Raw genomic sequence first — 57,671 nt, forward strand, 5'->3', positions numbered from 1 at the left:
AAATGGCGGTCCCGACCGGGGTCGAACCGGCGATCTCCTGCGTGACAGGCAGGCATGTTAACCACTACACCACGGGACCATTTAATCTTTAAATTAATGTCATTTCACTTTTCATTATACTATTATGGTGGAGGATGACGGGATCGAACCGCCGACCCCCTGCTTGTAAGGCAGGTGCTCTCCCAGCTGAGCTAATCCTCCGAAGTGGTGACCCGTACGGGATTCGAACCCGTGTTACCGCCGTGAAAGGGCGGTGTCTTAACCACTTGACCAACGGGCCAATATGTATGGCAGAGAAGAAGGGATTCGAACCCTCGCACCGCGTTAGCGATCTACTCCCTTAGCAGGGGAGCCCCTTGAGCCACTTGGGTACTTCTCTGTATGGCTCCGCAGGTAGGACTCGAACCTACGACCGATCGGTTAACAGCCGATAGCTCTACCACTGAGCTACTGCGGAATAATAAAGACAATTTGTATCTTATAAAACTTATCATCGTAAGTCAAGAAGTTTTTTCACAACATCTTGTACAAACGTGACATGTTTATAATATACTGGATTGCGTTTTCACTGTCAAGATGTTTTCTTTATCAGAATTAGTTTCCCTTTACACTTTCCGCAGACATATCTTTTTGTATTTATTTGACGTCTTCTTACATATTGAAGCAAACACTCTATACATTCATACATATAAACCTTGTTTTCCTTCTCTTCATTCATCATTCGTTTACAAAAGCGTGGTGCACCGACTTTCTGTAATAGTTCTCGAAAATCCCTATCCCGGTGCTTATACCCTCTGCCTGTAATATGTAAGTGATAATGACAAAGTTCATGTTTAATGATCCCAACTAATTCTTCTTCCCCATACATTTCGTAATATCGATAATTTAGTTCAATATTGTGGTTCTTCAATAGATAACGCCCGCCAGTTGTACGTAATCTACTATTAAACATTGCCTTATGTAAAAACGGCATTCCGAAGTATTGTAGCGATACTTCTTCCACTAGCCGCTGTATTTCTTGCTCATCCATCCTCATTCCCCCTAAACAAAAAAATATTTTTACACTTTTCTCCTGTCTTATACATATATTAAATAGTACATATACCCATCCTCATTCAAGAAGCGTGGTTTCTAAAAACATAGCAAAAATAGAAATCCACTCACCAACCTCTCATCAATAGTGCCTTGAATTTTTGAGAGTAGGATTAAACAAGGAGGGATTCCTATGCCTACATGGCTCAAAAAACAAATGCAACGCGCATATTTCGAAAAAAACCGGTATCAAATTAAATTACTAAATGAATGCTGGTTTTATTATAGCAAAACCCATCAAAGCTCATAATGCATTACACGTTTTATCCCATAAAAAAAGAGCAGTTTCATCTGCTCTCTTCTCTTATTATTCAATCGGCAACATAGATAATGCGACACGACCTTTTTTTGTATCAATATCATCGACCCATACCTTTACAATTTGCCCGACAGATACAATATCTAATGGATGCTTCACATATTGTGTACTTAGTTTAGAAATATGTACTAAACCATCTTGCTTTACACCAACATCAACAAAGGCACCAAAATCAACAACGTTACGCACAGTTCCTTCTAGTTCCATACCACGTTTTAAATCTTCTAATTTCAAAATCCCTTTTTTCAGAAGTGGTTTAGGCAACTCATCCCTCATGTCTCGCTCTGGACTAATGAGTGCATCTATAATATCAACTAATGTTGGCTCTCCAACTCCCGTTTCTTGTGACAACTTAGAAATATCCACTTCTTCTAAGCTCTTTTGTAATTGTGGTTGCCCTACGTCATCTTTCGATAAACCTAAGTTCTTCAATAACAATTCAACGCTTTTATATTGTTCTGGATGAATACCTGTTCGATCTAATGGATTCGCTCCTTCTAATATACGTAAGAAACCTATACATTGTTCGTACGTTTTTGCACCTAAGCGCGGGATTTTCTTTAATTCCGTGCGTTTCGTAAATTTCCCATCTTCTTCTCTCTTTGCCACAATATTTTTCGCAACAGTTTTCGATAAACCCGAAACATATTGTAACAATGCAACTGAAGCCGTATTTACATTAACACCAACTTGGTTAACTGCCGTCTCGACTACAAATGTTAATGATTCATTCAATCTCTTTTGAGATACGTCATGTTGATATTGTCCAACCCCAACTGATTTAGGATCAATCTTCACAAGTTCAGCAAGCGGATCTTGCAGACGTCTTCCAATAGAAACGGCACTTCTTTCTTCAACTTGTAAATCCGGGAATTCCTCACGTGCTAAATCAGAAGCCGAATACACACTCGCACCAGCTTCGTTCACAATAATATAGAAGACTTCTCGTTTCACATTTTGTAATACATCAATTATAAATTCTTCCGATTCTCTAGAAGCTGTACCATTCCCAATCGCAATCATTTCAACTTGATATTTATCTATAATAGAAAGAACTTTCGCTTTCGCATCATCATATTTACGTACAGGCGGATGCGGATAAATAACACCAATATGTAGAACCTTCCCTGTATCATCTACTACACCTAATTTACAACCCGTTCTATATGCAGGGTCTACAGCTAACACCACTTTCCCTTTCATAGGAGGTTGTAATAATAAGTTACGTAAATTCTCAGAGAAAATATGTATCGCTTGTTCCTCAGCTGTTTCTGTTAATTCTTTTCGGATCTCTCTTTCAATCGAGGATTGCATTAATCGTTTATAGCTATCTTCAATCGCTAATTGTACATAATGCGCACTTTTAGACTCGTTATCACGAATTACTTTCTTGTATAAGAAACTTAATATCTCATCTACTGGCGGAACAACAGAAATTCTCAATATATCTTCTTTCTCACCACGATTCATCGCTAGTACACGATGCGGTACTACTTTCTGCAACGGTTCTGCATAGCTGTAATACATTTCATATATATTCTTTTCATCTTTTTCTTCATCTTTTACAGCCGCAGACATAATGCCTTTTCTAAACGTAACATTCCGAATCCAACTACGATATGCAGCTTCATCTGAAACGATTTCGGCAATAATGTCTTGGGCACCTTGTAATGCCTCTTCTGCAGTTTGTACTTCTTTCTCTACATTAATAAACTCCATTGCCTTTTTATTCGGATCTTCTTTTTTATATAATAATAACCATTCAGCTAACGGTTCTAATCCTTTTTCTTTTGCGATCGTCGCTTTCGTTCTTCTTTTCTCTTTATATGGACGATATAAATCTTCTACTTCTTGCAACTTTGTAGCTTTCACAATTTGCTGACGTAACTCTCCTGTCAGTTTTCCCTTCTCATCAATAAGACGAAGAACCTCTTCCTTCCTATCTTCAAGTTGCATCATATACTGCCATCTCTCTAAAATCGCACGAATTTGTACCTCATCTAAAGAACCTGTCCATTCTTTTCGGTAACGAGCAATAAATGGAACTGTGTTACCTTCTTCTGTTAATTGAATAACATGACGAACCTGCTTTTCGGTAAAGCCTAATTCTTTCACTAACATTTTCATTAACGCTTGTCGATTATCTACCATTTCCATATACAACCGTAACCTCCTCTATAATAAAAAAAGTTGCCCTGCAAAGAGAGCAACTTAAACTGCCGATTTAAAAATCTATTAGTCCTAAACTAATTTGTAACGCTTCATCTACACGACTCATCATCACTTCATCCAAATGAGTGATTTTGTCCGTTAAGCGTTGCTTATCGATTGTTCGAATCTGCTCAAGTAAAATAACAGAATCTCTCTCAAAACCGTACTTTTTCGCATCAATTTCCACATGAGTGGGTAATTTCGCTTTTTGAATCTGTGCAGTAATAGCCGCTACAATCACCGTTGGACTAAAACGATTTCCGATGTCATTTTGAATGACAAGAACCGGACGAACGCCTCCTTGCTCAGAACCAACAACTGGGGAAAGGTCTGCAAAATACACGTCGCCGCGTTTTACAATCAAAATATTACCCCCCGCTAACTAAGCGTTCTACTGTATGAGCTGCTTCATACTCTGCTAAGAAAGCTTCAGATGCAATACCAAGATTAATTTTTCCCATTTCAATGTACCCACGTCGCATTGATTCATGTTGGTAGCGTTTCTTCGTCTTATGTTGACGCAATAACAGTTGTGTTGCCTGGCAAATTAGTTCATGGCGATTCTTATTCTCTTGTTTTCCAATTCCGTCCAATTCCGTTACCATTTGCTTTGGCAACCGAACCACGATTTCAGTAGTTACACTTGATTCGGACACAAAAATACACCTCCACCGTCAACTACACACCCAAATATATATATGACACCTATTGTAATAATACCATTGTATGGAGCCTGTTGCAAAGACTTCCTTATTCCTTGCTTATGTTTTCCAATTCACAGGCAAAACATTCATCTTCTATTATTTTTATCTCATTTTAAATAAGAAATAAAAGAATTCCTCTGCAAAACTTATATTAAAAGTGATTATAAGTAAAAAGCTTCTCATCAAAAACGAGCTTATTCTCCAGTAATAAAAAATCCCCTCAAATGACAAGAAGCAAATCACACTACCTTCTATATACTATTTAAATAATTAATTACCTCTACAACCTTTCCATGCCGTATAAATATTCTCGGTACACGGAAACTTATCGTTGCGATAATTTCATAATTAATAGTCCCGGAGTATTCAGCAACCTCAGTAGCACTAATATACTCATCGCCTTGTCTTCCAATGAGTGTAACTCTCGTACCAAGCGGCACTTCACAAGGAAGATGTATCATAAATTGATCCATCGTTACTCGACCTACAATCGGTACTCTTTTACCATTTACAAGCACTTCAAATCCTTGTAATCTTCTAAGCCAACCATCTGCATAGCCAATCGCAACAGTCGCAATCCATTCTTCAGTTTTCGTTCGGTACGTGACGTTATAACTAATCCCATCCCCTTTAATCACCTGTTTAATATGAGCAACCTTCGTATGAAGCGACAACGCTGGTTCTAATTCAAACGGTAAAAAAGGACGTATTTCTACAGAAGGGGATAATCCATACATCGCAATACCAACTCGCACCGCATTAAATGTAATTCCTTGAAAACGTAACGTTGCAGCACTATTAGCTGTGTGGACAAATTTAGGATTCACTCCGAATTCCTTCAACCAACTTAACTGCTCCAAGAATGTGTTATATTGCTTATCAAAGTAAGAAGTCTCCACTTCATCTGCTGTTGCAAAATGTGTATAAACCCCTTCTAACTCTAAGAACGGCGCACCTTCTAAACTTTTCAAGAATCCTTTTAATTCTTTGCGTTCTCGTATTCCGATTCTTCCCATACCACTATCAAAATTAATGTGGAACTTCATTATAGACGAACCGTCCCAAAGTTTTATCGCTTCGTCCACCCATTCTTTTTGAAAAACAGTTAATGCTACATCATTTTCAGCGGCTACATTTACATCACGGGGTGGGGAAGGACCTAACACTAAAATCGGCGCAGTAATACCAGCCCTCCGAAGCACTAACGCTTCATCTAAAAAAGCAACTGCCAACCTTGTCGCCCCTGCTTCTAATGCTGTTTTAGCCACCGGTACATAATCGTGTCCATATGCATTCGCTTTAACTACAGCAAAAATCTCTACATCACTTGGAATGAATTCTTTAATGTGTGTAATATTGTTATAAATTGCGTCTAAATCTACTTCTACCCAAGTATCACGGTAAAATGGTGCTTCTTCCATAAATACACTTCCTTATACACGATATGCGAAGCTTATTCTTTTATATGCTTCTTTTATGAAATCCAGCCTTCAAACTAAGAAAAGACGTGGTGCATATATATCACCACGTCTAAAAAGTTTACTTCACCTGCTTCGCTGTAACTGAACGAGCAACCATTAACAGCTCCTTCGGCTCTAAACCTTTAGACACGAGCATATATTCTACTCCGTTATGTGACCACGTTAGAGAGTCTTTCGTCAATGCGCCAATCGTGAAACCAAGATCAACCAATTCGCCACTTACACTTATCGCCGACGAAGCCTCTGCAACTTTTGCCTTTTCTTGTATTAAAGTAAAGGATTTCTTATTTCCAGTGTATGTGAGTATCGCACGCTTGCCACTGTCTGTCTGCAACTCTTTTTCGTCTTTCAACGTCACACCTTGTGGCGTATCACTTGGATACAAAATAGCAAACGGTTTGTCTTCTTTCGCTGTTGTTGGTACATCAACTTGCGCTCTAGACATATTTTGCTTCGTATCAAATGCACCTTTATCAAATTTTGCATCGAATTTCACTTTTGAGAAATCTACTTTTACAAGAACGTTTTGATCATTATCCATTAACTTCACCGAAACCGGCGTTAAATCACTCTTCTTCAATGTAATCTCTTGTCTCGGCAACATATTTTGATGTTGATAGTTTGTTTTTGTTTTAAAAATATAATACTTATCTGTTTTCTCGAAAGTAAGATTTTTCTTATCCTGCAAAATATCTCTCACAAGCGATTCATATAAATAAGCCTGGCTACTATTTTGCGGCCAATCACTTTGAAAACGGAAACTCTTATTAAGCGCTGGCGTTAATACAAATACACCTTCTTCATTTCTTAAAATAATTTGACTTTGATCCTTTTTCGCATTCTGTAAATTCACACGATAAAAAGAAGGTTCCTTATGCCAAATTTCCACTTTATATTCCTGAGGCTCATTCCCTGTTTTAATAGACAATTTCGCTTCAGCTTGATAACTTTTCATCCCTTTCACTTTCGCCTCTAAATCTCTCACGACATCATCCTGTTTTTTCTCCATACAACCCGCCAACACAAAAACGGTTAATAAACCGACAAGAACTAAAAACAGACGCCTTTTCATCACTTCAGCCCCTTTGCCCCTATAAATGAATGGAAGATATACCTTCCTTATCGCTACCTCAAATATATGAGACAAAGATATAAAATATGCAGACTAGCGTGACGAGCTTTCTAAAACAACTTGAGCGACAGCAAATTCCTTACTATGACTAATTGATAAATGAACAATATGCTCTGTATTCGCAATAAGAATTGGCTTACCTCTATCATCATTTCTTACTTCAATATCTAAAAAACTCACTTCTTTCCCGATACCAGTCCCTACCGCTTTTGAATACGCCTCTTTCGCTGCAAATCTTCCAGCTACAAACTCTGTGAGGCGACTCCCTTTCATTCCCTTAGCAACATTACGTTCACTTTCAGTTAAAATACGTTCCATAAATTTAAGCTTTCCATCTAGCATTTTTTCAATTCGATTCAATTCAATAATATCGATTCCAATCCCTACAATCATTTCAAAATCCCCTTCTTCTATTTAGCTTTTCTCTTTCATATTGTAAGAATAACAGAGAATCTTTATGATGCAAAAGGAGTGATACTAACAACATGCTATTACGATCTGCACGCATTCCCTTACAACCGATTATCATCTCTTTACTTCTTATACAGTTAGTCATGATTATGTTCAGTGACTTTTTCCTCTTTCCTCTGGCAGCCTACAATGAATATATAGCTAAAGGAGAATGGTGGCGTCTCATAACTTCCCTACTTGTACATGTAGACTTACAACATTTTCTTTCTAATAGTATTTGTTTGTTTGTACTTGGTTTTTCTATCGAAAAGCAACTAGGACATTTTTCTTTCATTATTATTTTTTTCCTTGCTGGTATTCTCGGAAATATTTCTACTTATATTATTATGCCTCTTGAATATATTCACGCCGGAGCATCTGGTGGCATTTTCGGATTGCTAGGTGCACAATTATTTCTATTGTATAATCGATATCGTTCTTCCAATCCAAAGGACATCGCTATTTTTTCAATCATGATATGTATATTACTACTATTTACTTTCTTTAATCCCTCTGCCAATCCTATCAGCCACTTAACAGGATTGATAATTGGTGGTATTTGCACCCCTTTTTTAATAAAGTGAAACTTTAATCAGTGGGGGCTTTGTCCATCCCCCCACTGATTATTAGCCCTCACCATTCGGGCTTTTACAGGCAAAAAATTCGATGGTGCAGAGCTCATTTAATATAAAAGCTCGCACCATCGACAATTTCCACATCTGTTTGTTTACTTAAATCTCTCATGAGTTGGAATAAAGACTCATCCTTCTTCTTCGCCTCAATCATACAATCGATTTGTCCAACACTACCCTTTATCCTTCTTAAAAAAGATAAAAACGTCTCAACATCAATAAAATCAGCATGCGCCCTTGGGTCTTTCTCGTCCCTAGGGCTAGAAATATGCATTTTAACTGGTAACAAAGATGTTTCCCACGTATGTACAACACGCGCCCAATCTTCATACCAATCTTCTTGTTCGTTATTCATCATATGGTGATGCAAATCAAACACAACTGGAATATCTAATTTCTCACCTAAATATAATGTTTCCTCTAACGTAAAGGTCGTATCATCATTTTCTAATATGATCATTTCTTGAATACCCCTTGGAACACTCGACCAATTTTCTATAAAACGTTCTAATGCTAGTTCCTTATCGTTATAACCCCCACCCACATGTAATACACATCTCTGTTTATGTTCAATTCCCATACCTTTTAATAGTTTTTTATGCATCTGCAATGTCTTTACAGATTGTTTAAAAACACTCTCCTCAGGTGAATTCAATACAACAAAATGATCTGGATGGAAATCAATACGCATATTCATTCGAATAGCGTAATCACCTAGCTTTTTTAAATTTTCTTTTAAGGGACGAATATAGTTCCACTCTAACAACTCCTCATGATTAGCTAAAGGAATAAGCCTAGAACTAAGCCGAAAGAAAGATATATCATGCCCGTTATTATGCTTTAATAACCGCAAGCAATTTTCCAAATTCGAATTAGCAATTCTTTCAAGTTTATGAATCGCAGCCTCTCTGTCATCAATTCGTTGAAACTGCGCATATGTCATCGTCTGAGATGGAGATGCATTCTTCAAATGTACACTCATTGCGACATACCCAAGTCTTACAAGCATATGACACCTCTTTTCTACACAAGTTATTATGTAGTATGTACAATTACAGAAATAAAAAAAGAGAATGCCAACAAAGGGCATTCTCTTTTTATTATTAAGCTTGTGGCTTACGGCTATGATGTTTTCTTTCGCCGCGTCCAGTTGAAGAACCTGGGCGACCTTGACCTTCGCCTCTACGACCACGGTTACCATCACGGCTACCTTCGCGATTGCGATCACGGTTACCGTCACGATTACGGCCATCACGGTTACGGTCACGGTCACGGTTACGACCATCGCCACTGCGTCCGTCACGACTACGATTACGGTTACCATCACGGTATCCGCCTCCGTTACCGCCGCGTTTTTTAGAACCGCCACCTCTTGAAACAACTGGTGGTTCTGATGTTAAAGCGATCGGAGTTGTATCTGGCTCTTTTGTCATCATTTTTAAAGCAGCAGCTACTACTGTTACAGAGTCATTCTCTTCTAACATTTCTTCTGCAATACGCTTGTAGTATGATAAGTTATCATTTTCAATTGTGCTTTGAAGTTTTTCAGCGATTAAACGTTGTTGACCTTCTAGTGCCTCATCAAGTGTTGGAGCATCCATGCGGTCCATCTTACGTTTTGTTGTACGCTCGATATTTTTTAGTTGTCCTGATTCACGTGGTGTTACAAATAGCATTGCAATACCTTTTTTACCTGCACGACCAGTACGACCGATACGGTGAACGTATGATTCTGGATCTTGTGGAATATCGAAGTTGTATACGTGTGTTACGCCTGAAATATCAAGACCACGTGCAGCAACGTCTGTTGCAACAAGAACTTCAATAGAACCTTCTTTAAATTTACGTAATACAGACATACGTTTCGCCTGAGTTAAATCACCGTGGATACCTTCTGCAGCATAACCACGTAGGTTTAACGCTTCTGATAATTCATCAACACGACGCTTTGTACGACCGAATACGATTGCAAGCTCTGGAGATTGAATATCTAATAAGCGTGTTAACACGTCAAACTTTTTCTTTTCTTGCACTTCTAAATAGAACTGCTGAATGTTTGGCATTGTAACTTCTTTTGCTTTTACTTTAATGTGTTGAGGCTCAGTCATGAAACGCTCAGCAATACGACGGATTGGGTCTGGCATTGTCGCTGAGAATAATAATGTTTGATGTGTTTCTGGCACATCTGTTAAAATTGCTTCAATATCTTCAATGAAGCCCATGTTTAACATTTCATCCGCTTCGTCAAGAACAACTGTCTCTACGTTTTGTAAGCGAAGTGTTTTACGGTTAATATGATCTAAAATACGACCCGGCGTACCAACAATAATGTGTGGGTGTTTTTTTAGAGCACGAATTTGGCGGTTAATATCTTGACCACCATAGATTGGTAAAATACGAACACGTTTATGTTTACCAATTTTGTATAGCTCTTCTCCAACTTGAATTGCTAATTCACGCGTTGGCGCGATAACAATACCTTGAACCGATTCTTTATGTGTATCCACTTTATCTAATAGTGGTAATCCGAATGCTGCTGTTTTCCCTGTACCTGTTTGTGCTTGCCCAATAATATCTTTACCTTGCAATGCATGTGGAATTGTTTCAGCTTGAATTGGCGTAGCCTCTTCAAAGCCCATACTTTCAACCGATTGCAGTAAAGACTCACTTAATCCTAATTCTCGAAATGTTGTCAATGTTACTTCTCCTTTTCTATCCTATACTTATCATTTAAAAAAAGGCGTTTTCCGAATTTGCGGAAAAGCCCTTTTCCTGAATGCTCACGTATATAAACGGGCGTATATTCTTCGCGAAAATACTTCTAAACGTTATTACACTTTATCAATTATAAGTTTTGTATGTGCAAAAAGCAAACCCAACTGTTACCTTATTTTCATATTCAGGGCTTTTTTCTTCACTTTTATTTTTTTATGTTTACTGTAAGCGCTTATTATAAGTTTCTTCTATTTTCGTAGCTATCATCCCTATTTATATACACCAATTATTTCAACATCGTAATTACTTCCTCTAATTTCATACCGCGAGATGCCTTTACTAATACAACATCTTTCACATCAACTACTGCTTGTAAATCTTTTACTAGCGCTTCTTTATTATCATACGCCTTTACACGTTCACTAGGAAAGTTAATTTTTGCTCCTTCAGCAATTTGAGCCCCTAATCTACCATATGTGAATACAAATGCGATTTTTGCTGGATCGATTAATTTACCTACCTCATAATGAAATTGTACTTCTTGATCTCCAAGTTCTAACATATCTCCAAGTACAACGATTTTTTTAGCGAATCCATCTAAACCATTCATTAAATGGAATGCTGCTTCCATAGCTGTCGGACTTGCATTGTAAGCATCATTGATAATCGTTAATCCACTATCCGTTTTTACAATTTCCATACGCATGCCCGTCATTTGAAGCGTTACTAATCCTTGTTTCATTTCTTCCCACGTTACCCCAAAATGTTTCGCGATTGCCATTGAAGCAAGTGTATTATACACATTATGTTTCCCTAACACTGGTAGGTAGAATGAAATATTTTCATCTCTATTCATCTTGAAGTGTGTCCCTGTCGCCTGTAATGTTACAGTCGTTGGATAATAGTCATTCGCTCTAGCATCACCGAACGTAACTGTTTCAGCCATTAAATTCATTTCAGGAACACGATTTGTTAATAACGGCTCATCTCCGTTATATACGAACACTCCACCTTCTTGTAATCCTGTCACAATTTCTAACTTCGCTTCAGCAATTGCCTCACGAGAACCTAAATCCATTAAATGTGCCTCACCAATGTTCGTAATGATAGCTGCATTAGGACGAGCTAACTTAGATAAGAATTCAATTTCCCCTCGGCTTGACATACCCATTTCTAATACGGCTACTTCTGTATTTTCTTCTAGATTTAAAATCGTAAGAGGCAAACCAATATGGTTATTGAAGTTACCTTCTGTTTTTTGAACTTTAAATTTAGTTGCAAGAAGACTCGTTACAATATCTTTCGTAGATGTTTTACCGTTACTACCTGTCACACCAACGACTTTAACATCCAATTGATCGCGATAATTTTTCGCTAACATTTGCAATGCCAATAGCGTATCTTCTACAAAAATAATCGGCAGATTCTCAGGTGGATTTGCTACATCTTTCATCCATAATGTAGCAACAGCTCCACTTTCAACAGCTTTATCTACAAAAGCATGTCCATCGAAACGTTCCCCTTGAATCGGAACATATAAATTTCCTTTTTCAATTTTTCTCGTATCAATAGACACTCCTTGTATAGTAATTCCCTCATACTGCTCTGCTAATCCCGTGCCATTTACCATCTGTTCTACTTGTTTTAACGTTCGATTTATCATGAAAACACTCCTTACATAGAGGAAGCACTATTCCTGCGAATAGTGCTTCCTCCTTTTTTGTTAGATTGTATATTTAATTTTTTGTTTTTCTTCGTGACGTTCAATCGCTAAACGAATTAGCTCTTCAATTAATTCCGGATACGGTAATCCAGTATGTTGCCATAATAGAGGGAACATACTAAACGGCGTAAATCCTGGCATTGTATTTACTTCGTTAATATATACTTCGCCATCTTTCGTTAAGAAGAAATCAGCTCGCGTTAAGCCAGCACCGTCTAAAGATTGGAATGCAATAATCGCATCTCGCTTAATGACATTAGACTCTTCTTCTGTCATTTCAGCTGGAATAATTAATGCTGTATCACCATCGATATATTTCGACTTGTAATCATAGAAGTCTTTTTTCGGTACAATTTCACCTACAACCGAACATTTCGGCTCGTCATTACCTAGTACACCAACTTCTACTTCACGTCCAACTATATTTTCTTCTACAATAATTTTGCGGTCAAATTGGAATGCCTCTTCAAATGCACTCTCAAGTTCTTCACGGTTTTTACACTTATTAATACCAACACTTGAGCCAAGGTTTGCTGGTTTTACGAAGCAAGGATATCCTAATACTTCTTCTACTTTTTCATATGCAGTTTCACGATCTTTTTCCCATGCACTACGAATGAATGATGCATATTTCGCTTGTTTCAATCCAGCTTCTGCAAAGATGTTTTTCATAACAACTTTATCCATACCAGCAGCTGATGCTAAAACACCATTTCCTACATAAGGAATGTTCATTAATTCTAATAATCCTTGAACCGTTCCATCTTCACCATTTGGTCCATGTAATAATGGGAAAATAACATCGATAGCATTTTCCTCAGAAGCTGTAGATGGAATAATTTCTGTACTTAATGATAACGGAGAAATCGCATTTTCTGCACCGCTCATTTTTAAAACTTCAACATCTGTTACTTCACCTTCAATACGCTCACCGCGTACCCATTGACCTTGCTCTGTAATATAAATTGGATGAATCTCGAATTTATCTTGATTTAATGCTTTAATAGCAGCAAGAGCCGTTTGTAGCGAAACTTGATGCTCAGCTGATTTTCCACCATATAATAAACCTAATTTAATTTTTGTCACTGAAATCACCCTAACCAATTGTTTTCATTTTTCTATTTTAGCACTTTTTATAAAAATAGGTAGTTCCTATTTGAAATAAAATGCAACTTCCACAAATAATTAAATGACACCACTTATTAGTTTTCTACACTTTTTCTATTTCACTTTCTTCATAACTATACAGAAGTGAATTTTAAAATAAAATCGTAATCCAATCTAGTTATGTACCTAAAATATGTAGAAATCCCCTTTTTGTGTATGTCATCTCCTCATTAAGAAGATTGTTTGGTCAGTGTGTCTTTTTGCCTTTGTTCAACGAGACGATCTAAAGAAACATATACAATACCTGCAACTACACATCCTACAGCTAAAATTGTAAATAGAAAGTGACCAAGTAATCGATCTAATAAAAAACCTCCTAGAAGTGGGCCGAATGCACTCCCTGTAATCCACTGCAAACTTGCAGCTCCCATATAAGTTCCTCTCAAATGCTCTGGGGCCAAATTCGCTACAAACGTCATCTGGACAGGCGACATAATCATCTCGCCTAACGTATATATAGCATAAACAAACAGCAACGTTATTAAAATAACTGTAGCATTTGTATCGAATTCTCCAAACCACTTCGGTAACCACCCTATAAAAAACAATCCAATTCCGAACAAACATGCACCATATAACATCGTTTTTCCGACAGGTTTATCTGCGGCCCATTTTGAAATTTGAAATTGGAACAACACAACTAACAGTCCATTTAGAGCCATTAAATATGGGTATGGATTGTTAACCCCAAAAATATCATTCATTTCATTATCAAAGTGTAGCGGCAACATACCTTCTGTTTGAGAGAATCCCATCGAAATAATGATACCTGCTAATAAGTAAATCATTAATGCCTTATCCTTCACGACAATTTTCCAAACTGCCCCAGATTCCTTTTCTATATTCTCTTCCTTATTCGCACCCTTCGGCATTGTCTCTTGAATAAGAAGTAATACTAGTAATGCATAAAAAAGCATCGTAGAAGAAGCAATAATAAACACAAGGTTCTTCGACAACACAACTACGGATGCTCCCATTATTGGGCCAATCGCAGCACCTATATTGTGTCCCATTCGCAACAAACCATATGCTTCTGTTCTTTTTTCTGGCGTTGTTACATCCGCAACCATCGCTGATGCAGCTGGATGAAATAGTGAATTACTTAACCCTAAAAAAATAGATAAAATGGCATATGGAATAAATCCTTCTATAAATAAAAAACCGAGCATCAATACTGCATTACTCACCATCGAAAATATCATAATTGGCTTTCTTCCATATATATCAGCAATTCTTCCCCCTATAATTGCTCCAAAGCTTGCAGCAATTGGAGAAAATGCCATAATAACTCCGACCTGTAATAATGAATCTACCTTATCTTTTAAATATAATGCGAAAAAGGGCATTAACATCATCATTGCAATTCCATTCAATGTCTCACCGACAAATCGAATCCATACGTTACGATCCATCGCCCTTAACTCATGCCACGTACTTTTCATATCCCCACCCCTTTATTTAACCAACAATTATCTTATAACAATTTCAGAACAATGTAAATTTTCAGAATAAAAAATCCATCCTAAAATAATTAGAATGGATTTTCCCTCTTATAAATTCGCTACATCATCTTCTTTTTTACTAGTATTTAAAGCGCTATGCTTTCGGCTATATAGGAAGTAAACTGCTATGCCGATAACCATCCACACTCCAAAACTAATCCACGCTGTCCCTGATAATTGAAGCATTAAGTATAAACAAAAAACTACCGTTAATGCTGGCAAAACTGGTACAAGTGGCGCCTTAAATGCTCTTGGTAAATCAGGGTGAGTTCTTCTCATTACAATAACAGCAACAGCTACAAGTGCAAAGGCTGATAAAGTCCCCATGTTTACAAGATGCGCTAACACATTTAAATCTATTAATCCTGAAATAAGTGCTGCAATAATTCCCGTCGTCCATGTATTTAAAAATGGTGTTTTAAATTTCGGATGGACCTTAGCAAGACGTTTTGGCAATAATCCATCACGACTCATCGCGTATGAAACTCGAACTTGCCCGTACATCATAACTAACATAACAGTTGTAATTCCTGTGATTGCCCCTACTGAAATTACCCCTGCTAAACTATCTTGTCCAATAAATTGAAGGGCAAAAGCAACCGGATCTGATATATTTAGCTGTCCGTATGGAACAATCCCTGTCAAAATAAGCGAAACAACGATATAAAGTATCGTACAAATTAATAATGATGCAATAATACCGATTGGTAAATCACGTTGCGGACGTTTCACTTCTTCTGCAGCTGTTGAAACTGCATCAAATCCTATAAAGGCGAAGAACACTGTAGCAGCCCCAGCCATTACACCATCTAAACCAAACGGCATAAAAGGCGTCCAGTTTTCAGGTTTCACATAATTAAAACCAGCAAAAATAAAAATAAGAACAACTGCTAATTTAATAAATACCATAATATTATTTATACGTGCACTTTCACGAACACCTCTAGATAAAAGAACCGTCATCACTAAAATAATGAGAACTGCAGGTAAATCAATTATTCCACCCTTTCCTGTACCAGGTGCCGAGGAGAGAATGGTAGGAATATGAATTCCAAATCCCTTTAATAAAGATTGAAAATACGCGGACCAACCATTTGCCACAGCAGATGTAGCGAGTAAATACTCAAGCATTAAGTCCCATCCAATTAGAAATGCGAATACCTCTCCCATCGTCGCGTATGTGTACGTATACACACTGCCTGAGACAGGAACTGAAGAAGCGAATTCAGCATAACAAAATGCTGCAAAGGCACAAGCTAACGCAGCTATTGCAAATGATAATATAATAGCTGGTCCAGAATGTTTTGCTGCTACCACGCCAGTTAGAACAAAAATACCTGTTCCAACAATTGCCCCGATTCCAAGCATCGTTAAATCTAATGCGCCCAATGTTCTTGCTAACGTCTTTTGCTTGCTTTCTTGCATTAACTTTGCAATAGGCTTCTTTTGAAATATTTGCTTCATAGCTTGCTCCTCCAAGTTTTAAATTTTCTGAAAATTTTTAATTCGCTTTTTCATTTTACTCATAACACTTTTTTCAGTCAATACTTTTGTCGAAATAAGTAGAAATTCTTCTGAATATTCACTACATTTATCATTCATTCTATATATCTTTCTATATGTTTTTTTGGTATTATTATACATGTCGATTCCAAAAAAGAGGCATACTCACTTAGTGAGTATGCCTCTTTTCACTTATTTTACAGTATATGAGCCCTCTTCAATCCAGCTATACATATACTTTTCATCTTCTGTTTCATGTGCTTGTTTTACAATACGCAGCGGACGGAATGTATCTATCATAACAGCTAATTCGAGCGTTTCTTTCTTTCCTATACTTGCCTCTGTTTTCCCAGGATGTGGTCCATGCGGAATGCCGCTCGGATGAAGTGTAATAGACCCTTCTTCCACACCTTTTCGGCTCATAAAGTTTCCTTCTACATAGTACAGTACTTCATCACTATTCACGTTACTATGATAATATGGTGCCGGAATAGATTCTGGATGATAATCGTATAAACGTGGTACGAAAGAACAGATGACGAAATTGTGTCCCTCGAACGTTTGATGTACTGGCGGCGGCTGATGAATACGACCTGTAATTGGTTCAAAATCCTCTACATTAAAGACCCAAGGATATAAATAACCATCCCATCCAACAACATCTAACGGATGATGTCCTAGAACATGCTTATGCATGTACCCTCGCGACTTTGTCATTACGACAAACTCACCTTTTTCATCATACGTCTCTAATTTTTCCGGGCCACGAATATCTCTTTCACAAAACGGGCTATGTTCTAACAATTGTCCATATTCATTACGATAACGACGTGGCGTTGTAATTTGGCTATTCGCCTCTACAACAAGAAACTTAGTCTCGCCCGCATCTGGAATAACACGATAAATCGTTCCAATTGGGATCGTTACATAGTCACCTTTTCTATAGTGAATCGTTCCAAACATCGTTTCAATTTTCCCTGTTCCATAATGAACAAATAACATTTCATCGCCATCACCATTACGGTAGAAATAATCCATTTTTTCTGTTGGACTCACTACTCCAATTAATAAATCTTCATTTCCAAGGATGAAGTTTCTTCCACTTACCGCATCGCCAGTTTTTTTATTTTCCTTCGTGCGGAAATGACGATGTGCAAGAAAGGCATCCTCTTCATACTGTAACTGGCAAGAGTGTGATAGTGCCGCATGCCCTACTTCCGTCGGCATATAATGATGATACAAAATAGACTGCGTGCCAGAAAAACCTTTTGTTCCCATTACCTGTTCACGATAAAGTGATCCATCCTTTTTACGGAATTGTACATGTCGTTTATGAGGTAGCTCCCCCATGTGACGATAAAACATGCCCATCACCTGCTTCCCTTTCTTTTTTGACCGTATTACATAATGTACCTAAACCAGTAATTGTAAGCTCTACAACATCACCATCTTGCAGCCACTCTTCCGTTCCAAGTTCTAAAACACAGCCTGTTCCTACTGTTCCAGAGCCAATCACATCACCTGGATATAACGTAACATCCTCCGAAGCTCGTTCAATCATCTCAGCGAATGTATAGTAAATATCTTGAAAATTACCCTTCGATAATAACTTCCCATTTACATGAGCAGTCATCTCTAAATCATGCCGATTACCATTACGATACACGTCTAATTCCTCTTTCGTAACGAGATATGCTCCTAATGAAGTCGCAAAATCTTTTCCCTTCGCTGGACCAAGCCCGACTTTCATTTCAGTTGCTTGTAAGTCCCTTGCACTCCAGTCGTTCATAATACAATAACCAAAAATATATTCCTCAGCTTGCTCACGAGAAATATTTCGCCCTTCTTTTCCAATTACGCAAGCAATCTCTAACTCATAATCCAGCTTTTTAGATTTTTTCGGACCCATTACAAAATCATCTGGACCAATTACAGCACGATGGTTAGTAAAATAAAAAACTGGTATATCATACCATTCAGGAACAACATCTAACCCTCTTCGGCCACGCGCTGTTTTTACATGCTGTTCAAATGCATAAAAATCTCGAATGCTGCTTGGATTAGGAAGAGCAGCCATCAACTGTACTTCTTCTAAAGAATATATACCCTTGTTTGGATTTTTAATATTACGCACTACTTCTACATACTCATCTGCTTTCTCTAAAAAGGCGAACATAGAAGAAGGTAATTTCCCATCACTCGCAAGATTCATATCAATTACTTTGTCACCTTCAAGCCACCCAGCTCGCATTTCTTTCGAAGGGAGACGAAATGTAACAAATTTCATCATGATTCCTCCCTATGAAAATGAAATTTCCACCAGCAATGGTCGTTTTGCTGGTGGATACAAATTTTATAAGTTTCCGCGACGCTCTTGTTCTCTTTCAATTGATTCAAATAATGCTTTAAAATTACCTTCACCGAATCCACGGGAACCTTTACGTTGGATAATTTCAATAAATAAAGTTGGACGGTCTACAATTGGTTTCGTAAAAATTTGTAGTAAGTAACCTTCATCATCACGATCCACTAAAATTTTTAATTCTTTTAGCCTATCAATTTCTTCATCAATTTTTCCAACTCGTGCAGTTAACTCATCATAATACGTATCTGGTGTATCTAAAAACTCCACACCATTTGCGCGAAGCGCTTCGACTGTTTTAACAATGTCATTTGTTAATAACGCCAGATGTTGCACACCTGCTCCATTATAGAATTCTAGATATTCTTGAATTTGTGATTTTCTCTTCCCATCTGCTGGTTCGTTAATAGGAAACTTAATACGACTTCCATTTGTCATAACTTTTGACATTAACGCTGAGTACTCTGTACTAATATCATCATCATCAAAATGGATCATTTGTTTGAATCCCATAACATTCTCGTAATAACTAACCCATTCTTCCATTTTCTCAACGTTACCAACTACATGGTCTACAGCAATTAAACCAGACTCTTCAAATGGAATATTAAACTCCACCTTTTGGAATCCTGGCATAAATGTTCCTTTATAATTTTTACGCTCTACAAGCGTATGAATTGTATCACCATACGTACCAATAACTGCTTTTTTCAATGTACCGTCCTCATCTGTTAGTTCCTCAGGTGGAGCAATTGCGACGGCACCACGTTTCACTGCTTCCGAGTATGCTTTATCAACGTCATCAACAAGTAAAGCCACATCTTTCACTCCGTCACCATGAGTCTTTACAAACTCTGCGATACGATTATCACTACCTAGAGCTCCAGACACAACGAAACGCATATTTTTTTGCACAAGAACATAAGATACCTTTTCACGATTTCCAGTTTCTAATCCAGAGTAAGCCACGATTTTGAATCCAAACGCTCTCGCAAGATAATAACTCGATTGCTTTGCATTTCCTACGTAAAATTCCAAATGATCTACATCACGTACCGGAAAAAAGTCCTCCATTTGTGCAGCTAGCGTATCCATAGATTTTTGTTTCATAAAATACTCATCCCCCTGTAAATAGATTAAATGGTTCATACTTAAACCAACCCGAAAACGCTTCCAACATTCATTAATAAAATTAGTTAGCAAGCTAACAAATTATGACCTTTAAAATTTTCTATCTTTTCTGCCAAATTCCTCTTTTTTCTTCCAGATAAAATTCGACTTTTTTCTTTTTAAAATAAAACTTTATTCAGTGGGTTTACGGGATAATGGGATAACATGAATACTTGAGGGTATGTACGAGGAAAATAAAAAAGACCCCAACATATTAACTATTTACTAATACGTTAGAGTCTTTATTTTTTTTGAATGATTGTATTTATATATCTCATACTAATATATTTGCAAGGAATAGAATAAATGATGTTAATACTACCGCTCCGCCTAATGATCCTAATAAATCTGTTTTTGTTACTTGTAACATTTGTTCACTGTTCATATTCCTCATTCTCCCTTCGTTTGTTTTGTTACAAAACTTCTATTTATACTAATACGCTTGATAGAAATACGATTAACGCTGTTAATACTACTGCTCCGCTTGCTGATCCTACGAAATCACCTTTTGTTACTTGTAATACTTGCTCGTTCATTTTTTCATTCTCCCTTCGTTTGTTTTTGTTACAAAACTTCTATTATACTAGTACGCTTGATAGAAATACGATTAACGCTGTTAATACTACTGCTCCACTTGCTGATCCTACGAAGTCACCTTTTGTTACTTGTAATACTTGCTCGTTCATTTTATGTATCCTCCTTTTAATAAGTTATCTATATGTAATTTCTAAGAAATGTTTATTTCATAGTTTTTATGCTAGCGTTACATTAAAGTTAATAACGTAACGTTTGTAACATTAATGTAACATAACTATTGTTACGTTGCAATATAATTACGTAAATTTTATTACACTTTTTTTACGTTTTTTTATAAACACCTTCAAAAACCTTGATTTAATGCATTTTCTACTAGATTCACGTTTGTAACATTAATGTAATATTACGGTCGTAAAACGAAATATACCCCTCTTCTTCCCTACTCTTGTTACAAATCAAAGTAAAACTCTCTATTACATGACGGTGAGCCTATTGAATTTTCACGAACAGTTACTACGGGATAAAACACCATCTTTCCAAGATAAGTTTATATGTTTCCTCTATATAACTATGTATAATAAAAACAAAGAGGTGGTCATTTTGAAATTAATCGCATTAGATATGGATGGTACACTACTGTCATCTAATCTTGAAATCTCCAAAGAGAACTTACAAGCAATCCAAAATGCAAAAGAAGCTGGGCATATTGTAATGATTTGTTCTGGTCGTGCAAAAGAGGATGCTTTAAAACTATTGGAGGAATATCAATTATCTCTTCCAGTTGGAGCAAGCAATGGGGCAATTGTTTATGTGGATGGAAATGTAATTAACTCGTGTTGTTTACAAAGCGATAAAGTATACAAACTTGCAAAATTACTAGAATCTGAAGGATTTCCATATAAGCTATATACAAATAAAGGAGTCTATTCTCCTTATACGTGGCAAAATCAAGTTATGCAGGCATTTGAAGAAAATAAGCATACGCTAGATGTTACACTGGAAGAACTCGAAAGAATTACAGAAAAGCAAAAGAAATCAAACTTAATTACTGATTTCCAAAAGATTGAAGATGTTGTAAATAACCCAGAATTAGAAATATCTAAATTCTTCATTTTGACATTTAATGCTGCTCATCGTGAGCAACTATTACAAACTTTACAAGAAGATGCGGACATTTCAGTTACAGCGTCAGCTCCTACTAATTTAGAAATTATGGATAAGAATGGGCATAAAGGGAATGGCCTAAAGCAGATGGCTGCTCATTTTAACATTCCAATTGAAGATACAATTGCTATCGGTGACAATTTTAACGATGTACCAATGTTAGAAGTTGCTGGTTTATCTGTTGCAATGGGTAATGCTGAAGATGATGTAAAGAAATTATGTGATGTTGTAACATTAACGAATAATGAGCATGGTGTTGCTCACGCAATTGAACAATTTGTATTGAAACAAACTTCATCTAGTAAATAAAGTTCAACTAATCGGGCTTTTACAGGCAGTTAATGCGAGATAAAAAAGGACTCTTTCACATTTTGAAAGAGTCCTTTTCTTTTATACATGATGACAAGCAACAAAGTGCTCTTCGCCAACATTACGAAATTCCGGTACTGTTTTTTTACAAACCTCTGTAGCAAACGGGCAACGGGTATGAAAGCGACAACCTGAAGGTGGATTCGCTGGACTTGGAATATCACCCTCTAATATAATTCGCTCTCGCTTCACTGTTGGATCTGGTATTGGCACAGCCGATAACAATGCTTTTGTATACGGATGAAGCGGATTCGTAAATAACTCATCGCGCGGTGCAGTCTCTACAATCGTCCCTAAATACATAATCCCAATTTTCGTACATAAGTGCTCCACTACACTTAAATCGTGCGAAATGAATAAATAAGATAATCCCTTTTTCTCCTGTAACTCACTAAATAAATTAATGATTTGTGCTTGAATAGATACATCTAGTGCTGCCACAGGTTCGTCAGCTACAATAAATTCTGGATTTAATACCATAGCTCTTGCAATAACGATACGCTGACGTTGTCCACCAGAAAACTCATGAGGGTACCGATCAATATGATATGGAGCTAAGCCGCATAACTCCAATACTTCTATCACCTTTTCACGAACATTTTCTTTCGTCGCTAGTCCATGGGCCAACATCGGTTCACCAAGCGCTTCTCCAATTCTCATTCTTGGATTTAACGAACTGAATGGATCTTGGAACACGAGTTGCATGTTAGGACGGTGTTTTCTCAATTCTTCCTTGGATAAAGAATAAACATCTTGTCCTTTAAACTTCACTTCCCCTTCCGTTTTTTGGACGAGACGTAAAATTGTTTTTCCTATCGTTGTTTTCCCGCTTCCTGATTCGCCAACAAGGCCAAATACTTCGCCTTTATTAATAGTAAAGCTTACTCCATCAACTGCTTTTACATGTCCAATTGTTCGACTAAATATGCCGCCTTTAATCGGGAAATATGTCTTTAAGTTTGTTACTTCTAATAATGGTTCGCTCATTGTTCCGCACGCTCCTCATATAACCAGCAAGCTACTTTATGATTCTCATCATGTACATTCAGATTCGGTGCTTCTGCTTTACATATTTCCATACAATGCTCACAACGACCGCTAAAGTAACAAAATTCCCCTAAACCAACTAAATTCGGAACTTGCCCTGGAATAGAATAAAGTTTATCTATTCGTTTCCCCATTACTGGTTTAGATTTTAGCAACCCTTTCGTATACGGATGTTTCGGATTTTGGAATATTTCTAGTACCGGGGCTTCTTCAATAACTTTTCCACCATACATAACGACAACGTAATCAGCCATTTCTGCTACAACACCTAAGTCATGTGTAATTAATAAGATCGATGTTTTGAATTCTTCCTTTATTTGTCTTAGTAAATCTAATATTTGTGCTTGAATCGTAACATCAAGAGCCGTTGTTGGCTCATCTGCAATTAATAACTTCGGATTACAACTAAGTGCAACAGCAATCATAATACGTTGTAACATCCCGCCGCTTAGTTCATGCGGATAAGAATGGACAATTTCATCTGCACGAGCTATGCCGACTTTACGAATTAATTCGATTGCCTTCTTATACGCTTCATTTTTACTAAGTAATTCATGCTCTCTTAACGTTTCTACAATTTGTTCTCCTACAGTGAAAACTGGATTTAGCGATGTCATCGGTTCTTGGAAAATCATCGCAATATCATTACCTCTTAAACTACGAAGTTCTTTCTCTTTCATTCCTAAAAGACTTTTTCCTTCATATAGAATATCACCGCCTACTACACTGCCCGATTCAGCAATAAGTCCCATAATAGATAAAGCCGTTACACTCTTCCCGCACCCTGATTCACCTACAACACAAACCGTTTCACCTTCTCGAACTGCAAAGCTAACATGGTTTACAGCCTTTACTGTTCCTTCCTCCGTTTGGAAGTGTGTTTGTAAATCTTTCAGCTCTACTACCGCTTTATTCATATCTTCTCACCTACCGTCTCATCTTTGGATCTAACGCATCACGAAGTGCATCACCAAGTAAGTTAATTGATACAACTGTTATAAAGATTGCAAAACCGGGCGGAATCCATAGCCACGGACGCTTTTGGAAATCGATTAATGAGTTAGCTGCGCTAATCATGTTCCCCCATGATGGGGTAGGCGGGACGACACCGAGACCTAAGTAACTTAGTGCGGACTCACTTAAAATAGATCCAGCTACGCCCAAAGTTGCTACAACAATAAGCAACGGAAAGACGTTAGGAATTAAATGATGAATAATTTTTCGAGAATCCTTTAATCCTAATACATCTGCTGCTTGCATAAAGGCTTGCTCTCGCAATGTTAAAATTTGTCCTCTCACAAGACGAGCAAGTCCCGGCCATCCTACTAAACTTAAAATAATCATTACAACATATAAACGGTATTCGGATGGTAATTTCCATTCTGATAAAATTGCTCCCATTATAATAAGTAGCGGTAATCCCGGAATGGACATTAACACATCCGCAACTCGCATAATTAAATGATCCACAACCCCTCGATAAAAACCAGCAATTGCTCCTAATAAGGCTCCTAGTATAACGGATAGTAGCATCGACGCTAAACCAATTGTTAATGAAATACGCCCCGCTTGCATAAGTCTAGTTAAAATATCCCGCCCCAACTGGTCTGTTCCAAGCAAATGTGACAGGCTGGGTGGTTTATTAATTTGTGTTACTTGTACTTTCCCATCAGCATACGGTGAAAAGATTGGACCGATAAAACTAAATAAAAACATAAATATTAAAACGTATAAGCCACACAGTGCCATCTTATTTTTCTTGATTTTTTTATACGCTTGGCGCCATGGTGATGATTCATTTCTCTTTTTCCGTTCTTTCTTTTTCTCTATTATTGGTGTAATAGTCTCCATATCTTTCCCCCCTTACTTCAATCGAATTCTTGGATCAACAAACGCATATACAATATCAGCTAAGAAATTAGCCATAATTGTTAAACAAGAAAGAAACATTGTAAACGCCATTAATACTGTATAATCACGGAAGTTTAATGCTTCTAATTGAATACTCCCAATCCCTGGCCAATTAAAAATCTGTTCAATAATAATAGCTCCTGAAAATAAACCCGGTAATTCAAAAGCGAGTAATGTAATTGCTGGCAAAATTGCATTTTTCAATGCATGTTTATAAATAACAGTTCTTTCTTTTAAACCTTTTGCACGAGCGGTACGAATATAATCTTGTCTAATAACATCCAACATGCCGGTTCTAAAATATCGCGTTAACGATCCTACACCAAGAAGCGTTAAAATAAATACAGGTAGAATCATATGACGTAATACTTCTAATATGTATGCTATCCCTGTTGAGTTACTCCCAATATCAATCATGCCACCAATAGGTAATAACTTTAAATCAACTGCTAATAATTTAATTAAAAATAGTCCGATAAAGAATGATGGAAATGACATTGCTGCAAAGACACCGATTGTTACCAATCTATCAAACCAAGAGTGCTGCTTTGTTGCAGAGATAACCCCAATAATAAGAGCAATAATCCAAGTGAAAAATAAAGCTGCAACAGCAACAATAAATGTATTCCAAATGAATTTATTAAGTAATGAAGTTACCGGCTCTTGGTACTGTAAAGAAAATCCAAAATCACCATGCAAAGCATTCACTAACCAATGAAAATACCTTTCAATAATTGGTTTGTTTAAGCCGTATAATTCCCTTAATTCTTGGGCTCTCTCTGGTGTTAACTTTGGATTTGAATCAATATAATCTCCCGGCAAAAGTGCAAATAAGAAAAAAATAATAATAGATGTACCAAACAATGTAGGGATCATTTGAAGGAACCTACGAATGATATATGTTTTCACCTTTTGTCTCCCCAATCCTATTTACTTAAAAATAGAAGAACATTTTTTCAAAACAGCTACCATTCCATTGCTGTGTGAAAAAACGTCTTCTATTATTTAGGTCAACCCTTATTGTTCAATAGATAACACCGGTAAGTTGGAACTGATGCCATCGTACTTTTCTGGATCAATTCCTTTTATACGTGCATTATGAGCATAAAGTAGTTTACGATAGTTTAATAAAATAACTGGTGGATCATCACTTAACTCTTTATACAGCTCTTTATAAATCGCTTTACGTTTTTCAATATCTGTCGTTCCTATACCTTTTACAATCAAATCATCTACTTTCGGATTATTATAACCCGTATCACTTTTTGGATTAGTTGATAAGTACTCACTTACAACTTCACTTGGATCACTAATTCCTGGTGTTGAAACTGCCGCTAAATCGTAGTCACCTTTTCCTACTTTTGAAAGCATCGTATTAAAGTCCATCAACTCTGGATTTAATTCAACACCAATTTCTTTGTAACTTTCTTTTGCAATCGGAATAAAGATATCATTTGTTTTACCTGTATTTGATGCATAGTATGTTAATTTTAATTTTTGACCATCTTTTTCACGAACCCCGTCAGAACCTAATTTCCAACCAGCCTCATCCAATAATTTTTTAGCCTTTTCTACGTCGTGCGGATACTTATTAATACCTTCTTCTGTATATGCCCATGAAACTGGAGCAATTGGTACGTTAGCAACAGAGCCATATCCTTGTAAAGCTGTATCCACATACTTCTTACGGTCTAATCCATAAGTAAGTGCTTGGCGTACCTTTTTATCTTTCAAATACGACTTCTTATTATTTACATAGATATAAGCAATATCACTTGATGATTCAAGATTAATATTTGCAAACTCTAATCCTTTTAATTGGTCTATATTCTCAGGATTCGCTCTAAATCCACTATAGTCCAGTTCACCTGTTTGGAATAATTGGAATCCAGTATCACCTGATGTGATTTTGTAAATAAAGTTTTTGATTTTTGGTTTACCTGCATAATAATTTTCGTTAGCAACAAAGCGTACTTCTTGACCTGGAACATATTTTTCAAATTTATACGGACCCGCTGCAATCGGTTGCCCATATAATGCTTTTAAATAGTCTAAACTTGTATTTTGTTTATAATCTTTTCCATAATAAGCTTTTGATAGCACTGGGCCACCTAAATTAGTTAGCGCCTGTGAATTAACTTTTTCAGTTGTAATTTTAATTGTCTGTGGATCAACAACTTGAATTCCTTCAATAGAAGTTGCTTTTCCTTCTTTATATTCTTTCCCGCCTTTAACAGCATACTGAGCAATATCCAATCCACCTTCATACGCTTTATCATGAAGTAGTGTTAGTGTAAATGCTACGTCATCCGCTGTTAAAGGCGACCCATCACTAAATTTTAAGTTTTTACGTAAATGGAATGTATATGTTAACTGGTCAGCAGAAATATCCCATTTTTCTGCAAGGTCCGGAACAGGTTTACTTTGTTTGTCTGTTGTTACTAGTGACGCAAAAATAACAGACGTTACATTTCCATCCCAACCATTCTCTTGGAAATATGGAAGGAAAACTCCCCCTGGCTTAGAAATGGCTGTAATAAAAGTATCCTTTCGCTGATTTGCTTTCTCTGGACTTTTCTTTTTATCTGTCGCTGGAATTGATTCAATCTTAGCGTCTTTTAAATCCTGCTTTTTTACCGGTTCTGTAGAAGCCGTATCCTCCTGTCCCCCACAAGCAGATAACACAAGCGAACTACTCAGTAATACCGAAAATACACCAGCCCATTTTTTCGTCTTTGTCTTCATTTTCCCCACCCTAACTTTTTATGATTATACCCTCTGAACTAATTACCTTATGTATGCCTCCCACAGCAACATTTATAGCCAATCGGAAAAGTCGGTTTTAATCGTAAAAAAATAGATGTTTTTTGAGGGGTAACAATCCTATTCCGACTTTTCCGGTAGACTTTATGGTTATTAGCTTATATTGTTCATTATATTTTGTCAATTCTTTCTAAAAAAATATTTTGGGAATTTTTTAAAATCATTACTCTATCTTTAATTTAGGTAAACTTAACAAAATACCGTTATAGTTAGTTTCTTGTAATCCTTGAATTCGTGCATGATGTGCAGACACAACTTTGCTATTATTCAAGAAGGTTATAGGTGGATCTTCACTTAACTCTTGATATAGTTTTTTATAGAGTTTTTTTCGTTTTTCAATATCTAATGTTTCTAACGCCTACTTCGCTAATTCATCTACTTCGGATTATGATATCCATCAACGTTTACTTGTTGAAACAAACTCCTCAATCATTCTTCTTTATTTCGTTATAAAAATCATAAAAAAACTGATTCTATTTGTTAATCATAGAACATAGAATACTAATAACCAATTACCAAAAAGGGGGCGAAAATATGGACAACCTATTCCAATATGTCCTGCACTATGTACTATTAACAATTATGATAGTCGGGGCGCTATTACTATTCCCGTTCTTCCCCAAGTTCGTCCTCTTTTTAGCTTTTTTTATTATGCTTGGGACCGCTATTATCATTTCAACAAGGGAAGATACCACACAAAAAGAAAGCAGCGTTCAGCGTGTTAAGCTGTAACTCTGCTTTCTTTTTATTTTCAATCTTATCTCTCTGTTACATATAGTTATGTCTCGGGAAATAATTAACCTATATTTTGTCATTCCCCTTACCATTTCACATATTCCACGAACTATACAAATTGCGTAACAAATATTTATCGAATTTACTGTTTCACGTGAAACACAATTTTTATTTACCACTTAAAATATAGTTATAAAAAAGAAAGTTAATTCCTTCAGCAAAGCTGAAAGGGATTAACTTTCTATCCTTTACTCCACAATATTCTCTAACTCATTATATAACTCTACTCGTAACAACTCTTTCTTCGTTTTTTCCTCATATAATTTTTCAAGTCTTTCAACATCAGCTACATGTTCCATTTCACATTCTATCGCATATATACTTTCTTCTATATGCATTAACTCGGTTTCAATTTCCTCAAAACTTCTAGCGTCTTTCTTTTTTATAGGGGATACTTCAACGCTTTTTCTTCCTTGGCGTTTTTGCTTTATTACTTGTTTCTCAAGTTTTTCTTCCCACTTTTGACGCGCCCATGCATAGTTCCCTGCAAACTCAAATAATTTACGCTCATCAATCCAATACGTCTTTTCAAATAACTTATTTAAAAAATAACGATCATGTGAAACAGCTAGAATCGTTCCATTATATTGTTCAAGGGCCTCCTCTAAAACTTCTCTTGATTCAATGTCGAGATGGTTTGTCGGCTCATCTAAAATTAAAAAATTGATATCTTGATACATAAGTTGCGCAAGTCTTAACCTCATTTTTTCTCCACCGCTCAGTTGCGTTACTTTCTTAAACACCGCTGGGCCATAAAATAAAAACTTAGCTAATATATGTCTTGCATCTCCCTCTGTTACAGCTACACACTCTCTGAATGCTTCCAATACATTACTCTTCATATTTCCGTACGCATGCTGCGATAAATAACCGATTTTAACACTACTACCAATCCGAATTTCACCAACATCTGGTTCTATTTCTTCTAATAATAACTTTAGTAGCGTTGTTTTTCCCGTACCATTACGACCAACGATGGCCGCACGCTCTTAAAAACGAACATGTAAATTCGCTCTTTCAAATAAAGGGTGGTCTGCAAAACCTTTACTCACTTCTTTCATGATAACAACATCTTTCCCGCTTCTCTCTTGTCCTTCAAACTCTAGCCCCATCTGTTTTCTTTCTAACATTGGCCTCTTTAATTTCTCCATACGCTCTAGCGCACGTTCCATATTTCTCGCTCTCTTATGCAATCCTTCGTTCGGCGGATTCGCTTGATTTGCCCATTCACGTAGACGCTTAATGGCTTCCTTCATTTTCTTTATTTTCTTTTGCTGTTCTTGATAAGCTTGAAACTCCTGAAGCAACCGTTCTTCCTTTTCCTCAACGAACTGAGAATAGTTCGTATGATACACGTGAATTTCTCCATCTTCTAAATCAAAAATCTTCGTTACAACTTCATCTAGGAAATAGCGATCATGTGAAATAACTACAACTGTTCCAGTGTATTCTTTTAAAAATTGCTCTAGCCATTCTACGGCGAACAAATCTAGATGATTGGTTGGCTCATCTAATAGAAGTAAATCTGGTTTTTGCAATAGCATGTATGCAAGGCTTACTTTTGTTTGTTCCCCACCACTTAACTCCAGAAATGATCGGGGGAATAGTTCTGTCACCTGTAGACCATTTGCTACCTTCATAATATTCGCTTCTATTTCATAACCACCAAGAAACGCAAAGTTTTCTTGGATTACTCCGTACCTCTCCATTAATTTTTGCAAAGCAGATGGTTCTTGTTCTTCCGCCATGTTCTTTTCTAAAACATGCATTTCTTGTTCTAATTCCTTTTCTGCTTTAAATGCGGAACTCAATACATCATATACAGTCATATCCTCATCAAATTTTGGGATTTGTGCCACATGACCAATACGTGTACCTTTCTTCATATGAATAGCTCCTGCATCCAAACTCTCCCTTCCTGTCAGAAGCTGAAAGATTGTTGTCTTCCCACTACCGTTACGACCAACTAACCCAACACGTTCACCGTTCTTTATTTCAAGCGATATATTTTCAAATATGATGTTTCCACCAAAAGATTTCGTTACATTATTTACACTACAAATAGTCATTTTCCGTACTCCTTTCAATATAAAAAACCATGGAAAAGAAACATTCCCCATGGTTTTCGGCATAGAAAAAGGAAGCCAAATAGCTCCCTTTTCACACGTTTATAAAAAATGGGTGAAGAGATTTCTATCGTTCAATAGCTACTATGCAATTGTTAAAAAAGGACAGACGTATCCCGTTAACAACTACATCATGAAAAATCGCACGACAATAATAGATAAAATCTAAAAATTTGGCACGTGCAGCTAAAGAACGTTTCATCTCATTCACCTCTTTCGTACGGAATTTAATACTTACTTCTTTATTATACTTTCCCATTTCATGTTTGAATAGTCATTTTTCTGAAAATAATGAAGATAGACTAAACATTTCAATAAGTGACATCAAATCTTACAAAACTGTTATGTTCACGTAATGGAAAGCGATAGTACGAAAAGGTGCCTCCCTATACAATAAAGATGTAAACAAGAGAGACAAACACAAGGAGGAAACAATCATGATGAAAGAAATCGTAAAAGCAATCTTTGAGGTATTAGTGAACGGACAAGCAGTTGTAAAAGAACTAAACGAACTATAAAAAGGGGTGAAGAAAATATGATGAACATGGTAAAAATGCTTTTACATGCTTTAGTCGATGCAAAAGCAGTTAGCCAAGAACTAAACCAACAATAAAAAGGGGTCTATGAATATGAAGAAAGCCATTATTGTAATCGCAAGTACAGCAATTGCCTTATACACAATAAAACATAGAAAAAAGAAACAGAATGAAAAACCTCTATATTATCCCTACACACTATTAAAGAAAAAATAAAAGACAAGGTACCCTATCGGAATGAGGATATCTTGTCTTTTATTTTTCCTATTTCCTTTAAAGGATTTCCTCCTCCTTTTCCCGAATGTATTAAGCGAGATTTTTACACATATTTTAAAGGGGCATATATACAAATGGATACACAACAACTATATTTTTTAAACGACATTGGTAAACAAAAACCAGAAAGTATTCGGAACAGAAGCACTACATGTCCTTTTTGTGACAGAGAAAATTTAACGGATATTTTAGCAACTAAGGGCTCAATTATTTGGTTGAAAAATAAATTCCCTACATTAAAAGATACGTTTCAAACGGTGCTGATCGAAACAGATAATTGTGAAGACCATATTGCAACATATACAGAAGAACATATGAGAAAACTAATTCGTTTCTCTATTCACCATTGGCTAAACTTACAGGAAAGTGAGGAATTTACGTCTGTGATTTTATACAAAAACCACGGTCCATTCTCAGGTGGGAGTTTGCACCATGCACACATGCAAATTATTGGAATGAAACATGTAAACTACCTTGATAACGTAGATCAGGACAACTTCCAAGGAGTAATTGTACAAAAAAACGAACGCATTGAACTCAATATTTCAGATCGTCCTATTATTGGTTTTACTGAATTTAACATCATCAGTGAAGATGTTGAATTCATAGATGAAATGGCAAATTATATTCAGCAAACTGTACGCTACATACTAACAGATTTCCATAAAGGATGCAGTAGCTATAACTTATTCTTCTATCACTTACATGGAAAAATCATTTGTAAAGTTGTTCCACGTTTTGTCGTTTCACCATTGTATGTAGGATATAAAATACCGCAAGTTTCTACAAAACTAGAAGAGGTGAAAATACAACTAGCACAGTACTTCACGAGAGAAAAGGATGAAATGATTCATAAAAAAACAGAGTAGGTATAGAAAACCTACTCTGTTATCCCGCTGATTAAGGTCTCACTTTATTACACCTTTATTTCGATAGTACACTTCCTCTAACCCAACGTTATACTTCATATTGTTATCCGTCCACTCTGGTCCTAAATTTCCTGGCCATCCAGATGTATTCGCTACATATTTTAGTAATGCAAAATCAGTTAAACCTTTTTGCACCCCGCGCTTATATCCTTTCACTAAATGCGGCATTGCAATTTGTGCATTTATACGTGGATCTTTCAGCTCATCATCAGTGAAATGATCCGGCGCAAGTCCGCCACCACGGTGCAATTGAAACAATCCGAATGAAGTTCCATTATCTCCAACACTTCTTGGATTTAACCGACTTTCATGTTCGGCAATTGTAAGAGGTATCCATTCCGGAAGATCTACTTTCTTTGCTTCCTCTATAATGATTTGTTTCATCTGTTTCGCTTCTTCTGAATCAACATAACTTGTCTCATTCACTAGCTTATCCATTCCTTCAGACTTTCCTTGGAAATATAAATATACTCCAAGAACAACTAAAAATCCTACAAAGAATTTCTTCACTATCTCTACCTCTTCCTCTGCTGAAATTTGTCCCCTTTCAGCCTTCTTCTCTTTACAATTACCTACATTCTATCATTCTCTTACTCTTTCATCATAGCAAATAACTTTACATATTATCATCATGCTTTAGACTGATTTTGCGAATAAGAGAATGGTAAATTCATGTAAAAATGTAACATAATTGGACTACAGCTTCTTTCTTATATATAATTGTAAGTTGAATTCCATATATAGAATAGGAGAACACAAAATGAAAAAATACCTACTACTCTTGTTCAGCATTGTACTACTCATCCCTATACATACTTCTGCACAAACATCATCAAAACCAAAGGTACTTGTTCTATATAGTACAAAAGACGATAAGGTTACAAATAATATCCAAATCCTCAATACTCAATTAGGACATTTTACAAATGATATAACTGTAAAAAATTTAAAAGAAGCAACTACAACTACTGACTCCTCTTCTTTTACACATATTGTTTACAGCGGTGAGAAAAAAGAAGAATTTTCTACTGAAACAAAGCAATTTCTAGAAAACTTCTCAGGTCCTGTATTAGTGTTAGGACAAAACGTTGAACAATTATCTAGCCGTTTTTCTTTCATTACATTGAAGAGCAATGATGTACGAGTTAACAAAATTGAATATCCAAACAAGAAGCTAAAAAATGCTTTAGAAGGAGAGCGATTAATTCAATCGGTTGATACAAATGGAACCGTTCTCGCTAACGCTTCAAGCTCAAATAACACCAATCCACTAATCGTTCAAAATGGAACATCTTATTACGTTGCAACGCCAAATCTCTTTGACTGGATGTCTCATTATGTCGGTGAAATGTTATTTTCTTACTTTGGACAAAAACCAAAAACTGATAAAATTTCAGCTTATTTAAGGCTTGAAGACGTTCATCCGGCCGCAGATATAAATCAATTAAAAGAAATTGCTGAATTACTAAAAGAGAAGAAGATCCCTTACATGATTACGGTCATTCCGGTATATACAGATCCGGATACAGGAAAAACGATACACTTAAAAGACAAACCCGAATTAGTCGATCTTTTACGCTCTATGCAAGATGATGGTGCCTCCATCATTATGCATGGCTATACTCACCAATTTTATGACAGTGAAACTGGTGAAGGCTTTGAATTTTGGGACGTAAAAACAGATCAACCAATTCGTCAACCGAAACATGAAAAACCAAAAACAAAGGATGATTTTCCTAATACAGAAGCATATAACCAATATGTACAAAAAGGGGAAGAGTTTGAAGAACAATATACGACTGATCATATCGAAAAAGGCATTCAAGAACTTGTAGATGCTAAACTATATCCTGTTGCATTTGAAGCGCCTCATTACACAATGTCTCAAAAAGGGTATGAAATATTATCGAGGTACTTTTCAACTTATGTAGGACAACTACAGTTAAATGATACAACTTGGCGATCCATGCACTCACCATTTTATACAAGTACACCATCATTTTTACATGGAATGAAATTAATGCCTGAAACAGTTGGCTTTATTGAAGAAGATAAGCCACAAGCTATTGCAAAGATGAAGGAACGTGCTGTATCTGTTGCAAAACTATCTGATGGCATTATCGGTGCATTCTATCATCCTTACTTAGGGGTGGAACCATTAAAAGAAGTTTTAAAAGATCTGGAAAGCATTCCAAACATAGAATGGATCGATTTAAAAAAAGAGACGAACGAAGTAAAAATGAACGATATTCATATTACTACTAATAAAGACGGCATTCATGTTGAAAAACCAACAAGTGCAACTGATATAATTGATTATATAAAACAATATGGGTTCTTCCTTATACTTGGATTCATTATCATTGTCTTTCTTTTATTATTAAGACGCGGGAAAAAATTAGAGTCCTAATAAAAAACCACCAAGCGAAACGCTTGGTGGTTTTTTAAACCTAAATCAAAACACGGCATGTTTTTAACGACCCATTGATTATCTTCATAAATAAACTCAATTTCTATTCCTCCATAATAAAAAGGACCAGCATAACTCTTTTATCCTTTCAAATAAAACTGCGTTGTATTTTCATATATTGTTTCTGCAACCTTATCAACAGGTATGTTTTTTATGAAACTGATTTCTTTAAGTACCTCTCGGATCATTCTTGGGTGCGTCATAACATTCTCTTGAAATTCCCACGGCCCATCCGTTTCTACCATCATATATTCAAGTGGATAATACGAAACAATTTTTCTAATTTTCTCCTTATGTAAAATATCCGGTGTGATAGAAATATAATAACCATTCTTCATCATCCGTTTCATTGTCTCTTCACTTCCTTTAAACCAATGAAAGTGTGCACGTAAAACTTTATATTTCTCCAATAAATCACATACAATATCAGCATCTTCATACACTGCATGCAATATAATTGGTAAATCATATTTACTAGCTAGTTCAACAAACCGTTGTAACACTGATATATACGAATTGATAGCAATGTGCTCATCTTCTTTTCTTAAATAATATGGTAAGCCTACTTCACCAATCGCAACTATGTCCTCTACATGATCTTCAATTAGTTTATAAATTTTCTCACATTCTTCTTTATGAATCGGTTGCTCCGGATGAAAACCTATTGCTGGATGTACAAAAGGATATCGCTTTGCTAAAGATAGAGTTTCTAGACATGATCGATAATTCATAGATACTGTAATAAGCCCTTGTATCTCTTTGCTGTTTTCTACATCTATAAGTAATCTACGTTTCTCTTCATCCTTATATTGATCAACATGTATATGGCTATCAATCCATTTCATCTTTATGCCCCCATAAAAAAAACAAGAAAGGATCTCCCTTCTTGTTTTTTTATCTATATTATTTAACAACTAAGTTTGTTATTATATCAAATAATCCAATACACACTACGGCAACGGTAAAGTAGCTACATAAATCTTTAATTGGAAACTTCACTACTTCTTCTTTACGCATCCCATTTTTCCCCCTTCTTACTAAATCCCTAATTACTTTATCTATTTGTATCTATTATGCAAAAAATATGACAAAATTACTATCGAATTAACTTACGTAAACCTTACAATGTTGTAAGGTTTAAAAAAAGAGCCTCATCTTAAGCTAAGATGAGGGCTATTCAAAGTTAGTTGGTTTTCATTTTTCATTCTTCATTACAAACAGAAAGTAATACATTGAGACTTTCTACTTATACTATAGTAAATTTACTATCTTTTAACTATCGAATTGCATTACAGGAGTCTTACATGTTTGTAAGCTATATGTAATGTAATTCGATAGTTCCCCTTACCTATATTTCGTACAATAAGGTTAGAAAGCAAGCCAAATAAGAAGAACACTCACATAACCAAATTACATTGCTAGTAGTCTACTCTTCTTATACCTTTCACTCACGCTACTACAATGTACCCCCTTCCCCTTTATATAATAAAAAAAGCCTTAGTTCATATGGACTAAGGCTTTTTCACGCACCCACAAATACCCCTACCTAGTATTTTTATTTTCGACAAAAAATAAGCGGGGGTATAATCCGCTATCTCATCGCTAAAAGTTTACTCTTCGCATGAATAGGAATATTTACAGCTTCAATTTCTTCAATCGACTCTCCATAGCGTCCTTTTGCGTACACCTTTAACGCTTCATCTCTCTTTAACATATGCTTAACAGTCTTCTTTATTTTTTGCTCTTTTCCACGTTCATCAAATGCAATAAATTCATATTCATACCACTCATCACCAATATGCTGACCAATTGTATTCACAACCGTATAATATTCTTTCGTCTTATAAAGCGGATTATATTTATCGATAACCGGTCCAAGTTTCGTAGGCAGTAACATTACTACTATTACTACTATCGCTACTACAGTAGTGATCATTTTTTTCTTCATAATAAACCTTCCTCCTCCGCAGGATATCTATACATCTATTTTAAAAAGAAGGAATATAATCTACCATTGAATCCCATTACACTACCCTTACATTTTTGTAATAAAAAAAGATGAACGAATTTATTCGTTCATCTTTTAGCTTGCTTTAAAGCCACCGCCAAGTACATCACGTACGTCGTGGATAACAACGAAAGCATCTTCATCTACTCGACTAATAACTTGCTTTAATCTAACAAGTTCTTGTTTATTTATAACAACATATAACACTTCTTTATTTCTACCTGTATATCCACCGCGCCCTTCCAATACAGTGACGCCACGTGTCATGCTTTTCGTAATCGCCTCGCGGATCAAGTCTGGTTGATTCGAAATAATCGTAACAGCCGTTTTTGTATCCATTCCTTCTACAATGAAATCAATCACTTTCGCTCCGATGAATACAGCAACAAGCGTATACATTGCTTTTTCTTGTCCTATTATAAATACAGAACCAGCAATTACAACAATATCAATAATAAGTACACCTTTACCAACGCTCCAACCTAAATATTGATTTGCTAACTGTGCTAAAATTGCCGATCCTCCTGATGTACCTCCAGCTTTGAACATACAGCCTAACCCGACACCGACAAACACACCAGCAAATAGTGCCGCTAATAACGTATCACTATTCACATGATACTCAATATGTTCTGTAACATATAAAAACAAAGATGTTTCTACAATCCCTAAAATTGTATAAACCATCGTTTTCTTATCAAAAAATTTATAGCCAATAGCCAGTAAAACTGCATTTATAGCAAAATTCACAACCCCTGGCGACCAACCAAATAAATAATACGTAACAACCGTTACACCAATAATGCCACCCTCTGATAAACGGTTTGGAATTGCAAAATAATTAATACCAATTGCGAATAATAATGAACCAATTGTAATTAGTGTTATTTCTTTAATACGTTGATTAACCATAGTTCATGCCTCCCCCCATTTGACATTGTATCACTATCGCCTAGAGGTTTAGAAGTGGTTTTTATTCCGCATTTTTTCTCATAAAGACCGATATATTATGTTTAAACAAATGGTTGATTAATTATTCACGTTCGCTCTAATCGTACGAACAAACTGCTCCACATTCCCTTTCTGAATATACTTGGCTCTAACGGTTTCATGATTACAAGTAAACTCGAAACATGGACGGAAATCTATGTCATCTATATGCAAATATGAGTAATCTTTAAATGTTGCGGGATAGTACGGAAATTTCCCGTAAAAAAGGAGACGTCTAGTAGTGGCAGCAAAAATTCCATGTTGATAACGTAACGTAAAATTATCCTTCTCAAATATCCCTACCATATTACACCTGCATTCGTTTTCCTTACAAAAGTGTAATTTTTCTGTAAGCTAATTCGATAGTAGCTCTACGCAATATTTCATACAATTAAGTCAGAAACAGGGCAACAACCAATCGAAAAGGAGCGGATCGATATGATGAACAAAATGAAATCAAACAATTTTATGAATACAATGGGTATGGTATTTTCCGCTCTTATCGACGCAAAAGCTGTTGCTTCTACATTAAACAAGTAAGGAGAACGTATTATGAATAACATCACTTTTAACAAATTAGATTTTTTAGGACTAGCTAGCGGCTCCCTTCTTCTTACTGCTTTTATTTACGCTACTACGCTTATATAAACTTTGTGTCCCCTTTCCCCTTTATATAAATAGTAATAGAAAAGACGACCGTCTATGCCCGGCCGTCTTTTCTTATTTTTGATTTGATTGCAAAGCTACCTTTAGCTCTTCAAACTTTTCATTTAATTGGTCTGTCATCATTTTCATAGCTGTTTTTCGGTCTATTTGTTCTCCCGCATCAATTTCAATCGGATCCCCAAAAATTAGTTGCGCCCTTTTTCCTTTTATTAATTCTTTTACACTTGACGGACCAATATAAGCTGCCGGTACTAATGGAACGTTAGAACGCAGCGCAATCGTAACGGCCCCAGCTTTTAATGAAACATCTTCTGATGATCTCGTTCCACTCGGAAAAATCCCGACTACCTTTCCTTCTTTTAATAAGCGTGATGGAATTTTGAGTGTACTCGGTCCTGGATTCGCACGATCTACAGGGAATGCATTTACATTTTTAAAGAACCAATTTTTAAATTTCCCTTCAAACAATTCTTTTTTTGCCATGTAATGAATCTCAGTCGGGTACATTCCTGTCGCTAACATTAGCACATCCATAAAACTTGTATGGGTACACGCAACAACATACGGGCCACCTTCTGGTAACTTCTCTCTCCCTTGCACTTCTACTTTCCCAGCCGTTTTAAATATATATTTCAACAAAAATGTAATTGGTTTATACATTTGTTTCGTTCCTTTCTGAATATCCGAATTATAATCATTTTCTTACAACAATTATAACACTAAGTTTTAGGAGTTGGTAACAATTTTAAGTATTAATTGTTACATTTCAATTCTTACAAAAGTGTAATTTTCTTGTAAGCTAATTCGATAGTTACTTCTTGCAATATTTCATATAATTAAGTCAGAAAGAAACAAGTAAGGAGAATGTATTATGAATAACATCACTTTTAACAAATTAGATTTTTTAGGATTAGCTAGCGGCTCCCTTCTTCTTACTGCTTTTATTTACGCTGCTACGCTTATATAAACTTTGTGTCCCCTTTCCCCTTTATATAAATAGTAATAGAAAAGACGACCGTCTATGCCCGGTCGTCTTTTTAAATTTTTCTTTCCTTTAATTCTTTTAAAAGCTGTATCAGTTCAGCTTGTTGTTTTACCTTCTTACGACCATTTCGATTAATTGCTGCAAGCTCGCAAGCAACTCCGACGGCGAAGAAAAACAATAAACTTTCTAGCATGTAAAATCCTCCAATTGCCTATTAAACAGCTTGGCGTAATTGCTCTTCTTGTAAAACTCGCTTATTTGTATTTTCTTCTTTTCTCTGACAAACGTTATTGCGAATAAGTGCTGCAATAACAAGTAAAGTTCCTGCAATATCAAACGTTGTTATTTGATATCCTTGCATCACCATAATAACTAAAGTCGTAATGGGTACAAAATTAATAAATAAAATCCCATTAATAGACGATAAAACTTTCACACCATAATTCCAAGCAAGTAACGCTACGATACCTGGTAATGTCATCATAAATAATAAATCATATTTCACAACAGAAATCGTTTCCATACTCGGAACTGAAACATATCCAAGTGCCGTAATAATTACCGTTATTATTCCTGTGACAGTTGTACCAAATACACACGTCAACGTAGAATAGCGTAATGTTGACCAATCGCTACACGTTTGACCACCCATCGTATAAATAACCCAACCTACAACACCAATAAATATAAATGCTAGTGAAAACATGTTATCTTTCAATGTTAAAAAGAAACTCATGTCACCTTTCGTAATAACAAACACCGCTCCTACAAAAGCAATAATCATGCTCGTTATCATATACTTTTTCGGTTTTACATGCTTATATCCCCATAAAATACAAATAGAAATCATCGGCATAAGTGCTTCCATAATGGATGCTACCATTACACCTGATTTCCCCATTAACATTTGACCTAAAAATACGAGTACATTATATACAGTAAACGCCATCGTTCCAAAAAAGACGAGCAACTTTCCTCTTCCCTCTAAACGAAATGCCTGTTTTCCTTCTTTCATTAATAATAATACAATCAGTACTATCGCCACTGCTCCATAGCGAATAAGTGAAAAATAAAATGGATCTATGTATTCTAGTACATGATCAGCAACTGGAAACATCGCTCCCCATGACATACTTGCTATTAAACACGCCAAAGCGCCTATTATCATTTGACCTCTTCTCACCACAATCCTCCTCTTCTTTCTATTTGCACAAAGAGAATTGTAAAAGAAAAAATATATCACGTAAAATGATTCAAAATGATGTTAACTATCATTTATAATGATATTTAACATCAAGGGGGATCGTAATATGGAATTAAGAGACTTACAAATCTTCCAAAGCGTCGCTGAATACGGTAGTGCCAGTAACGCCGCAAAGGAATTAAATTACGTACAATCAAATGTAACAGCACGTATTAAACAATTAGAGAACGAGCTAAAAACACCGCTCTTTTATCGTCATAAACGAGGCATGACTTTAACAGCTGAAGGAAGGAAAATGCTCGTTTATGTTAATAAAATTTTGCAAGATGTTGAAGAGCTAAAACAAGTATTTTTAGATAGTGAAACACCATCTGGTATATTAAAAATCGGTACAGTCGAAACAGTAAGTACATTACCTACCATTTTGTCTTCTTACTATAAAAGCTATCCAAATGTCGATTTATCATTACAAGCTGGTCTAACGGAAGGACTTATTAGAGAAGTGCTTGATCATCAATTAGATGGTGCCTTTATATCAGGTCCTATTAAACATCCACTTATTGAACAGTACGATGTTAGTACAGAAAAATTAATGCTTGTGACACAAAATAAAGCTTTTCATATAGAAGAATTTACAACGACGCCCCTACTCGTTTTTAATCAAGGATGTGGATACCGTTCCAAACTAGAACGATGGCTTAAAGATGAAGGTTTACTACCAAAAAGAATTATGGAATTTAACATATTAGAAACTATATTAAATAGTGTAGCACTCGGTCTTGGGATTACACTCGTTCCCCAGTCTGCGGTGCAACACCTTTCTACAGCAGGTAAAGTACACTGCCATCCAATTCCCGAGAAATACGGCAGCATTTCAACAGTTTTCATACGTCGTAAAGATAGTTACATGACCAATTCGATGCGAAGCTTTTTAAAAACAATTAAAGAGCATCATCACATTAATTTGCTTTAAAAGACATTCTTACAGGAATGTCTTTTTTTCTTACAAAAATGTAAGTCTTTCGTAAGCTAATTCGATAGTTGCAGGTGACCATATTTCCTATAATTAAGACATAAGCAGGGCAACAACAATTCGAAAAGGAGCGGATACGCATGATGAACAATATGAAATCAAACAAATTTTTAAATACAATGGGCATGGTGCTATCCGCACTTGTCGATGCAAAATCTGTTGCAACTACATTAAACAAATAAGGAGAGATTATGATGAACAACATTACATTCAACAAATCAGACTTTATCGGCCTTGCAAGTGGAGCAACTCTTCTTACAGCTTTCATTTACGCACTTGCTCAAAGTCTCGTTTAACAATTCGTTTCCCCAAACCCCTTTATATATAGAGAAAGCTGCTCGTCTTATAGACAAGCAGCTTTTTAGTTTGTTTCATATATAATTTGACCTGTTTTTGTCATATCATATCCACCAATTGCTTTTAATTCATTATGAAATTCTTCCGATTGCAGAATTTCTTTCACAACTTCGATAAGCTCTTCATTTTCTTTATTCTTCAAAATTACTAAATCATACTGCTCTTTCATGATTGGAATAAAATCTACATTTACAATTTGCGAAAACTTTTCTGATCCTACCCCAACATCAGCTTTCCCATTCGCAACTTGCGAGGCAACACCAAGATGATTCGATTCTTCCCGTTCATATCCGCTAATATGTTCTTTATTTAATTTTTGAATTCGCAATTGCTCATCCACTAATACCCTAATACCAGAACCTTTTTCTCGATTTACAAATCTGATAGCAGATTGAGATATGTCAGCCCATGTCTTTATTTTCTTCGGGTTCCCCTTTTGCACATAAAACCCAACATTTCTTGCTAATAAATTAATCATAATACATGGCTGTCCCACCAAAATACGTTTTACATAAGGCACATTATACGTACCCGTTTCGCCATCAAATAAATGCAAGCTAACGATACTGCCTTCACCTTGATACATTTTCACTAGACTCGTTAAACTACCTTGATATGCCCGCAATATATTAGAATTTAGCAGACGATTTTCTATACGCTTTGCCAACATATCTAGCGTTAGTTCTTGTCCGCTAATAATACATGTATTCGAGATACGATTACCATCGTTTTTTACAGGAGTAACTTGTACCTTCCCTGTTTTCATTTGCTTTATATATTGTTCTAAATCCGCTGCATCAATGCGCATCTGTCTACCAACCCTATAAGAAGGCAGTTCACCTTTTTTAATTAAGTCGTATACAGTTAGTTTTGATACTTTTAATCGCTTTGCTACCTCTTCCGTTGTGTAGGAATGATGATCCATAGACGATTCCTCACTTTCTTTCTTCATTGTAACAAAGAAAAGAATATTTCTCCTATATTTTAAAAACAACTACATCGTTCAAATTATATTCAATTATAACTAGTTATATTTAGTTATATTTAGTTATAATTAAATATATTAAAACAAAAGGGGATTTTTTTATGAACAAGTTTACATTGCGATCCATCGGGGCACTTATACTTTCTTTTCTTCTTATATTTAGTGTTGCATGTACAAACGGAGATAAGAAAGAGAAATCAATTGCTAAAGAAGAAAAAACAGTCGAGCTGACTATCTCAGCTGCTGCAAGCTTACAAGATGCATTAAAAGAAATTGAAAAACAATATAAAGAAAAAGAGCCAAATATTCAACTTTCTTTTAACTTCGGTGCTTCTGGTGCACTTCAACAACAAATTGAACAAGGTGCGCCTGCCGATTTATTCTTCTCTGCAGCAGAAGATAAATTCCAAACCCTTGTTAAAAAAGGCTTCATTGATGAAAAAGAAGGGAAAAACCTTCTTGGAAACGAACTAGTTCTAGTCGTTCCAAAAGATAGTTCTCTTACAAAATTTCAAGATTTAAAAGATGAGAAAATCAAAAAAATTGCACTTGGTACACCCGAATCTGTACCTGCAGGAAAATACGCAAAGGCTTCTCTTACACATGAAAACCTTTGGAATGACATTCAAAATAAAGTCGTATTTACAAAAGATGTTCGCCAAGTGTTAACATATGTAGAAACAGGCAATGTTGATGCTGGTATTGTATACAAAACAGATGCCCTCATTTCAGACAAAGTAAAGATTGGCGAGAAAGCAACAGCTACCTCTCATGAGCCAATCCACTATCCTTTAGGGGTTATAAAAGAGTCTAAGCATAAGAAAGAGGCGAATTCATTTTATGAGTATTTGCAGTCAAAAGATGCGCAATCTATCTTTAAGAAATATGGATTTACAGTCCTGTCATAAGTCCAATGAACTTTGATGCTATTTTGTCACCAATCTTTCTATCTTTGCAAGTAGCTGCATGCGCCACAATAATCGTTACAATTTTAGGAACGATTATCGGGCGGGCGCTAGCACGTTCCTCCTGGAGATATAAAGTAATACTAGAAACTATTTTCTTGTTACCAATGGTACTTCCACCAACTGTAATTGGCTTTTTTCTCATTATCATTTTTGGAAATAATAGCCCGATCGGAAAGTGGATTGAATCATTATTTCAGCAGTCTATTATGTTCACATCTACTGCTGCTATCATCGCTTCTACGGTTGTTGCATTTCCGCTTATGTACCAATCAGCGAAGACAGGGTTTTCTATTGCGAATGTACAAATTGAAGAGAGCGCTCGTGACCTTGGCGCTAGTGAATATCAAGTTTTCCTACACGTTACACTTCCGCTTGCATTTCCTGCATTACTAAGCGGGATGATTTTGAGCTTCGTTCGTGCACTTGGTGAATTTGGTGCTACACTCATGTTTGCTGGGAACATTCCTGGTAAAACACAGACAATCCCAACTGCAATTTATATGGCTATTGATGCAAGTAATATGCAACTCGCTTGGACACTTGTAATTATAACGATTAGCATGTCACTTCTATTCTTATTATGTATTCAACTGATTAATAAGCGCATCACCACTTCCTAAAGCAGCTTTTTTCGAAGCTGCTTCTTTATTTCTTAGGAAATAAAATATTGGGATAGGAAATAACCGAATTTTACTTTTTATTCAAATATACATTTTATTTGAATTTACTTTCTAAAATAGGCAATTTCCTGTTATTATATGGAGGTGTTTCAAAAATTGAAGAAATGAAAACGCATTTATATCGTAAGTTCTTCATCCTGTTTTAGCGATCGGTAATCTTCTACTCTATTAGTGGTGCATTACCGATCGTTAGAACGATATGTAATTATATTGGTATAGTGAAATGAAGGGAGTCTTGTAATGGACATTTTATTAGCGCTTCTTCCTGCGATTGCATGGGGAAACATCTTATTAGTAAGCGTAAAAATGGGCGGTGGTGCATATAGCCAAACGGTAGGTATGACAATCGGTGCTCTATTCTTCGCAACAATTATGTATGTATTTACTCAACCAACTTTAACAATGACAGTCTTGATTGTTGGCTTTATTTCGGGTTTATTCTGGGCTTTAGGACAAGTGAACCAATTAAAAACAGTTGAAAAGCTAGGTGTTTCTACTACTGTAACAATTTCTACTGGTATGCAACTTGTTGCAACTTCTATTTTTGGAGTTATCGCTTTCCATGAGTGGACTACTACAACAACGATTGTTCTGGGAACGATTGCAATCCTATTAATCGTAGTTGGTGTTGTATTCACATCATTAGATGATAAAGAAAATGCACAGCCACCAGGACAATTGAAAAACGGACTTCTTACTTTAATTGTTTCTACTTTTGGCTATCTTGTATATGTAATTATTATTCGTTGGTATAACATTGATGGTTGGTCTGCTATTTTACCACAGGCAGTTGGTATGTTTGTCGGTGCAGTTGTACTGACATCTAAACATAAACCATTTAACAAATATGCAATTCGTAATGCTTTGTCTGGTTTACTATGGGGAACAGGAAACTTATTCTTACTTCTTTCCTTACCACGTGTTGGAGTTGCGACAAGCTTCCCGTTATCTCAAACTGGTATCGTTATCTCAACTTTCGGTGCGATTGTCTTCTTAGGTGAAAAGAAAACAAAACGTCAATTGATCTTTATTGCACTAGGTAGTGTTTTAATTATCGGCGGCGCTGTATTACTTGGTATGACGAAAGCATAAGTTTATAATTTATCAATCCCTGAAGCAGTTATGCTTCAGGGATTTTTCATTGCAAACAACTATTTTTCAAATATAACAATCTCTATAGCCCTTTTTACCTCACTTCTCCTCCCTCCAATTTCATTCTTTTCTCTATAAGCCTTTTCTTTTTACAAAAATCTCTTAAAAATGGTATCGTTTTTTATAACATATTCTCATCAGAAAGGAATAAAGGACATGCCTAATAAACATCGAATTTTATTTATTGGTGCTGGTCGTATGGCAGAAGCTATATTTTCCGGATTACTGAAAACAAGCAAAGAATACATCGAAGAAATTATCGTTTCTAACCGAAGCAACGTAGAAAAGCTAGAACAATTACAAGAACAATATAATGTGTCTATTACAACAGATTGGAAGCAACATGTTACATCTGTTGATACGATTGTTTTAGCAATGCCACCTTCTGCACATGAAGAATTATTAGTGGAATTATCTCCGTTACTATCGAATCAACTTGTCGTAACGGTAGCTGCTGGCATTGGCCCATCTTATTTAGAAGAAAGACTTCCAAAAGGAACACCTGTTGCTTGGATCATGCCTAATACAGCTGCTGAAATTGGCAAGTCTATCTCCTTATATACAATGGGACAATCAGTAAATGAGATGCATCAAGAAACCCTGCAACTGCTTCTAAGAGGCATTGGTACTTCGCAACTTTGCACTGAGGAAGAAGTGCATCAACTTACTGCAGTTACTGGAAGTGCACCAGCCTTCCTTTATTACTTTGCTGAAAGCTTAATTGAAGCAACAAAGAGTTATGGAGTCGATGAAGCAACTGCAAAACACCTTGTCATTCAAATGATTTCTGGCTCTGCTTCTATGCTTGAACAAACACAAGATCCAGCTAACCTCCGCGAACAAGTAACAACACCAGGTGGTTCCACAGCTGAAGGGCTCAAAACTTTATATGAATATAATTTTTCGGAGGCAATCCAACAAGCAGTTGAAGCAACAAATAAAAAAGCTAGGGGGAAATAATATGAGTTTAACAAGTTTAAAAGACTATACAACACTTCATAATGGTGTGAAAATGCCTTGGTTCGGTTTAGGCGTTTTTAAAGTAGAAGATGGTTCAGAAGTAATTGATTCTGTAAAAGCAGCTATTAAAAATGGATACCGCAGCATCGATACTGCAGCAATCTATCAAAACGAAGAAGGCGTTGGACAAGCGATTCGTGAATCAGGTGTTTCACGTGAAGAATTATTCATTACATCAAAAGTGTGGAATAGCGATCAAGGCTATGAAACAACACTTCAAGCATTTGAAACTACATTAGAAAAATTAGGTCTAGAATATTTAGATTTATATTTAGTACATTGGCCTGTAAAAGGGAAATATACTGAATCATGGAAAGCATTAGAAAAGCTTTATAAAGATGGCCGTGTTCGCGCTATCGGTGTGAGTAATTTCCACATTCATCATTTGCAAGATGTATTTGAAATCGCTGAAATTAAACCAATGGTCAACCAAGTAGAATACCACCCACGTTTAGCTCAAGAAGAATTACACACTTTCTGTAAAGAACATAACATCCAGCTTGAAGCTTGGTCACCATTAATGCAAGGACAACTACTGGATAACCCAACATTACAAGAAATTGCGACAAAATATAATAAATCAACTGCACAAATTATTTTACGTTGGGATTTACAAAATGAAGTTGTAACAATTCCTAAATCAATTAAAGAACATCGCATTATTGAAAATGCAAATATATTCGATTTTGAATTAAGTACTGATGATATGAAAGCAATTCAAGCTTTAAATGAAAATCATCGCGTTGGTCCAGATCCAGATAACTTTAACTTCTAGTAGAAAAACCACTGCCATATGCAGTGGTTTTTCTGTTAAAGAAAACTGAAAATTTAAACTATATTTCATTAGGTTGACACTTTATTATCCGAGGTGTAAGATTTTGAATTATCAAAGAAACACAAAAATTAATAAAATTTATTCGTTTACTCATTGTATCAAGAGAGGTGGAGGGACTGGCCCTTTGAAACCTCGGCAGCAGGTTCATTTTGAATACTGTGCCACTTCCTGCAAGCTTTATGCTTGAAAGATAGAATGAGGGACTTCGTTTATATACGGGTGCATAACTTGTACGTAAAAATCCCTCTTTCTCGATCTGAAAAGAGGGATTTTTTGTTTTTCATTTCCCTCATCATCATCCAAACTTATTAATTATTTAGGAGGAAAATCAAATGAAAAAGAAGTTTGTACCCGGTATTGCATCAGTTGTAGGAGTAAGTATTTTATTAACTGGTTGCGGTAGTTATAAAAACGAAGCAAGCGGAGCAAATGCAAAAGACGAGGCACCTAGTAAACAAGTTTTAAACTTATCTTCCCCTACTGAAATACGAACAATGGATACAGCTCGTGCTACAGATACTGATTCTGGCCAAGTAATGAGAAACGTATTTGAAGGTTTGTATAATCTTGGTGAAGGTAATAAACCTGTTCCTGGTGTTGCAAAATCTCATGAAGTAAGTGGCGATAAAACGAAATACACATTCCATTTACGAGATTCAAAATGGTCAAACGGCACTCCTGTTACCGCGAAAGATTTTGTCTTCGCTTGGCAAAGAGCTGTCGATCCAACAACAGCCTCTGAATATGCATTTCTATTCTTTGATATTAAAAACGCAACAAAAATTAACAACAAAGAACTTCCAGCCGAACAACTTGGTGTAAAAGCAATTGATGACCATACGTTTGAGGTAGAATTAGAGCGTCCTGTTCCGTATTTTATTAGCTTAACAGCGTTCCCAACATTTCTACCAATTAACGAGGAATTCTTTAAAGCACAAGGTGATAAGTACGCTTTAGAAGATAATACACTCTTGTACAACGGAGCTTTTACACTAAGCGATTGGAAGCACGAACAAAGCTTTAAATTCAAGAAAAACTCTACCTATTGGGATAAAGATAATGTCAAACTGGAAGAAATCAATTTTAATGTCGTAAAAGAAAAATCAACAGAAGTGAACTTATTTGAGTCCAAACAATTAGACCGTATCAAACTAACATCTGATTTCGTGGATAAATATAAAAAGGATGCTAACTTCAAAGAACGTCCGAACGTAGGCGTACAATTTTTACGTATGAATCAACAAAACAAAGTGCTACAAAACGTTTCTGCACGCCAAGCAATTGATCAAACTATTGATAGAAAATCCTTTGTAAATACATTATTAAATGATGGCTCTACACCAACCTTTGGTCTCGTACCAAAAAACTTTGCAAAAGGACCTGACGGAACAGACTTCCGCGTTGCAAACGGCGATTTAACAAAGGTTGATACAAAATCGGCACAAGAATTATGGAAAAAGGCAAAACAAGAACTTGGATCTGAAAAAATAACGTTAGAATTATTAACAAGTGATGGTGACCTTGAGAAGAAAACTGGTGAGTTCCTAAAAGGACAGCTTGAAAAGAATTTAGATGGATTAACAGTAAATATAAAACCGCAACCGCGTAAGCAACAAGTTTCACTTTTATTAAAAGGTGACTACGAAATTGGAATTGACGGTTGGAGCCCTGACTTTGCGGACCCAATTACATTCCTTGAACTATTTACAACGAACAACCCTTATAACTTAGATCACTACTCTAATAAAGAATTCGATGACACAATTGAAAAAGTAAAAACGACTTTAGCTGGTGATGAAAAAGCACGCTTTGATGCATTACTAGCATCCGAAAAAATATTATTTAAAGACTCTGTTATCGCTCCTCTTTACCAAAAAGGTGAATCTTATTTAGAACGTTCTTATGTGAAAGGAATTGTGCAAGTAGACTTTGCAGGTCAATTAAACTTCAAATGGGCAAAAATCGAAAAATAAAGTGAAACTTTAATCAGTGGGGGTTTTGTTCATCACCCACTGATTATTAGTTGAATCAATCGGGCTTTTATGGGCAGTTGATCCCCCACCTAACGTCTTTGCTTTCGCTGAATTTTGAGGTGAGGGGCTTACTATCCATTAATGCGGGATAAATTGCAACTTTAACCAGCGTTATTCCACCATACTAATTATTTTTGCGTAAAATGCATTAAAAGCAGGTCCCTTAATGCACGAAAATCTACTTTTTTAATATATTATTTCGAGAAATTAACATTCTGTTTTTATTATTGACATATAGTTATTTATAGTGTTAATATTCTAAATAATCTAAGAAACGAAATATTTCACCATCAAAATATAATGTCTACTACGTTGAAACATATAACGTCAGATTATAGTTCAACACGTATATACATATAGAATACCTGATTACCTATAAAAAAATATTCATAATAGGTTTTATCTCCTTCTATAGCTACTTCAAGACATGGACATTATGACGTTACGAACAACACATTTAGGTAGGAAAGAACAATGAAGAAAAAAGTCGTACCTGTTGTTGCATCTGTTTTAGGGGCAAGTCTACTACTAACTGCTTGTGGGGGAAATAAAGATAATGCAAGCGGAGCGAAAGCAAACGATAAAGCAAACGATAAACAAGCAATTAACTTATCATTTGCTTCAGAAATTCCAACGATGGATGTTGCAAAAGCAACGGATGGGGAATCCATGAACGTAATGCGTAATGTTTTTGAAGGTTTATATGCAATGGGAGAAGATAATAAGCCTATTCCTGGCGTTGCTGAGTCGGTTGACATTAGCCCTGATAAAACAAAATACACATTCCATCTTCGCGATTCGAAATGGTCAAACGGCACTCCTGTTACAGCAAAGGACTTTGCCTTCGCTTGGCAACGTGCTGTAAATCCTGAAACAGCTGCTGAATATGCATTCCTATTCTTCGATATAAAGAATGCGAAACAAATAAACCAAAAACAATTACCAGTTGATCAATTAGGTATTAAAGCTCTTGATGACAAAACTTTAGAAGTACAACTAGATCGTCCTGTTCCTTACTTCTTAAGCTTAACGACATTCGCAACATTCTTACCAATTAATGAAGAGTACTTAAAATCTCAAGGTGATAAATACGGTTTAGAAACAAATCATTTAATTTACAACGGTGCTTTCACATTAGATAACTGGAAACATGAACAAAGCTTCCAGCTCAAGAAAAACCCTAACTATTGGGATGCTAAAACGGTAAAATTAGAAGAAATCAACTTCAATGTCGTGAAAGATAAGTCTACAGAGGTGAACTTATATGATTCAGGACAAATTGATCGTGTTGCTTTAACTGCGGAGTTTGTTGATAAATATAAGGGTGATCCAAACTTCAAGGAACGTGCTGAAGTCGGCATTCAATTTTTACGACTAAATCAAAAAAATGAAACATTAAAAAATCAACATGCACGCCTTGCTATTAACGGCGCGATGAATAAAAAAGCGTACGTAGAAACAATTTTAAATAACGGTGCTGTTCCAGCTGAAGGAATGGTGCCTGCGAAATTCGCAAAAAGTCCAGAAGGCAATGACTTCCGTAAAGAAAACGGAAACCTTGTCAAAGATGATGTGAAAACAGCGAAAGAAAACTGGAAAAAAGCGAAACAAGAACTTGGTACTGACAAAGTAACAATCGAACTATTAACTAGTGATAATGCTTTAGCTAAAAAGACTGGTGAATATTTAAAAGGTGAACTAGAAAAGAACCTAGATGGCTTAACAGTGAATTTAAAACCACAACCACGTAAACAACAGTTGAAGCTACTATTAAGTGGTGATTACGAAATCGGAATTGATGGCTGGGGCCCTGACTTCGCTGACCCAATTACATTCTTAGATTTATTTACAACAGATAGTGCTTATAACTTCGATAAATACTCTAACAAAGAGTACGACGAGCTAATTCATAAAGTGAAAACAGATTTAGCTGGTGATGAAAAAGCACGCTTTGAAGCAATGAAGCAAGCTGAAAAAATCTTATTACAAGACGGTGCTGTCGCTCCTTTATATCAACAAGGTCGTTCTTACTTACAACGCTCTTTCATTAAGGGACTTGTAACAACTGACTTTGGCGGTGAATTTAACTACAAGTGGACAGAAGTTGCAAAATAATAAGTGCCATAAAAAAGGTATCCAATTGTGAAGTGCACCCCAATTGTTAGACACGGTCTAACAATTAGAGGTGCATTTTTTATGCCTCTTTAACTACAGAGCTTCTTCTTCCCTTTACCATTCTTTTATAGCTAAGTAATCACTGCTACTGATTGTGTAACCAATATAATAACTAATAATGAAATAATATTTCTCTCTAAACTAACTACCAAAAATATTATTGTATAATAGCCATTTACTGCATATGTTGCGGGAAATAATTCGCCAATTGTTTGATATGTTTTAGAAAGCATCTCATGTGGTACCTATTGCACCTAAACTTACATGTTTGAACGCTAACGCAACTACCACCAGATTGTTTTAAAAACTTTTTTCATGTATCCACATACGCACAAATCATTTTTGATTTAAATTACGAATTAACCCTTGAAGCCATAAGAAAACAATTTATTGTTAACACATACATAATTACATATTTTTTGGAAAAACTTGTATAGAACGAATTTACATAAGGAGGAATTTATAATGAGAACTCTACTATCCCTTTTATTAGCTCTTATGCTAGTACCTGCATTAACAGGATGTAAAGCTCCTGCAAAAGAAGAGGCAACTTCTGATAAGAAAACGACTGAAGAAGCAAAAAATGAGGCTCCTGCAGACTTAAAACTAAACTTTAATGAATTTAGTTTAGATGCAGACTATCAAGATACGAAGAAAGACTACGAAGCTGATTATAAAAATGTAGCAGCTGATAAAAAAATGGAAGCAAAGCTTGAAGACCATAAAACAAATGCAAAGTTCACAGGTGATGAGGCTATTACAAAATTAAGCCCACTTCTACAAGAATTAAAATTTGATAAAGATACTCCTGACCAAGAAGTAATCGATCAAGTAATAAACGTGTTCAAACTTGATAAAGACTATCAAAAATTCGATTTAGAAGTTGTCTTCTCTGATGGAACGAAAAAAGAATATAAAAGAGAAATAAAATAAAGAAGTAGGCGATTGCCTACTTCTTTATTTTTTATACGGTAATTGCTTGGCTATGCTCCCATTCTTTTAACGTGAACGGTCCGTTCGTAATTAACTCTTTAGGATCTGTTTTTAATGCTATTATTTATTAAAAATCTCAGTTTTCACTTATAATAAAAAAAATTATATTAAAGGAGTTACATGATGGATCCTTTACTTCTAGCTACTATAGGATTACCATTAACAATCGTCATACTTGTCATCATCGGGTTCTACAAACTCTTCATTAAAAAGAAAAGTATTACTTCTTTTTACACCCCCTTCGATAATATTACCGGACAAACTATTTCCGAATTTCACGAAGAGCAGAAAGTGTTAGTATGTGAAGATGAAGACGGTGATGGGAAGAAGAAAAAATAACCTTGCGCATGCGCAAGGTTATTTTTTCGCTTCTGTTTGAAAACGTTTATAGTATGTTGATGCTGTTGCAAAATTAATTTCTATATCACGAATCAACGATGAATCTTCTTCTTTAGCTAGCTTCTGTAATTTTTTCATCGCTTGTTCCGATTCGTTTAAGAAACCAACATATAACTCATGTTCTTCCTCTTTCGACTTTGGAACACGAATTTCTTTACGTATATTATCAATATCTTCTAACATGCTCGTTGTTACTTTTTGCACGTCTTCTTTATATGTAGCATTCGTTATTTCCTTACCGCCTTTTTCTTTTGCCACTTCAAATAACTGTAATGCTTTATTGATTTCTTTATTCATTTTCAAATCATATTTTTCATGTACTGCACTGTATTCTTTCATCTCTTCTGTTTGTTCAGTAGATTGCTGCTCTACTTTTTCTTGTGGTTCTTTCGTATCTTTATTTCCATTACATCCCGCTAGAAGGATCATACTTCCCATTACAGCAACACCCAAAACCTTCTTCATCTTTAACTCTCCTTTTATCTACAGCTACTACTCATTATAGTTTCTTTTATCTCCACTTGTTATTATACCGAGAACATCCTACTTTTTACACTTAAGACGCTATCGTAATGTATATACCAACATTTTTGTCACAGTATCGTCACTTTATGCAAATAACTTTTGCATCACTTTACTCTATCAACTTACAAATGGGTAGAAGTTATTTCAAAAAATAAAAAAAGAGTTGATTCAAATATTTCCTTTGAATCAACTCTTTTTTATTAAGCCTCTACATTTTGTTTTTGTTGCAGTTCAAACTGCTTTTCACTTCTTCTTGCCATAAATAAATAACATAGTACAGCACCAATTTCACAAAGAGCTATCACAACACCCATCGGCAATGCTGTATTACTTCCACCAATACCTACCAGCGGCGCTACAAGTGCTCCTGAAATGAACTGTAATAAACCTAATAACGCAGATGCTGTTCCTGCTGCTTGCTTTTGATTTCTCATCGCTAAAGAGAAACCAGTTGTTGATACAACCCCAACACTTGATACAACAAGGAATAACGAACATAACACACCAATTAATCCTATTCCAAGTGCGATTGTAAGTAGTAGAGATATACCACCAACCGCCGCAATAATAATACCAGAAACAAATAATGTTTTCTCATTCACTTTTCCTGCTAAACGCCCCGTAACTTGGCTAGCAATAATAATACCAATACCGTTAATCGCAAAGAACAAACTAAACTGCTGTGGGGATGCTCCGTATATATTTTGCAACACAAATGGTGATCCCGAAATGTACGCAAACATTGCCGCCGTTACTAAGCCTTGTGACAATGCATATCCCATAAACAAACGATCTTTCAGAAGCTTTCCGTATGTTGCCAATGTTCCTGACAGACCACCTGTCTCTCTTTCTTCAGGGGGTAATGTTTCACGTAATACGAACGTCGCTGATAGTAGCATGAATATACTAATTGCTCCAAGAACGATAAAGACACCGCGCCATGTTGTAAACTGTAACAATTGTCCCCCGATAATCGGTGCCAAAATAGGTGCTGCTCCGTTTACTAACATGAGAAGCGAGAAGAATTTCGTCATTTCAGAACCTGAGTACATATCACGTACCATTGCACGTGATATAACGATACCAGCAGACCCTGAAGCACCTTGTAAGAAACGTAAAAGCACTAAACTCCAAATAGATGGTGCAACAGCACAAAGTAAAGAAGAAGCTACATAAATAATAAGAGCAATAATAAGAGGTTTGCGCCTTCCGTAAATATCACTAATGGAACCGACAAATAATTGTCCTACTGAAAGCCCAAGCAAGCAAGCTGTCAATGTAAGCTGCGCAAGGGATGCACCCGTTTGTAAATCATCTGTTAATTTCGGTAAAGAAGGCAAATACATATCAATAGATAATGGTCCAATCGCCGTAAGTGTCCCTAGTACAAGAATCATCCATAACCTGTTTGTCCTTACAGGCTTATATATTTCGTGGTTAACTCCATTCACTTTTTCCATTCACCCTTTCTCATAACTACTAAATCGTAACAATTATAGTTACAACATAAACATACGTCAAGTATAGTACATTTTCCTGTTTCATACCGTAAAAAAAAAGCGATAGAGATTCTATCGCTTTACTTTTTCAAATTACTATTCGTAAATTTAGATACGGAAGACATAGTCTCTCCTGTATCTAAATATGTGATTTGAATTGGATCTCCCACTTCTGTAAACATAGCATATGGGAATTTCTTCACAGGTATCATAAATACTTTTTGTTCATTTTCTAACAGTACGTACACGATTGTATTTTCACCTGATTTTTCTTTATATACTCGTTGTACAATACCTTCTTTTTGCGCTTCTTTTCCATTTGAAGTCGGTCTAAATGAATCTCCACTTCCGCTCAGCGCATTTTTATAATTCTCCAGTGCTTCTTTTTGCGTCGAACCTGTTGCAAATACTTTCGCATTAGAAGCATATATGACAGTATGAGCACGTACTAATCCTCCGTCATCAATAACAGGTACAATCCAAGAAGGTTTTCCATACACGTTATAAATAACCGGCATCGTTCCATGCCACTTCTCTCTTTTAAAGGAATTATCCACTACTTCTGAAGCGGCTGAACCATCCATAATTCCTTTTACTTCTTTTCCGTTATAATAATACAGCTTACCTGTACGCGCATCAATAAGTGAGTAACCTAACGCAGAATCTACTCCTTCTTTTGGAGAAGTAAAATCGGTAAAGTAATATAGAGTTCCATCCTTACCGAAGATTGGTGTAACTCCTTCTTTCGTCCCCCACTCAGTTGGAATCTTCATATCAGTTTGCGAGAATTTTGTATTCCAAAATCCGTGAATATATTTACCGAAGTACGTATTTAACGTAGATGCGGTCTCGTGATTTAATACGCCATCAACAAATTTAGGTGCCTTTCCTTTATCGTATCTTTTTACCTCACCTGTTTGTGCATCTACTACTACAACACCCTCTACCTCAAATCCTGATCTTCCTGAAATAAATTCACCATACGTCATTGTGTAATACGGTTTTCCTTTATCGTCAACTTCGAATTTAGGTTTCCCTTTAAAGATTAAATTTGGTTCTGCTTGTCGTACAACACGCTCTAATTTATTACCGAAAAACATGCTTGGTACATACTTCATTTTATAACCGAGATGCAGTTTCGCTTCCGCATCAGGATTCGTACCTGACATCGTTACGTACCCTGGAATCGTCTCAGCTTTACGCGCTTTAAAAAATCCTGAGACTTCAATTGGCGCTACATATAAAGCCTCGCCATCTACCATTTGTGGCGTTAATTCTCCTAGTTCAAAATAAGCAACTTTCGGAATATCCCCAAATACTTTTTTCATCTTATTCTCCGCAGTTTTTGGCGGAACTGTAAACGGCTGATCATTTTCAGTAAATGGCTCTGAAATCTCTTTCTCTACCTTAACAACAGAATCATACTTCTTTTGCGTGATTACTATATCATGCAAATAACCAAAATAGCCGTAACTTGCGAGTAAAACAAACATGAGAAGTCCTTTTAATGTCCCCTCTAGCTTACCTACCTTCTCTTGTGAAAATAAAACAAGCCCAATTAAAATTGCTACTGCAACAGAATAATGAGTAAGAATCGAATCTACTCGATCATCAATTAGCCAAAGGTATTCATAGATTGCTATACCGATCCAAAATAAAATAGGAATAACTAAAATAGATGATTTCTTACCCTTTACAACCTTCTCATCCCCTTTCTTATCCACCGCTCGAAGTTTATTACTACCGCCTCGTGTCCATGGAATCAAAAACAAAGTGAGAATAGCTAAAACTAAAAATTTCATCAAAGGCAATGTCCCCTTTTCTTTTGTTTTCCCTTTCAGTATAACAAATAAAGGTTAATAAGGTAAAAATGGGAATGATTATGCTTTTTTACTACTTAATACAACTCCACTCACTACATATAAGATGGATGCAATATAAAAAATCGTACCAATTGTAAAGAAGTCTACTAAATACCCCGTTGCAATAATTGCTATTGCGCCTCCAATTGATGTCCA

General features: G+C 35.9%; 57 protein-coding genes, 5 tRNA genes, 4 pseudogenes and 1 riboswitch (1 of these 67 running past the window's edge). Of the genes and pseudogenes, 20 read left to right on the forward strand and 46 right to left on the reverse strand.

The genetic code is table 11. The annotated features are described in order from the left end of the window. Nucleotides 1-3 precede the first annotated feature (3 nt). The 6 genes from COE49_RS06495 to COE49_RS06520 all read right to left on the reverse strand — a co-directional run bounded on the left by COE49_RS06495 (nucleotide 4) and on the right by COE49_RS06520 (nucleotide 1,030). A tRNA-Asp gene (locus COE49_RS06495) sits at nucleotides 4-79 on the reverse strand. Between the two features lie 46 nt (nucleotides 80-125). After that, nucleotides 126-201 (reverse strand) — tRNA-Val (locus COE49_RS06500). A gap of 4 nt (nucleotides 202-205) precedes the next feature. Next, nucleotides 206-280, reverse strand: a tRNA-Glu gene (locus tag COE49_RS06505). An 8-nt stretch (nucleotides 281-288) separates the two neighbouring features. Continuing rightward, a tRNA-Ser gene (locus tag COE49_RS06510) sits at nucleotides 289-379 on the reverse strand. 3 nt (nucleotides 380-382) lie between these two features. After that, nucleotides 383-457, reverse strand: a tRNA-Asn gene (locus COE49_RS06515). Nucleotides 458-571: 114 nt separating this feature from the next. Continuing rightward, nucleotides 572-1,030 (reverse strand): SprT family protein, encoded by a 459-nt coding sequence (locus tag COE49_RS06520; protein WP_088232848.1) that lies wholly within the window; start codon nucleotides 1,028-1,030, stop codon nucleotides 572-574. A gap of 195 nt (nucleotides 1,031-1,225) precedes the next feature. Here COE49_RS06520 and cmpA point away from each other — a divergent pair, with 195 nt between their 5' ends. Continuing rightward, on the forward strand, nucleotides 1,226-1,342 hold the full coding sequence (gene cmpA / locus COE49_RS06525) for a cortex morphogenetic protein CmpA (RefSeq protein WP_076542505.1): 117 nt from the start codon (nucleotides 1,226-1,228) through the stop codon (nucleotides 1,340-1,342). A gap of 57 nt (nucleotides 1,343-1,399) precedes the next feature. Here the strand turns inward: cmpA and COE49_RS06530 are convergent, their stop codons facing one another. The 6 genes from COE49_RS06530 to acpS form a co-directional block, all read right to left on the reverse strand. After that, complete coding sequence (locus COE49_RS06530; RefSeq protein ID WP_141552100.1) at nucleotides 1,400-3,568, reverse strand: Tex family protein; 2,169 nt, start codon at nucleotides 3,566-3,568, stop codon at nucleotides 1,400-1,402. Nucleotides 3,569-3,635: 67 nt separating this feature from the next. Further along, entirely contained in the window at nucleotides 3,636-3,986 is a 351-nt protein-coding gene (gene ndoA, locus COE49_RS06535) for a type II toxin-antitoxin system endoribonuclease NdoA (RefSeq protein WP_000635965.1), read from the reverse strand. A 4-nt stretch (nucleotides 3,987-3,990) separates the two neighbouring features. Further along, nucleotides 3,991-4,278 carry an antitoxin EndoAI gene (locus tag COE49_RS06540; RefSeq protein WP_000004570.1) on the reverse strand — a complete coding sequence of 96 codons (288 nt, stop codon included), beginning with the start codon at nucleotides 4,276-4,278 and terminating at the stop codon, nucleotides 3,991-3,993. A gap of 299 nt (nucleotides 4,279-4,577) precedes the next feature. Continuing rightward, complete coding sequence (gene alr, locus COE49_RS06545; protein WP_088232846.1) at nucleotides 4,578-5,747, reverse strand: alanine racemase; 1,170 nt, start codon at nucleotides 5,745-5,747, stop codon at nucleotides 4,578-4,580. Between the two features lie 118 nt (nucleotides 5,748-5,865). Beyond that, nucleotides 5,866-6,816 (reverse strand): LolA family protein, encoded by a 951-nt coding sequence (locus COE49_RS06550; protein ID WP_140417508.1) that lies wholly within the window; start codon nucleotides 6,814-6,816, stop codon nucleotides 5,866-5,868. 156 nt (nucleotides 6,817-6,972) lie between these two features. Next, on the reverse strand, nucleotides 6,973-7,332 hold the full coding sequence (gene acpS, locus COE49_RS06555; RefSeq protein ID WP_088232844.1) for a holo-ACP synthase: 360 nt from the start codon (nucleotides 7,330-7,332) through the stop codon (nucleotides 6,973-6,975). A gap of 92 nt (nucleotides 7,333-7,424) precedes the next feature. On the opposite strand from acpS, the gene COE49_RS06560 reads away from it, so the two are divergent. Then, nucleotides 7,425-7,973: a rhomboid family intramembrane serine protease gene (locus COE49_RS06560; protein ID WP_088232843.1), complete on the forward strand. Its 549-nt coding sequence runs from the start codon at nucleotides 7,425-7,427 to the stop codon at nucleotides 7,971-7,973. A gap of 94 nt (nucleotides 7,974-8,067) precedes the next feature. Here COE49_RS06560 and uvsE read toward each other — a convergent pair whose 3' ends face one another. The 12 genes from uvsE to COE49_RS06620 form a co-directional block, all read right to left on the reverse strand. Then, complete coding sequence (gene uvsE / locus COE49_RS06565; protein WP_088232842.1) at nucleotides 8,068-9,030, reverse strand: UV DNA damage repair endonuclease UvsE; 963 nt, start codon at nucleotides 9,028-9,030, stop codon at nucleotides 8,068-8,070. Nucleotides 9,031-9,124: 94 nt separating this feature from the next. After that, the gene (gene cshA, locus COE49_RS06570) at nucleotides 9,125-10,717 is read right to left on the reverse strand and encodes a degradosome RNA helicase CshA (protein ID WP_088232841.1); all 1,593 of its coding nucleotides are present in this window, start codon (nucleotides 10,715-10,717) and stop codon (nucleotides 9,125-9,127) included. Between the two features lie 305 nt (nucleotides 10,718-11,022). After that, on the reverse strand, nucleotides 11,023-12,399 hold the full coding sequence (gene murF / locus COE49_RS06575; protein WP_088232840.1) for a UDP-N-acetylmuramoyl-tripeptide--D-alanyl-D-alanine ligase: 1,377 nt from the start codon (nucleotides 12,397-12,399) through the stop codon (nucleotides 11,023-11,025). A 60-nt stretch (nucleotides 12,400-12,459) separates the two neighbouring features. Then, the gene (locus tag COE49_RS06580) at nucleotides 12,460-13,545 is read right to left on the reverse strand and encodes a D-alanine--D-alanine ligase (protein WP_088232839.1); all 1,086 of its coding nucleotides are present in this window, start codon (nucleotides 13,543-13,545) and stop codon (nucleotides 12,460-12,462) included. Nucleotides 13,546-13,796: 251 nt separating this feature from the next. Further along, nucleotides 13,797-15,068 carry an MDR family MFS transporter gene (locus COE49_RS06585; protein WP_098882670.1) on the reverse strand — a complete coding sequence of 424 codons (1,272 nt, stop codon included), beginning with the start codon at nucleotides 15,066-15,068 and terminating at the stop codon, nucleotides 13,797-13,799. A gap of 108 nt (nucleotides 15,069-15,176) precedes the next feature. Next, nucleotides 15,177-16,592, reverse strand: coding sequence for a branched-chain amino acid transporter BcaP (bcaP, locus tag COE49_RS06590; protein WP_088232837.1), 1,416 nt, complete (start codon nucleotides 16,590-16,592; stop codon nucleotides 15,177-15,179). A gap of 231 nt (nucleotides 16,593-16,823) precedes the next feature. Next, nucleotides 16,824-17,996: a homogentisate 1,2-dioxygenase gene (locus COE49_RS06595; RefSeq protein ID WP_088232836.1), complete on the reverse strand. Its 1,173-nt coding sequence runs from the start codon at nucleotides 17,994-17,996 to the stop codon at nucleotides 16,824-16,826. Beyond that, a complete protein-coding gene (locus COE49_RS06600) occupies nucleotides 17,962-18,918 on the reverse strand; it encodes a fumarylacetoacetate hydrolase family protein (RefSeq protein WP_088232835.1) in 957 nt (318 codons plus the stop codon). The genes COE49_RS06595 and COE49_RS06600 overlap by 35 nt, the downstream gene beginning before the upstream one ends. Nucleotides 18,919-18,984: 66 nt before the next feature. Continuing rightward, complete coding sequence (gene hppD, locus COE49_RS06605) at nucleotides 18,985-20,103, reverse strand: 4-hydroxyphenylpyruvate dioxygenase (RefSeq protein ID WP_088232834.1); 1,119 nt, start codon at nucleotides 20,101-20,103, stop codon at nucleotides 18,985-18,987. A 334-nt stretch (nucleotides 20,104-20,437) separates the two neighbouring features. Continuing rightward, nucleotides 20,438-20,548: a DUF3948 family protein gene (locus tag COE49_RS06610; protein WP_001083682.1), complete on the reverse strand. Its 111-nt coding sequence runs from the start codon at nucleotides 20,546-20,548 to the stop codon at nucleotides 20,438-20,440. Nucleotides 20,549-20,591: 43 nt separating this feature from the next. Beyond that, the gene (locus COE49_RS06615) at nucleotides 20,592-20,699 is read right to left on the reverse strand and encodes a DUF3948 family protein (RefSeq protein WP_088232832.1); all 108 of its coding nucleotides are present in this window, start codon (nucleotides 20,697-20,699) and stop codon (nucleotides 20,592-20,594) included. Between the two features lie 42 nt (nucleotides 20,700-20,741). Further along, nucleotides 20,742-20,849, reverse strand: coding sequence for a DUF3948 family protein (locus COE49_RS06620; RefSeq protein ID WP_088232832.1), 108 nt, complete (start codon nucleotides 20,847-20,849; stop codon nucleotides 20,742-20,744). Between the two features lie 451 nt (nucleotides 20,850-21,300). On the opposite strand from COE49_RS06620, the gene COE49_RS06625 reads away from it, so the two are divergent. Beyond that, the gene (locus COE49_RS06625; RefSeq protein WP_088232831.1) at nucleotides 21,301-22,173 is read left to right on the forward strand and encodes a Cof-type HAD-IIB family hydrolase; all 873 of its coding nucleotides are present in this window, start codon (nucleotides 21,301-21,303) and stop codon (nucleotides 22,171-22,173) included. Nucleotides 22,174-22,254: 81 nt separating this feature from the next. Here COE49_RS06625 and COE49_RS06630 read toward each other — a convergent pair whose 3' ends face one another. The 6 genes and pseudogenes from COE49_RS06630 to COE49_RS06655 all read right to left on the reverse strand — a co-directional run. Continuing rightward, nucleotides 22,255-23,220: an ABC transporter ATP-binding protein gene (locus COE49_RS06630; protein WP_088232830.1), complete on the reverse strand. Its 966-nt coding sequence runs from the start codon at nucleotides 23,218-23,220 to the stop codon at nucleotides 22,255-22,257. Further along, the gene (locus COE49_RS06635) at nucleotides 23,217-24,197 is read right to left on the reverse strand and encodes an ABC transporter ATP-binding protein (RefSeq protein WP_098253261.1); all 981 of its coding nucleotides are present in this window, start codon (nucleotides 24,195-24,197) and stop codon (nucleotides 23,217-23,219) included. Before COE49_RS06635 ends, COE49_RS06630 begins: the two co-directional genes overlap by 4 nt. Before the next feature lie 10 nt (nucleotides 24,198-24,207). Next, nucleotides 24,208-25,131: an oligopeptide ABC transporter permease gene (opp4C, locus tag COE49_RS06640; RefSeq protein WP_088232828.1), complete on the reverse strand. Its 924-nt coding sequence runs from the start codon at nucleotides 25,129-25,131 to the stop codon at nucleotides 24,208-24,210. Between the two features lie 12 nt (nucleotides 25,132-25,143). Next, nucleotides 25,144-26,100, reverse strand: coding sequence for an ABC transporter permease (locus COE49_RS06645; protein WP_000860691.1), 957 nt, complete (start codon nucleotides 26,098-26,100; stop codon nucleotides 25,144-25,146). A 108-nt stretch (nucleotides 26,101-26,208) separates the two neighbouring features. Beyond that, nucleotides 26,209-27,936, reverse strand: coding sequence for an ABC transporter substrate-binding protein (locus COE49_RS06650; RefSeq protein WP_141524798.1), 1,728 nt, complete (start codon nucleotides 27,934-27,936; stop codon nucleotides 26,209-26,211). A gap of 241 nt (nucleotides 27,937-28,177) precedes the next feature. Beyond that, nucleotides 28,178-28,444: pseudogene (locus tag COE49_RS06655) on the reverse strand (ABC transporter substrate-binding protein); the annotation flags it as partial. 104 nt (nucleotides 28,445-28,548) lie between these two features. Between COE49_RS06655 and COE49_RS06660 the strand changes: the two are divergent. Beyond that, nucleotides 28,549-28,746, forward strand: coding sequence for a hypothetical protein (locus tag COE49_RS06660; protein WP_098253260.1), 198 nt, complete (start codon nucleotides 28,549-28,551; stop codon nucleotides 28,744-28,746). A gap of 251 nt (nucleotides 28,747-28,997) precedes the next feature. Here COE49_RS06660 and abc-f read toward each other — a convergent pair. Both abc-f and COE49_RS27540 read right to left on the reverse strand, forming a co-directional pair. Further along, a pseudogene (gene abc-f, locus COE49_RS06665) lies at nucleotides 28,998-30,878 on the reverse strand (ribosomal protection-like ABC-F family protein). 124 nt (nucleotides 30,879-31,002) lie between these two features. Beyond that, nucleotides 31,003-31,137, reverse strand: coding sequence for an RAxF-45 family protein (locus COE49_RS27540; protein ID WP_278248848.1), 135 nt, complete (start codon nucleotides 31,135-31,137; stop codon nucleotides 31,003-31,005). Between the two features lie 421 nt (nucleotides 31,138-31,558). Here COE49_RS27540 and COE49_RS06675 point away from each other — a divergent pair, with 421 nt between their 5' ends. Further along, nucleotides 31,559-31,687: a spore coat protein B gene (locus COE49_RS06675; RefSeq protein WP_088232823.1), complete on the forward strand. Its 129-nt coding sequence runs from the start codon at nucleotides 31,559-31,561 to the stop codon at nucleotides 31,685-31,687. A 134-nt stretch (nucleotides 31,688-31,821) separates the two neighbouring features. After that, the gene (locus tag COE49_RS06680; RefSeq protein WP_255294741.1) at nucleotides 31,822-32,616 is read left to right on the forward strand and encodes a DUF4931 domain-containing protein; all 795 of its coding nucleotides are present in this window, start codon (nucleotides 31,822-31,824) and stop codon (nucleotides 32,614-32,616) included. Between the two features lie 39 nt (nucleotides 32,617-32,655). On the opposite strand, the gene COE49_RS06685 is transcribed toward COE49_RS06680, so the two are convergent. Continuing rightward, nucleotides 32,656-33,186 carry a transglycosylase SLT domain-containing protein gene (locus COE49_RS06685; RefSeq protein WP_088232821.1) on the reverse strand — a complete coding sequence of 177 codons (531 nt, stop codon included), beginning with the start codon at nucleotides 33,184-33,186 and terminating at the stop codon, nucleotides 32,656-32,658. Between the two features lie 250 nt (nucleotides 33,187-33,436). Between COE49_RS06685 and COE49_RS06690 the strand changes: the two genes are divergently transcribed. After that, nucleotides 33,437-35,086 (forward strand): DUF2334 domain-containing protein, encoded by a 1,650-nt coding sequence (locus tag COE49_RS06690; RefSeq protein WP_098945781.1) that lies wholly within the window; start codon nucleotides 33,437-33,439, stop codon nucleotides 35,084-35,086. 140 nt (nucleotides 35,087-35,226) lie between these two features. Here COE49_RS06690 and COE49_RS06695 read toward each other — a convergent pair whose 3' ends face one another. From COE49_RS06695 to COE49_RS06715, 4 genes and pseudogenes are all read right to left on the reverse strand, one after another. Beyond that, a complete protein-coding gene (locus tag COE49_RS06695) occupies nucleotides 35,227-35,991 on the reverse strand; it encodes a TatD family hydrolase (RefSeq protein WP_098945782.1) in 765 nt (254 codons plus the stop codon). 746 nt (nucleotides 35,992-36,737) lie between these two features. Beyond that, nucleotides 36,738-37,094, reverse strand: a complete 357-nt coding sequence (locus COE49_RS06705; protein WP_088232818.1) for a YxeA family protein — start codon at nucleotides 37,092-37,094, stop codon at nucleotides 36,738-36,740. Between the two features lie 135 nt (nucleotides 37,095-37,229). Beyond that, nucleotides 37,230-38,066 carry a YitT family protein gene (locus COE49_RS06710; RefSeq protein WP_088232817.1) on the reverse strand — a complete coding sequence of 279 codons (837 nt, stop codon included), beginning with the start codon at nucleotides 38,064-38,066 and terminating at the stop codon, nucleotides 37,230-37,232. A 117-nt stretch (nucleotides 38,067-38,183) separates the two neighbouring features. Beyond that, nucleotides 38,184-38,450 (reverse strand): annotated as a pseudogene (locus COE49_RS06715) (PH domain-containing protein); the annotation flags it as partial. 246 nt (nucleotides 38,451-38,696) lie between these two features. Here COE49_RS06715 and COE49_RS06725 point away from each other — a divergent pair. Next, the gene (locus COE49_RS06725) at nucleotides 38,697-38,792 is read left to right on the forward strand and encodes a DUF3948 family protein (RefSeq protein WP_098268934.1); all 96 of its coding nucleotides are present in this window, start codon (nucleotides 38,697-38,699) and stop codon (nucleotides 38,790-38,792) included. 72 nt (nucleotides 38,793-38,864) lie between these two features. Here COE49_RS06725 and COE49_RS06730 read toward each other — a convergent pair whose 3' ends face one another. Continuing rightward, entirely contained in the window at nucleotides 38,865-39,470 is a 606-nt protein-coding gene (locus COE49_RS06730) for a lysophospholipid acyltransferase family protein (protein ID WP_098268935.1), read from the reverse strand. 211 nt (nucleotides 39,471-39,681) lie between these two features. Here COE49_RS06730 and COE49_RS27185 point away from each other — a divergent pair, with 211 nt between their 5' ends. After that, on the forward strand, nucleotides 39,682-39,777 hold the full coding sequence (locus COE49_RS27185) for a DUF3948 family protein (protein ID WP_001060006.1): 96 nt from the start codon (nucleotides 39,682-39,684) through the stop codon (nucleotides 39,775-39,777). Between the two features lie 70 nt (nucleotides 39,778-39,847). Here the strand turns inward: COE49_RS27185 and COE49_RS06740 are convergent, their stop codons facing one another. Further along, a complete protein-coding gene (locus COE49_RS06740) occupies nucleotides 39,848-39,988 on the reverse strand; it encodes a YrzO family protein (RefSeq protein WP_000894071.1) in 141 nt (46 codons plus the stop codon). A gap of 21 nt (nucleotides 39,989-40,009) precedes the next feature. Beyond that, nucleotides 40,010-40,978, reverse strand: a complete 969-nt coding sequence (locus COE49_RS06745) for a DMT family transporter (protein ID WP_098945784.1) — start codon at nucleotides 40,976-40,978, stop codon at nucleotides 40,010-40,012. A 127-nt stretch (nucleotides 40,979-41,105) separates the two neighbouring features. Here COE49_RS06745 and COE49_RS06750 point away from each other — a divergent pair, with 127 nt between their 5' ends. Together COE49_RS06750 and COE49_RS06760 are read left to right on the forward strand one after the other, a co-directional pair. Beyond that, nucleotides 41,106-41,972, forward strand: coding sequence for a LysR family transcriptional regulator (locus tag COE49_RS06750; protein WP_097903021.1), 867 nt, complete (start codon nucleotides 41,106-41,108; stop codon nucleotides 41,970-41,972). 254 nt (nucleotides 41,973-42,226) lie between these two features. Further along, the gene (locus COE49_RS06760) at nucleotides 42,227-42,328 is read left to right on the forward strand and encodes a DUF3948 family protein (RefSeq protein ID WP_088232809.1); all 102 of its coding nucleotides are present in this window, start codon (nucleotides 42,227-42,229) and stop codon (nucleotides 42,326-42,328) included. 65 nt (nucleotides 42,329-42,393) lie between these two features. Here the strand turns inward: COE49_RS06760 and COE49_RS06765 are convergent, their stop codons facing one another. After that, nucleotides 42,394-43,341, reverse strand: coding sequence for a substrate-binding domain-containing protein (locus tag COE49_RS06765; protein WP_088232808.1), 948 nt, complete (start codon nucleotides 43,339-43,341; stop codon nucleotides 42,394-42,396). A 134-nt stretch (nucleotides 43,342-43,475) separates the two neighbouring features. Between COE49_RS06765 and modA the strand changes: the two genes are divergently transcribed. From modA to COE49_RS06800, 7 genes are all read left to right on the forward strand, one after another. Continuing rightward, nucleotides 43,476-44,282: a molybdate ABC transporter substrate-binding protein gene (modA, locus tag COE49_RS06770; RefSeq protein WP_088232807.1), complete on the forward strand. Its 807-nt coding sequence runs from the start codon at nucleotides 43,476-43,478 to the stop codon at nucleotides 44,280-44,282. Nucleotides 44,283-44,287: 5 nt separating this feature from the next. Then, nucleotides 44,288-44,962 carry a molybdate ABC transporter permease subunit gene (modB, locus tag COE49_RS06775; RefSeq protein ID WP_088232806.1) on the forward strand — a complete coding sequence of 225 codons (675 nt, stop codon included), beginning with the start codon at nucleotides 44,288-44,290 and terminating at the stop codon, nucleotides 44,960-44,962. A gap of 300 nt (nucleotides 44,963-45,262) precedes the next feature. Beyond that, complete coding sequence (locus COE49_RS06780; RefSeq protein ID WP_088232805.1) at nucleotides 45,263-46,114, forward strand: GRP family sugar transporter; 852 nt, start codon at nucleotides 45,263-45,265, stop codon at nucleotides 46,112-46,114. A 216-nt stretch (nucleotides 46,115-46,330) separates the two neighbouring features. After that, on the forward strand, nucleotides 46,331-47,134 hold the full coding sequence (gene proC / locus COE49_RS06785) for a pyrroline-5-carboxylate reductase (RefSeq protein WP_098945785.1): 804 nt from the start codon (nucleotides 46,331-46,333) through the stop codon (nucleotides 47,132-47,134). Between the two features lies 1 nt (nucleotide 47,135). Further along, nucleotides 47,136-47,969: an aldo/keto reductase gene (locus COE49_RS06790; RefSeq protein ID WP_098841483.1), complete on the forward strand. Its 834-nt coding sequence runs from the start codon at nucleotides 47,136-47,138 to the stop codon at nucleotides 47,967-47,969. 152 nt (nucleotides 47,970-48,121) lie between these two features. Beyond that, nucleotides 48,122-48,226: riboswitch (SAM riboswitch) on the forward strand. Nucleotides 48,227-48,361: 135 nt separating this feature from the next. Continuing rightward, nucleotides 48,362-50,002, forward strand: a complete 1,641-nt coding sequence (locus COE49_RS06795) for a peptide ABC transporter substrate-binding protein (RefSeq protein ID WP_098841484.1) — start codon at nucleotides 48,362-48,364, stop codon at nucleotides 50,000-50,002. Nucleotides 50,003-50,536: 534 nt separating this feature from the next. Continuing rightward, nucleotides 50,537-52,177 carry a peptide ABC transporter substrate-binding protein gene (locus COE49_RS06800; RefSeq protein ID WP_088232801.1) on the forward strand — a complete coding sequence of 547 codons (1,641 nt, stop codon included), beginning with the start codon at nucleotides 50,537-50,539 and terminating at the stop codon, nucleotides 52,175-52,177. A 79-nt stretch (nucleotides 52,178-52,256) separates the two neighbouring features. Here the strand turns inward: COE49_RS06800 and COE49_RS28320 are convergent. After that, a pseudogene (locus COE49_RS28320) lies at nucleotides 52,257-52,531 on the reverse strand (ABC-2 transporter permease). 171 nt (nucleotides 52,532-52,702) lie between these two features. On the opposite strand from COE49_RS28320, the gene COE49_RS06810 reads away from it, so the two are divergent. Beyond that, the gene (locus tag COE49_RS06810; RefSeq protein WP_088232800.1) at nucleotides 52,703-53,170 is read left to right on the forward strand and encodes a YusW family protein; all 468 of its coding nucleotides are present in this window, start codon (nucleotides 52,703-52,705) and stop codon (nucleotides 53,168-53,170) included. Nucleotides 53,171-53,353: 183 nt separating this feature from the next. After that, a complete protein-coding gene (locus tag COE49_RS06815; RefSeq protein ID WP_098253241.1) occupies nucleotides 53,354-53,569 on the forward strand; it encodes a DUF3951 domain-containing protein in 216 nt (71 codons plus the stop codon). Nucleotides 53,570-53,587: 18 nt separating this feature from the next. On the opposite strand, the gene COE49_RS06820 is transcribed toward COE49_RS06815, so the two are convergent. The 4 genes from COE49_RS06820 to COE49_RS06835 all read right to left on the reverse strand — a co-directional run. Continuing rightward, a complete protein-coding gene (locus tag COE49_RS06820) occupies nucleotides 53,588-54,094 on the reverse strand; it encodes a hypothetical protein (RefSeq protein WP_088232798.1) in 507 nt (168 codons plus the stop codon). Between the two features lie 260 nt (nucleotides 54,095-54,354). Continuing rightward, nucleotides 54,355-55,614 (reverse strand): multidrug effflux MFS transporter, encoded by a 1,260-nt coding sequence (locus COE49_RS06825; RefSeq protein WP_098253240.1) that lies wholly within the window; start codon nucleotides 55,612-55,614, stop codon nucleotides 54,355-54,357. 119 nt (nucleotides 55,615-55,733) lie between these two features. Further along, the gene (locus COE49_RS06830; protein ID WP_088232797.1) at nucleotides 55,734-57,455 is read right to left on the reverse strand and encodes a DUF3981 domain-containing protein; all 1,722 of its coding nucleotides are present in this window, start codon (nucleotides 57,453-57,455) and stop codon (nucleotides 55,734-55,736) included. Nucleotides 57,456-57,533: 78 nt separating this feature from the next. Continuing rightward, a protein-coding gene (locus COE49_RS06835) for an MFS transporter (RefSeq protein ID WP_088232796.1) crosses the window boundary here: on the reverse strand, nucleotides 57,534-57,671 show its end. It continues 396 nt past the right edge of the window; the window shows 138 of its 534 coding nt (coding positions 397-534); its start codon lies off the right edge, out of view; the stop codon is at nucleotides 57,534-57,536.

It is taken from the genome of Bacillus sp. AFS029637, from assembly GCF_002584985.1.
In the GTDB taxonomy this organism is placed as follows: domain Bacteria; phylum Bacillota; class Bacilli; order Bacillales; family Bacillaceae_G; genus Bacillus_A.

Excerpts from the sequence above, each read along its gene's own strand:
- COE49_RS06520 (WP_088232848.1), bottom strand. The coding sequence starts at position 1,030 with ATGGATGAGCAAGAAATACAGCGGCTAGTGGAAGAAGTATCGCTACAA.
- cmpA (WP_076542505.1), top strand. The coding sequence starts at position 1,226 with ATGCCTACATGGCTCAAAAAACAAATGCAACGCGCATATTTCGAAAAA.
- COE49_RS06530 (WP_141552100.1), bottom strand. The coding sequence starts at position 3,568 with ATGGAAATGGTAGATAATCGACAAGCGTTAATGAAAATGTTAGTGAAA.
- alr (WP_088232846.1), bottom strand. The coding sequence starts at position 5,747 with ATGGAAGAAGCACCATTTTACCGTGATACTTGGGTAGAAGTAGATTTA.
- COE49_RS06550 (WP_140417508.1), bottom strand. The coding sequence starts at position 6,816 with ATGGAGAAAAAACAGGATGATGTCGTGAGAGATTTAGAGGCGAAAGTG.
- acpS (WP_088232844.1), bottom strand. The coding sequence starts at position 7,332 with ATGATTGTAGGGATTGGAATCGATATTATTGAATTGAATCGAATTGAA.
- COE49_RS06560 (WP_088232843.1), top strand. The coding sequence starts at position 7,425 with ATGCTATTACGATCTGCACGCATTCCCTTACAACCGATTATCATCTCT.
- uvsE (WP_088232842.1), bottom strand. The coding sequence starts at position 9,030 with ATGCTTGTAAGACTTGGGTATGTCGCAATGAGTGTACATTTGAAGAAT.
- murF (WP_088232840.1), bottom strand. The coding sequence starts at position 12,399 with ATGATAAATCGAACGTTAAAACAAGTAGAACAGATGGTAAATGGCACG.
- COE49_RS06585 (WP_098882670.1), bottom strand. The coding sequence starts at position 15,068 with ATGAAAAGTACGTGGCATGAGTTAAGGGCGATGGATCGTAACGTATGG.
- bcaP (WP_088232837.1), bottom strand. The coding sequence starts at position 16,592 with ATGAAGCAAATATTTCAAAAGAAGCCTATTGCAAAGTTAATGCAAGAA.
- COE49_RS06595 (WP_088232836.1), bottom strand. The coding sequence starts at position 17,996 with ATGTTTTATCGTCACATGGGGGAGCTACCTCATAAACGACATGTACAA.
- COE49_RS06600 (WP_088232835.1), bottom strand. The coding sequence starts at position 18,918 with ATGAAATTTGTTACATTTCGTCTCCCTTCGAAAGAAATGCGAGCTGGG.
- hppD (WP_088232834.1), bottom strand. The coding sequence starts at position 20,103 with ATGAAACAAAAATCTATGGATACGCTAGCTGCACAAATGGAGGACTTT.
- COE49_RS06610 (WP_001083682.1), bottom strand. The coding sequence starts at position 20,548 with ATGAACAGTGAACAAATGTTACAAGTAACAAAAACAGATTTATTAGGA.
- COE49_RS06615 (WP_088232832.1), bottom strand. The coding sequence starts at position 20,699 with ATGAACGAGCAAGTATTACAAGTAACAAAAGGTGATTTCGTAGGATCA.
- COE49_RS06620 (WP_088232832.1), bottom strand. The coding sequence starts at position 20,849 with ATGAACGAGCAAGTATTACAAGTAACAAAAGGTGACTTCGTAGGATCA.
- COE49_RS06630 (WP_088232830.1), bottom strand. The coding sequence starts at position 23,220 with ATGAGCGAACCATTATTAGAAGTAACAAACTTAAAGACATATTTCCCG.
- COE49_RS06635 (WP_098253261.1), bottom strand. The coding sequence starts at position 24,197 with ATGAATAAAGCGGTAGTAGAGCTGAAAGATTTACAAACACACTTCCAA.
- opp4C (WP_088232828.1), bottom strand. The coding sequence starts at position 25,131 with ATGGAGACTATTACACCAATAATAGAGAAAAAGAAAGAACGGAAAAAG.
- COE49_RS06650 (WP_141524798.1), bottom strand. The coding sequence starts at position 27,936 with ATGAAGACAAAGACGAAAAAATGGGCTGGTGTATTTTCGGTATTACTG.
- COE49_RS06660 (WP_098253260.1), top strand. The coding sequence starts at position 28,549 with ATGGACAACCTATTCCAATATGTCCTGCACTATGTACTATTAACAATT.
- COE49_RS27540 (WP_278248848.1), bottom strand. The coding sequence starts at position 31,137 with ATGAAACGTTCTTTAGCTGCACGTGCCAAATTTTTAGATTTTATCTAT.
- COE49_RS06675 (WP_088232823.1), top strand. The coding sequence starts at position 31,559 with ATGAATATGAAGAAAGCCATTATTGTAATCGCAAGTACAGCAATTGCC.
- COE49_RS06680 (WP_255294741.1), top strand. The coding sequence starts at position 31,822 with ATGGATACACAACAACTATATTTTTTAAACGACATTGGTAAACAAAAA.
- COE49_RS06690 (WP_098945781.1), top strand. The coding sequence starts at position 33,437 with ATGAAAAAATACCTACTACTCTTGTTCAGCATTGTACTACTCATCCCT.
- COE49_RS06695 (WP_098945782.1), bottom strand. The coding sequence starts at position 35,991 with ATGAAATGGATTGATAGCCATATACATGTTGATCAATATAAGGATGAA.
- COE49_RS06705 (WP_088232818.1), bottom strand. The coding sequence starts at position 37,094 with ATGAAGAAAAAAATGATCACTACTGTAGTAGCGATAGTAGTAATAGTA.
- COE49_RS06710 (WP_088232817.1), bottom strand. The coding sequence starts at position 38,066 with ATGGTTAATCAACGTATTAAAGAAATAACACTAATTACAATTGGTTCA.
- COE49_RS06725 (WP_098268934.1), top strand. The coding sequence starts at position 38,697 with ATGAATAACATCACTTTTAACAAATTAGATTTTTTAGGACTAGCTAGC.
- COE49_RS06730 (WP_098268935.1), bottom strand. The coding sequence starts at position 39,470 with ATGTATAAACCAATTACATTTTTGTTGAAATATATATTTAAAACGGCT.
- COE49_RS27185 (WP_001060006.1), top strand. The coding sequence starts at position 39,682 with ATGAATAACATCACTTTTAACAAATTAGATTTTTTAGGATTAGCTAGC.
- COE49_RS06740 (WP_000894071.1), bottom strand. The coding sequence starts at position 39,988 with ATGCTAGAAAGTTTATTGTTTTTCTTCGCCGTCGGAGTTGCTTGCGAG.
- COE49_RS06750 (WP_097903021.1), top strand. The coding sequence starts at position 41,106 with ATGGAATTAAGAGACTTACAAATCTTCCAAAGCGTCGCTGAATACGGT.
- COE49_RS06760 (WP_088232809.1), top strand. The coding sequence starts at position 42,227 with ATGAACAACATTACATTCAACAAATCAGACTTTATCGGCCTTGCAAGT.
- COE49_RS06765 (WP_088232808.1), bottom strand. The coding sequence starts at position 43,341 with ATGAAGAAAGAAAGTGAGGAATCGTCTATGGATCATCATTCCTACACA.
- modA (WP_088232807.1), top strand. The coding sequence starts at position 43,476 with ATGAACAAGTTTACATTGCGATCCATCGGGGCACTTATACTTTCTTTT.
- modB (WP_088232806.1), top strand. The coding sequence starts at position 44,288 with ATGAACTTTGATGCTATTTTGTCACCAATCTTTCTATCTTTGCAAGTA.
- COE49_RS06780 (WP_088232805.1), top strand. The coding sequence starts at position 45,263 with ATGGACATTTTATTAGCGCTTCTTCCTGCGATTGCATGGGGAAACATC.
- proC (WP_098945785.1), top strand. The coding sequence starts at position 46,331 with ATGCCTAATAAACATCGAATTTTATTTATTGGTGCTGGTCGTATGGCA.
- COE49_RS06790 (WP_098841483.1), top strand. The coding sequence starts at position 47,136 with ATGAGTTTAACAAGTTTAAAAGACTATACAACACTTCATAATGGTGTG.
- COE49_RS06795 (WP_098841484.1), top strand. The coding sequence starts at position 48,362 with ATGAAAAAGAAGTTTGTACCCGGTATTGCATCAGTTGTAGGAGTAAGT.
- COE49_RS06800 (WP_088232801.1), top strand. The coding sequence starts at position 50,537 with ATGAAGAAAAAAGTCGTACCTGTTGTTGCATCTGTTTTAGGGGCAAGT.
- COE49_RS06810 (WP_088232800.1), top strand. The coding sequence starts at position 52,703 with ATGAGAACTCTACTATCCCTTTTATTAGCTCTTATGCTAGTACCTGCA.
- COE49_RS06815 (WP_098253241.1), top strand. The coding sequence starts at position 53,354 with ATGGATCCTTTACTTCTAGCTACTATAGGATTACCATTAACAATCGTC.
- COE49_RS06820 (WP_088232798.1), bottom strand. The coding sequence starts at position 54,094 with ATGAAGAAGGTTTTGGGTGTTGCTGTAATGGGAAGTATGATCCTTCTA.
- COE49_RS06825 (WP_098253240.1), bottom strand. The coding sequence starts at position 55,614 with ATGGAAAAAGTGAATGGAGTTAACCACGAAATATATAAGCCTGTAAGG.
- COE49_RS06830 (WP_088232797.1), bottom strand. The coding sequence starts at position 57,455 with ATGAAATTTTTAGTTTTAGCTATTCTCACTTTGTTTTTGATTCCATGG.